At 63.9% G+C, this 55,445-nt stretch carries 50 protein-coding genes (2 of these 50 only partly in view); 24 read left to right on the top strand and 26 right to left on the bottom strand.

Annotated elements, in window-relative coordinates; translation table 11 throughout:
* Positions 1–23 carry the 3' end of a hypothetical protein gene (locus Aeroheme_RS18910; protein ID WP_106885607.1) on the top strand. Its footprint begins 397 nt before the window's first position, so 23 of the gene's 420 nt are visible here — the last part of the coding sequence; its start codon lies off the left edge, out of view; its stop codon occupies positions 21–23.
* Between the two features lie 62 nt (positions 24–85).
* Here Aeroheme_RS18910 and Aeroheme_RS18905 read toward each other — a convergent pair whose 3' ends face one another.
* Positions 86–2,080 carry a methyl-accepting chemotaxis protein gene (locus Aeroheme_RS18905; protein ID WP_411166367.1) on the bottom strand — a complete coding sequence of 665 codons (1,995 nt, stop codon included), beginning with the start codon at positions 2,078–2,080 and terminating at the stop codon, positions 86–88.
* 266 nt (positions 2,081–2,346) lie between these two features.
* Positions 2,347–2,703 carry a hypothetical protein gene (locus tag Aeroheme_RS18900; protein ID WP_106885609.1) on the bottom strand — a complete coding sequence of 119 codons (357 nt, stop codon included), beginning with the start codon at positions 2,701–2,703 and terminating at the stop codon, positions 2,347–2,349.
* 199 nt (positions 2,704–2,902) lie between these two features.
* Here Aeroheme_RS18900 and Aeroheme_RS18895 point away from each other — a divergent pair, with 199 nt between their 5' ends.
* Positions 2,903–3,625, top strand: coding sequence for a response regulator (locus tag Aeroheme_RS18895; RefSeq protein ID WP_025328561.1), 723 nt, complete (start codon positions 2,903–2,905; stop codon positions 3,623–3,625).
* A gap of 7 nt (positions 3,626–3,632) precedes the next feature.
* Positions 3,633–5,018: an ATP-binding protein gene (locus Aeroheme_RS18890; protein WP_041204391.1), complete on the top strand. Its 1,386-nt coding sequence runs from the start codon at positions 3,633–3,635 to the stop codon at positions 5,016–5,018.
* Positions 5,019–5,091: 73 nt separating this feature from the next.
* Here the strand turns inward: Aeroheme_RS18890 and Aeroheme_RS18885 are convergent, their stop codons facing one another.
* The 3 genes from Aeroheme_RS18885 to yjbD form a co-directional block, all read right to left on the bottom strand.
* On the bottom strand, positions 5,092–7,047 hold the full coding sequence (locus tag Aeroheme_RS18885; protein WP_411166366.1) for a ligand-gated channel protein: 1,956 nt from the start codon (positions 7,045–7,047) through the stop codon (positions 5,092–5,094).
* Between the two features lie 307 nt (positions 7,048–7,354).
* Positions 7,355–7,567: an RNA chaperone/antiterminator CspA gene (cspA, locus tag Aeroheme_RS18880; protein ID WP_025328559.1), complete on the bottom strand. Its 213-nt coding sequence runs from the start codon at positions 7,565–7,567 to the stop codon at positions 7,355–7,357.
* A gap of 393 nt (positions 7,568–7,960) precedes the next feature.
* A complete protein-coding gene (yjbD, locus tag Aeroheme_RS18875; protein ID WP_162519186.1) occupies positions 7,961–8,245 on the bottom strand; it encodes a DUF3811 domain-containing protein in 285 nt (94 codons plus the stop codon).
* A 351-nt stretch (positions 8,246–8,596) separates the two neighbouring features.
* On the opposite strand from yjbD, the gene Aeroheme_RS18870 reads away from it, so the two are divergent.
* Positions 8,597–8,719, top strand: a complete 123-nt coding sequence (locus Aeroheme_RS18870) for a hypothetical protein (protein ID WP_080675244.1) — start codon at positions 8,597–8,599, stop codon at positions 8,717–8,719.
* A gap of 48 nt (positions 8,720–8,767) precedes the next feature.
* Here the strand turns inward: Aeroheme_RS18870 and Aeroheme_RS18865 are convergent, their stop codons facing one another.
* A complete protein-coding gene (locus Aeroheme_RS18865) occupies positions 8,768–9,538 on the bottom strand; it encodes a substrate-binding periplasmic protein (protein WP_411166365.1) in 771 nt (256 codons plus the stop codon).
* A gap of 158 nt (positions 9,539–9,696) precedes the next feature.
* Positions 9,697–10,272 carry a single-stranded DNA-binding protein gene (locus Aeroheme_RS18860; RefSeq protein ID WP_139744800.1) on the bottom strand — a complete coding sequence of 192 codons (576 nt, stop codon included), beginning with the start codon at positions 10,270–10,272 and terminating at the stop codon, positions 9,697–9,699.
* Positions 10,273–10,790: 518 nt separating this feature from the next.
* Between Aeroheme_RS18860 and Aeroheme_RS18855 the strand changes: the two genes are divergently transcribed.
* A complete protein-coding gene (locus tag Aeroheme_RS18855; RefSeq protein ID WP_162472085.1) occupies positions 10,791–11,429 on the top strand; it encodes a LuxR C-terminal-related transcriptional regulator in 639 nt (212 codons plus the stop codon).
* 94 nt (positions 11,430–11,523) lie between these two features.
* Positions 11,524–14,352, top strand: a complete 2,829-nt coding sequence (uvrA, locus tag Aeroheme_RS18850) for an excinuclease ABC subunit UvrA (protein ID WP_111911710.1) — start codon at positions 11,524–11,526, stop codon at positions 14,350–14,352.
* Positions 14,353–14,523: 171 nt separating this feature from the next.
* On the opposite strand, the gene Aeroheme_RS18845 is transcribed toward uvrA, so the two are convergent.
* Positions 14,524–14,649: a hypothetical protein gene (locus Aeroheme_RS18845; RefSeq protein ID WP_005328766.1), complete on the bottom strand. Its 126-nt coding sequence runs from the start codon at positions 14,647–14,649 to the stop codon at positions 14,524–14,526.
* 324 nt (positions 14,650–14,973) lie between these two features.
* Between Aeroheme_RS18845 and Aeroheme_RS18840 the strand changes: the two genes are divergently transcribed.
* The 3 genes from Aeroheme_RS18840 to Aeroheme_RS18830 all read left to right on the top strand — a co-directional run bounded on the left by Aeroheme_RS18840 (position 14,974) and on the right by Aeroheme_RS18830 (position 19,219).
* Complete coding sequence (locus tag Aeroheme_RS18840) at positions 14,974–15,585, top strand: OmpW family outer membrane protein (RefSeq protein WP_025328553.1); 612 nt, start codon at positions 14,974–14,976, stop codon at positions 15,583–15,585.
* 200 nt (positions 15,586–15,785) lie between these two features.
* Entirely contained in the window at positions 15,786–17,765 is a 1,980-nt protein-coding gene (locus tag Aeroheme_RS18835; protein WP_163149461.1) for a methyl-accepting chemotaxis protein, read from the top strand.
* 8 nt (positions 17,766–17,773) lie between these two features.
* Entirely contained in the window at positions 17,774–19,219 is a 1,446-nt protein-coding gene (locus tag Aeroheme_RS18830; RefSeq protein ID WP_411166364.1) for an ABC transporter substrate-binding protein, read from the top strand.
* Positions 19,220–19,296: 77 nt separating this feature from the next.
* Here the strand turns inward: Aeroheme_RS18830 and Aeroheme_RS18825 are convergent, their stop codons facing one another.
* Positions 19,297–20,091: a GNAT family N-acetyltransferase gene (locus tag Aeroheme_RS18825; protein ID WP_411166363.1), complete on the bottom strand. Its 795-nt coding sequence runs from the start codon at positions 20,089–20,091 to the stop codon at positions 19,297–19,299.
* 327 nt (positions 20,092–20,418) lie between these two features.
* Between Aeroheme_RS18825 and metF the strand changes: the two genes are divergently transcribed.
* The gene (gene metF, locus Aeroheme_RS18820; RefSeq protein WP_025328549.1) at positions 20,419–21,315 is read left to right on the top strand and encodes a methylenetetrahydrofolate reductase; all 897 of its coding nucleotides are present in this window, start codon (positions 20,419–20,421) and stop codon (positions 21,313–21,315) included.
* Between the two features lie 181 nt (positions 21,316–21,496).
* On the opposite strand, the gene Aeroheme_RS18815 is transcribed toward metF, so the two are convergent.
* Complete coding sequence (locus Aeroheme_RS18815) at positions 21,497–23,461, bottom strand: LTA synthase family protein (protein WP_411166362.1); 1,965 nt, start codon at positions 23,459–23,461, stop codon at positions 21,497–21,499.
* A 262-nt stretch (positions 23,462–23,723) separates the two neighbouring features.
* Between Aeroheme_RS18815 and Aeroheme_RS18810 the strand changes: the two genes are divergently transcribed.
* Both Aeroheme_RS18810 and Aeroheme_RS18805 read left to right on the top strand, forming a co-directional pair.
* Positions 23,724–23,996, top strand: a complete 273-nt coding sequence (locus tag Aeroheme_RS18810; protein ID WP_025325517.1) for a DUF2442 domain-containing protein — start codon at positions 23,724–23,726, stop codon at positions 23,994–23,996.
* Between the two features lie 123 nt (positions 23,997–24,119).
* Positions 24,120–25,736, top strand: a complete 1,617-nt coding sequence (locus tag Aeroheme_RS18805) for an alpha-amylase family glycosyl hydrolase (RefSeq protein ID WP_411166361.1) — start codon at positions 24,120–24,122, stop codon at positions 25,734–25,736.
* Between the two features lie 60 nt (positions 25,737–25,796).
* Here the strand turns inward: Aeroheme_RS18805 and Aeroheme_RS18800 are convergent, their stop codons facing one another.
* The gene (locus Aeroheme_RS18800) at positions 25,797–26,333 is read right to left on the bottom strand and encodes an MgtC/SapB family protein (protein WP_163155378.1); all 537 of its coding nucleotides are present in this window, start codon (positions 26,331–26,333) and stop codon (positions 25,797–25,799) included.
* Positions 26,334–26,357: 24 nt separating this feature from the next.
* Positions 26,358–27,800 carry a RimK family protein gene (locus tag Aeroheme_RS18795; RefSeq protein WP_411166360.1) on the bottom strand — a complete coding sequence of 481 codons (1,443 nt, stop codon included), beginning with the start codon at positions 27,798–27,800 and terminating at the stop codon, positions 26,358–26,360.
* Between the two features lie 186 nt (positions 27,801–27,986).
* Between Aeroheme_RS18795 and Aeroheme_RS18790 the strand changes: the two genes are divergently transcribed.
* From Aeroheme_RS18790 to Aeroheme_RS18775, 4 genes are all read left to right on the top strand, one after another.
* A complete protein-coding gene (locus tag Aeroheme_RS18790) occupies positions 27,987–28,460 on the top strand; it encodes a GNAT family N-acetyltransferase (protein WP_368169145.1) in 474 nt (157 codons plus the stop codon).
* Between the two features lie 27 nt (positions 28,461–28,487).
* Complete coding sequence (locus Aeroheme_RS18785) at positions 28,488–28,733, top strand: DUF3624 domain-containing protein (protein ID WP_106885128.1); 246 nt, start codon at positions 28,488–28,490, stop codon at positions 28,731–28,733.
* A 42-nt stretch (positions 28,734–28,775) separates the two neighbouring features.
* Positions 28,776–29,522 carry an SDR family oxidoreductase gene (locus tag Aeroheme_RS18780; RefSeq protein WP_163135793.1) on the top strand — a complete coding sequence of 249 codons (747 nt, stop codon included), beginning with the start codon at positions 28,776–28,778 and terminating at the stop codon, positions 29,520–29,522.
* A gap of 224 nt (positions 29,523–29,746) precedes the next feature.
* Positions 29,747–30,184, top strand: coding sequence for a hypothetical protein (locus tag Aeroheme_RS18775; protein WP_106885127.1), 438 nt, complete (start codon positions 29,747–29,749; stop codon positions 30,182–30,184).
* 112 nt (positions 30,185–30,296) lie between these two features.
* Here Aeroheme_RS18775 and Aeroheme_RS18770 read toward each other — a convergent pair whose 3' ends face one another.
* Positions 30,297–30,851 carry a hypothetical protein gene (locus Aeroheme_RS18770; RefSeq protein WP_234568490.1) on the bottom strand — a complete coding sequence of 185 codons (555 nt, stop codon included), beginning with the start codon at positions 30,849–30,851 and terminating at the stop codon, positions 30,297–30,299.
* A 528-nt stretch (positions 30,852–31,379) separates the two neighbouring features.
* Between Aeroheme_RS18770 and Aeroheme_RS18765 the strand changes: the two genes are divergently transcribed.
* A complete protein-coding gene (locus tag Aeroheme_RS18765) occupies positions 31,380–32,555 on the top strand; it encodes an iron-containing alcohol dehydrogenase (RefSeq protein ID WP_111910702.1) in 1,176 nt (391 codons plus the stop codon).
* A 149-nt stretch (positions 32,556–32,704) separates the two neighbouring features.
* Here the strand turns inward: Aeroheme_RS18765 and Aeroheme_RS18760 are convergent, their stop codons facing one another.
* From Aeroheme_RS18760 to Aeroheme_RS18750, 3 genes are all read right to left on the bottom strand, one after another.
* A complete protein-coding gene (locus tag Aeroheme_RS18760; protein WP_411166359.1) occupies positions 32,705–33,331 on the bottom strand; it encodes a glutathione S-transferase family protein in 627 nt (208 codons plus the stop codon).
* Positions 33,332–33,432: 101 nt separating this feature from the next.
* Positions 33,433–34,701, bottom strand: a complete 1,269-nt coding sequence (locus tag Aeroheme_RS18755) for an O-acetylhomoserine aminocarboxypropyltransferase/cysteine synthase family protein (protein ID WP_139744123.1) — start codon at positions 34,699–34,701, stop codon at positions 33,433–33,435.
* 151 nt (positions 34,702–34,852) lie between these two features.
* Positions 34,853–35,029, bottom strand: coding sequence for a hypothetical protein (locus Aeroheme_RS18750; protein ID WP_411166358.1), 177 nt, complete (start codon positions 35,027–35,029; stop codon positions 34,853–34,855).
* Between the two features lie 100 nt (positions 35,030–35,129).
* Between Aeroheme_RS18750 and sgrR the strand changes: the two genes are divergently transcribed.
* The 3 genes from sgrR to Aeroheme_RS18735 are packed head-to-tail and all read left to right on the top strand — an operon-like array spanning position 35,130 to position 38,058.
* The gene (sgrR, locus tag Aeroheme_RS18745) at positions 35,130–36,869 is read left to right on the top strand and encodes an HTH-type transcriptional regulator SgrR (RefSeq protein ID WP_411166357.1); all 1,740 of its coding nucleotides are present in this window, start codon (positions 35,130–35,132) and stop codon (positions 36,867–36,869) included.
* Between the two features lie 50 nt (positions 36,870–36,919).
* Entirely contained in the window at positions 36,920–37,315 is a 396-nt protein-coding gene (locus tag Aeroheme_RS18740; protein ID WP_411166356.1) for an acyl-CoA thioesterase, read from the top strand.
* Between the two features lie 29 nt (positions 37,316–37,344).
* The gene (locus tag Aeroheme_RS18735; protein ID WP_411166355.1) at positions 37,345–38,058 is read left to right on the top strand and encodes a hypothetical protein; all 714 of its coding nucleotides are present in this window, start codon (positions 37,345–37,347) and stop codon (positions 38,056–38,058) included.
* Between the two features lie 45 nt (positions 38,059–38,103).
* On the opposite strand, the gene Aeroheme_RS18730 is transcribed toward Aeroheme_RS18735, so the two are convergent.
* Positions 38,104–38,853 carry a lipase secretion chaperone gene (locus Aeroheme_RS18730; protein ID WP_411166354.1) on the bottom strand — a complete coding sequence of 250 codons (750 nt, stop codon included), beginning with the start codon at positions 38,851–38,853 and terminating at the stop codon, positions 38,104–38,106.
* Positions 38,850–39,761: a lipase family alpha/beta hydrolase gene (locus Aeroheme_RS18725; RefSeq protein WP_411166353.1), complete on the bottom strand. Its 912-nt coding sequence runs from the start codon at positions 39,759–39,761 to the stop codon at positions 38,850–38,852. The genes Aeroheme_RS18730 and Aeroheme_RS18725 overlap by 4 nt, the downstream gene beginning before the upstream one ends.
* A 280-nt stretch (positions 39,762–40,041) precedes the next feature.
* On the opposite strand from Aeroheme_RS18725, the gene Aeroheme_RS18720 reads away from it, so the two are divergent.
* Both Aeroheme_RS18720 and Aeroheme_RS18715 read left to right on the top strand, forming a co-directional pair.
* On the top strand, positions 40,042–40,467 hold the full coding sequence (locus Aeroheme_RS18720; RefSeq protein WP_411167263.1) for a hypothetical protein: 426 nt from the start codon (positions 40,042–40,044) through the stop codon (positions 40,465–40,467).
* Between the two features lie 23 nt (positions 40,468–40,490).
* On the top strand, positions 40,491–41,105 hold the full coding sequence (locus Aeroheme_RS18715) for a superoxide dismutase (RefSeq protein WP_404835553.1): 615 nt from the start codon (positions 40,491–40,493) through the stop codon (positions 41,103–41,105).
* 87 nt (positions 41,106–41,192) lie between these two features.
* On the opposite strand, the gene Aeroheme_RS18710 is transcribed toward Aeroheme_RS18715, so the two are convergent.
* The 8 genes from Aeroheme_RS18710 to Aeroheme_RS18675 form a co-directional block, all read right to left on the bottom strand.
* Positions 41,193–42,122 (bottom strand): ElyC/SanA/YdcF family protein, encoded by a 930-nt coding sequence (locus tag Aeroheme_RS18710; protein ID WP_395949063.1) that lies wholly within the window; start codon positions 42,120–42,122, stop codon positions 41,193–41,195.
* A 155-nt stretch (positions 42,123–42,277) separates the two neighbouring features.
* Positions 42,278–45,022: a collagenase gene (locus Aeroheme_RS18705; RefSeq protein ID WP_411166352.1), complete on the bottom strand. Its 2,745-nt coding sequence runs from the start codon at positions 45,020–45,022 to the stop codon at positions 42,278–42,280.
* 172 nt (positions 45,023–45,194) lie between these two features.
* Positions 45,195–46,592: an AMP-binding protein gene (locus tag Aeroheme_RS18700; protein ID WP_411166351.1), complete on the bottom strand. Its 1,398-nt coding sequence runs from the start codon at positions 46,590–46,592 to the stop codon at positions 45,195–45,197.
* A 10-nt stretch (positions 46,593–46,602) separates the two neighbouring features.
* Positions 46,603–47,532 (bottom strand): o-succinylbenzoate synthase, encoded by a 930-nt coding sequence (gene menC / locus Aeroheme_RS18695; protein WP_234568501.1) that lies wholly within the window; start codon positions 47,530–47,532, stop codon positions 46,603–46,605.
* Entirely contained in the window at positions 47,532–48,392 is an 861-nt protein-coding gene (menB, locus tag Aeroheme_RS18690) for a 1,4-dihydroxy-2-naphthoyl-CoA synthase (protein WP_106885113.1), read from the bottom strand. Before menB ends, menC begins: the two co-directional genes overlap by 1 nt.
* A gap of 86 nt (positions 48,393–48,478) precedes the next feature.
* Complete coding sequence (gene menH / locus Aeroheme_RS18685) at positions 48,479–49,312, bottom strand: 2-succinyl-6-hydroxy-2,4-cyclohexadiene-1-carboxylate synthase (RefSeq protein ID WP_411166350.1); 834 nt, start codon at positions 49,310–49,312, stop codon at positions 48,479–48,481.
* 69 nt (positions 49,313–49,381) lie between these two features.
* The gene (gene menD, locus Aeroheme_RS18680; protein WP_411166349.1) at positions 49,382–51,115 is read right to left on the bottom strand and encodes a 2-succinyl-5-enolpyruvyl-6-hydroxy-3-cyclohexene-1-carboxylic-acid synthase; all 1,734 of its coding nucleotides are present in this window, start codon (positions 51,113–51,115) and stop codon (positions 49,382–49,384) included.
* A 30-nt stretch (positions 51,116–51,145) separates the two neighbouring features.
* Positions 51,146–52,465, bottom strand: coding sequence for an isochorismate synthase MenF (locus tag Aeroheme_RS18675; protein WP_411166348.1), 1,320 nt, complete (start codon positions 52,463–52,465; stop codon positions 51,146–51,148).
* A gap of 209 nt (positions 52,466–52,674) precedes the next feature.
* Here Aeroheme_RS18675 and Aeroheme_RS18670 point away from each other — a divergent pair, with 209 nt between their 5' ends.
* Both Aeroheme_RS18670 and cstA read left to right on the top strand, forming a co-directional pair.
* Positions 52,675–53,580 carry a 1,4-dihydroxy-2-naphthoate polyprenyltransferase gene (locus Aeroheme_RS18670; protein ID WP_171275338.1) on the top strand — a complete coding sequence of 302 codons (906 nt, stop codon included), beginning with the start codon at positions 52,675–52,677 and terminating at the stop codon, positions 53,578–53,580.
* Positions 53,581–53,866: 286 nt separating this feature from the next.
* Positions 53,867–55,445, top strand: the 5' portion of a protein-coding gene (gene cstA / locus Aeroheme_RS18665; RefSeq protein WP_411166347.1) for a pyruvate/proton symporter CstA. Its footprint extends 548 nt past the window's final position; the window shows 1,579 of its 2,127 coding nt (coding positions 1–1,579); its start codon is at positions 53,867–53,869; the stop codon falls past the right edge of the window.

Below are 55,445 nucleotides of genomic sequence, written 5' to 3'. Positions count from 1 at the left end.
TGGCCGACAAAGCCAAGGCCTGAGTCTGAACGACGTGCATGAAAAAGGGGCCCGCGGGCCCCTTTTTGCTGGCTGGCATTCGCCATCACACCTTGAAGCGGCGCACCAGGGCCAGCAGCTGGCGGTTGGAGCCGAGCAGTGACGCCGCGCTCTGCTCGGTCTGGCTGCCGTTTTGCACCAGCAGGTTCAGCATGTCGCGAATGCTCACCATGTTGCGGTTGATCTCCTCGGTCACCCGGCTCTGCTCCTCGGCGGCGGTGGCGATCTGGCTGCTGAGATCGTGGATCTGCACCACAGAGTCGGCCATGCTGTCGAGCCCGCCGGTGACCTGACCCGTGGTGTCGGCTGCGGCCTGGCAGCTGCGCTTGGTCTGCTCCATGGCGACCACGGCCTCGGCCACCCCCTGGGTGAGGCGCGACAGCATGCTGCCCACCTCGGCTGTGCTGTTCTGGGTGCGGGCCGCCAGGGCGCGCACCTCGTCGGCCACCACGGCGAAGCCACGCCCCTGCTCCCCGGCCCGGGCCGCCTCGATGGCGGCGTTGAGTGCCAGCAGGTTGGTCTGGGCGGCGATGCCGCCTATCACCCCGAGCACGCTGCCGATCTGCTTGGCATCCTCCTGCATCTCCAGCACCTTGGCGGCGGCGAGATCCACCTCATCGATCAGGGCCACCACGCTGGCGGAGGCCGAGCCCACCACCTTGCGTGAATTGGCGGCCTGGCCATTGGCGGCCTCGGTGAAGCTTGCCGAGTCGCTGGCGTGCTGGGCCACGCTGTCGGCGGTGGAGCTGAGCTCGGTGAGGGCGGTGACCACCTGATCCGTCTCGCTGGCGTGTTCCCCCAGGATCCGTCTGGCCTGACCTGTCTGCTGATCGAGCTGTGCCAGCTCCCGGGTGATGAGGTCGGTGGCGTCCGTCACCTGCACCATCATCTGCTGCAGGTAGGCGATGAAGCGGTTCACCGACAGGGCTATGTTGTCCAGCTCGTCATGACCCTTCACCTGGATACGGGCCGTCAGGTCCGCATCGCCGGCGCTGAGGGCATCTATGTTGAGCTTGAGGGTCTGCAACCGGCTGCCGAGCTGGCTGATGGCCAGCACCATGAGCACGAACAGCAGTCCCACCAGGGGCAGCTGGATCGCGGCCAATGTGGCGAGCACGTCCCGGCTGTCCTGGGTCAGGATGCGGGTCGGCAGGGCGGTGGCGAGCAGCCAGGGGGTACCTTCTATGGCCTCCATCAGCAGGGTCTGCTCCTCTCCCTGATCCTGGAAGCTGGTGCGCAGCAAGCCCTTGCTCGGGTCCTGGCCGAGCAGGCCGGCGATGGCTCCGGCGAAGGGGTAGTCGGCATGGGCGGAGAGGTTGCCGAGCACAACATCGCCGCCGAGGCGGGCGTTCTTGCTCAGGATCTTGCCGTCAGCCTCGACTATCATCACCTGGCCGCCGATCTCCTGCTCCTTCCTGGCCACCAGCTCGTTGAAGAACCCCAGAGTCACGTCTATGGTCGACACCCCGTAGAGGGCGCCGTCCCGGTAGATCCCCATGGCGCAGTTGGTTCTCGGCTGCTGGCTGGCGCCATCCTTGTAGGCGGCGGCCCAGACGCACATGCCGCGGGGGGCCTGCTGACCCGCCTTGTGCCAGGGTTGCTCGAAGTAGTTCGGCGCCTCGGCCGAGTTCCAGTAGGTGTTGGGAATGAGGGCGTTGGCCGCGTCCCTGTGATAGAAGGTGCTGAACTTGGCGCGGCCCGCCTCGCGTTTATCCGGCAGGGGCCAGATGCCGCCACCGAAGACCATGGCGTTGCCGTATTGATCGATGAGGGCGGGCAGCAGGGCGTCTATCTGCTCGCTCGGCAGCTGGGCCACCAGCTGGGTGATGCTGCGGGACTGGCTCTGCACCCCGTTGAGCTGGTCGCGGATGTCGGTGGCTATCTCGCTGACCCGCAGCGCCACATTCTGCTCACCGGCCTTCTGCAGCGCCGGCTTGATCCAGAGCTGGATGCCGATCACCGTCAGGGCGCACACCAGCGCCATGAACCCCAGGAAGACGGCGGTATAACGCCCCTTGATTGTGCCCAGATTCCATCCCATAACGACTCCTGTCCACTGTGGCCGGGGCCTTGCCCGATCCTGTTATTTGAGCCGCCATTATTAGCTATTTCGAAAATAAAACGTTTGTTATCGCTCACATATCCCGGTGCAGGGAGGCAGAAAAGTGGCGCCATGCGGCGTCAGTCGCAGGGCAGGGCAGTTGAGCGGACACGAAAAAACAGGGTGGCCATGGCCACCCTGTCGTTATCTTGCTTAGTCGCGTCGATCTACTGGTTTGCCTCGGCAAACGGCTTCATGACCTCGACTTACTGGTTTGCTTCTGCGAACTGCTTCATCACCTCTGCGTGCTTGATCATGCCGTCGGCACGCAGGCCGAGGTTTTTCACGAACTCGGCCTTCTTGGCCGGATCTTCAATCTTGTCGTAGCGCTGTTGCAGGTGAGCCTGGATCTGCTCCGGGGTCATGTTCTTCATGCGGGCCATCTTGTCGTGACGACCGCCGTGGTGCTTGCCGCCCATCATGCCGGAACCGTCCATGGGGCAACCGGCCGCCGTGGCCTGGGTCGGCTGGGCAGTGGAGACAGCCTCGCTGGCGGCATAGGCACCGAGCGGCAGGCCGAGGATCAGGGTAGCGGTCAGCAGGGTCTTGGTCAGCTTTTTCATGGGTAACTCCTGTCGGATGAATACGGGTAGAGGCTGTTTCGCCTTGGTATCCAGTAAACACCGTGGAAGTGTCTGAATTTTGCCAGTTGAAGCCTATTTTGTAGCAGAGTGTGGCATCTTGGCGCTCTGGCACACTTTGACACAACCCGCCCGATTGATTCTCGTATAATCGCCCCAGCTCGATAACGGAGAGACAATGATGAACCAAGGCAGCCCTCATATTCTGGTGGTCGACGATCACAGCGAGATCCGCGATCTGCTCAAGCGCTTTCTGGAACAACACGGCATGCGCGTCAGCTGTGCCCGGGATGGCAAGGAGATGAAGCGGCTGCTGGACGAGCGGGAGTTCGATCTGCTGGTGCTGGATCTGATGATGCCGGGGGAAGATGGCCTGACTCTGTGCCGCGAGCTCAGGGTGAAGTCCCGTCTGCCCATCATCATGCTCACCGCCATGGGGGAGGAGACGGACCGCATCATCGGCCTGGAGATGGGGGCCGATGACTACCTCGCCAAGCCGTTCAACCCCCGCGAGCTGCTGGCCCGCATCAAGGCGGTGATGCGCCGCACCCAGGCGGAGATCCAGCCCGTCCCCGAGGCCCTGACCCGGGATCTGCGCTTCGATCGCTGGCTGCTCGACATCAATCGCCGCGAGCTGGTGGACGAGGAGGGGGTGGGGATGAGCCTCTCCACCGCCGAGTTCGATCTGCTCAAGGTGTTTCTGGAGCGGCCCCAGCGGGTGCTGAGCCGGGATCAGCTGCTGGATCTGGCCCGTGGCCGGGAGGCGGTCGCCTTCGATCGCGCCATAGATACGCTAGTGAGCCGGCTGCGCCGCAAGCTGGAGCGGGATCCCAAGAATCCCGAGCTCATCAAGACCATCTGGGGCGGCGGTTACCTGTTCGCCGCCGACGTGACCCAGGAGTGAGGCCGGCATGATCAAGGGCTTCTTCGCCAGGCTGCTGCCCAAGGGGCTGACCGGCCAGATAGTGCTGGTGGCCCTGGCGGGACTGGTGTTGATCCAGCTGCTCAGCATCCAGATCTACCGCTCGGATCGGGAGGAGGCGCTCGGCTACGTCAACAGCCGCAACGCCATGCAGCGGATCATCTCTGTGGTGCGGCTGCTCTCCCTCTCCCCCCCCTCCCTCTATCACGAGATCCTCAAGGCGAGCCGCAGCGAGACCCTGCTGCTGCGCCTGGCCGACGAGCCGCTGCAACCGGACAACCGCAGCCCCCGCTTCGAGAAGCTGGTGCGGGCCAAGCTCGGGTATCCGTCGTCCCTGTCGGTGGAGATCAGCGCCGAGCTGAAGCAGGACATACAGCGCAGCCGGGCCTGGCAGCACCACAACCGCATGATGAAGGATCGCAACGGCATGCCACCGCCCCAGGACATGCGGCTCTATGGATCCATCCAGCTGCCCAACGGGGGCTGGTTGCAGTTCAGCTCCCTGGTGGATAAGGAGGCGGTGAGCTGGTCCTGGCAGACCACCCTCAACCTGCTGCTGGTGGCGAGCCTGGTGATAGGCCTGATGATCTGGCTGTTCCGCCGGGCGACCCTGCCCCTCAAGCAGCTGGCCGCCAACGCTGACAGGCTGGGGCGCGGGGAGGACATAGAGCCCCTGCGCGAGGAGGGGCCCACCGAGATCCGCGAGTCCATCCAGGCCTTCAACCGCATGCACACCCGGCTCGATCGCTTCGTGCAGGACAGGACCCGGATGCTGGCCGCCATCTCCCATGACCTGCGCACCCCCATCACCAGCCTGCGGCTGCGCAGCGAGTTTCTGGCAGACGGCGAGGACAAGGAGCGATTCCAGCAGACCCTGCAACAGATGGAGCAGATGCTGGCGGCGACCCTGAGCTTCGCCCGGGAGGAGGGGCAGCAGGAGGCGACCCGGGAGCTGGATCTGGTCAGCCTGCTGGAGAGCCTGTGCGATGACTATGCGGATACCGGTCAACCCGTCATCTGCCTGGCACAGGGCAAGCAGGTCTACGCCTGCCGCGCCAATACCCTGCGCCGGGTGCTGCAAAACCTCATCGGCAACGCCATCAAGTACGCGGGCGGGGCCGAGGTGTCGCTGGAGCGAACCGAATCCGAGCTGCTGATCCTGGTCTGCGATCGGGGGCCAGGCATAGCCGAGGGCCAGCTGGAGGAGGTGTTCAAACCCTTCGTGCGTCTCGACGAGGCCCGCAATACCGAGTCGGGCAGCGTGGGGCTGGGGCTCGCCATCGCCCGTACCCTGGTGCATCAGCACGGCGGCGAGCTGACCCTGCACAACCGTGCCGAGGGCGGCCTGGAGGCCAGGATCAGTCTGCCGCGCTGACAGTTCCCCCTCCCGTCGCCCATGAAAAGGCCCGCACTCGGCGGGCCTTTTGCGTCTCTCGCACCCGAGAGGATCAGAACTGGTAGGTCAGCCCCAGGTTGTAGCGGCGTCCATCCAGCACTGTGCCATAGCTGGCGTAGTCTACCTTCTTGTCCAGCAGGTTGTAGATGCCGGCGGTGACGCTCAGCGCCTGATTGGCCTTGTAGACCAGGCCGGTGTCGAAGAAGGTGTAGGAGGGGGTGCCCTCGGCCATCTTGACCCGGCTCAGGTAGTCCGAGGTCTTGCTGCGGAAGTTGACCCTGGACCAGAGGCCGACCGCCTCGCTGGTCTGCCAGTCGACCGTGGTGTTGAACATGTGGCGCGGCATCTGGTTCAGTGCCAGGCCCGCCATGGGGCCGCTCTTCTGCTCGGACTGGGTGAAGGTGTAGCTGGAAGCCAGGGACCACTGCGGATTGATAGCCCAGTTGGCCGTGCCTTCCACCCCGCGCATGTTGGCCTCGTCGACGTTGATGCGATCGCTGATGAAGTCATAGGTGTGGCCATTCAGGGTGCAGGCGGGATCCTGCTTGCTGGTGCAGCGACGGGTCTCGGCAATCTTGTTCTTGAAGTCGGTATTGAACAGGGTCAGCCCGGCGTTGAGCCCCTGCCTGCCATCCCACAGCAGGGCGATTTCCTCACTGACGCTCTTCTCCGGCTGGAGGGCCGGGCTGCCGACCAGCATGCCATCCTGAGTACCGCCGCCGGTGGCCTGACCCCAGTTGGCCGCGGACATGCGCAGATCGGGGGAGCGGTAGCCGGTGGAGACGCCGCCCTTCAGGGTCCAGAACTCGGCGGGGTGCCAGACCCCGTAGAGACGCGGGCTCCAGTGGCTGCCGTAGTTCTGATCCCTGTCCATGCGCACGCCGCCGGTGAGGGCGAAGCTGTCGGTCAGGGCCCACTCGTCCTCCACGAACAGGGCCCAGCTCCAGCGGGTCAGCTGGTCGGCGCGGTTGGCCACATTCAGCTGGTTGCCCTGATCCTGCAGATCCTCGTAGCGGTATTGGCCGCCGACGCTGAGGTAGTGATCCCCCAGGACGATCTGGGTATGGGTGTCGGCTATGGTGTTGATCATCTTCATCTGCCGACCCGGGTTGGTACTCTCTTCCCGTTGCAGATAGCTGCTGGAGGAGCCGAAGTCGTAGCGGCCGTCGTGGGTGATGGCGTAGTTGGTGCGCTCGTAGGTGCTCAGGTTAGGTTTGGCCTTGGCCGAAATGGACTCACCCGGCGTGCGATCCCTGTCCTGCAGGCCGCGGCTCACCTCGAAGTCGAAGCTGTTGTGCTCATCCGGGGTCAGGCTGAACACTGCGGTGCCGCTACGCATCTCCTGCTCGGCGAAGCCGTTCTCGAACTGATCCTCGCCGCGATAGGAGAGTTGGCCGTTCAGGCGCATCCCCAGCAACCCGTCTACCAGGGCGCCGGCGGTGTAGGCATCGCTCTGGAAGAGATCACCGGACGCCTTGTTCTCCTGGAAGGTGCTGTCGGCATGCACCGACCCCTGCCATGCCGTCATGCTGGTGCTCTTGCGGGTGATGACGTTGATGACGCCTCCCATGGCGTCCGAGCCGTAGCGGGAGGACATGGGGCCCCGCACCACCTCGATCCGCTCTATGGCTTGCAGCGGTGGCAACCAGCCCTGCTCTATGCCGGGGCCGTCGCTGTTGGGACGGGTGCCACGGCTGTCGACCCGCTTGCCGTCCACCAGCATCAGTGTGTACTTGGCTCCCATGCCGCGGATGCTGATGTCGCTGCTGCTGCCACCTCCGGTGATCACCACCCCGGGGACGTCTTTCAGGGCATCGGTCACGTCACGGTAGGCGCGCTTCTCCAGCTGTTCCCGGGTCACGACCGAGATGGAGGCGGCAGAGTCTTCGATCTTCTGCTGGAAACCCGAGGCGGTGATCACCATGACTTCGTTCTGGCTGGCGTGGGCCTGGCTGGCCAGTGCGGCGACGATCAGGGTGGCGAGAGGGGTAATGGGGATGTTAGTCATGAAAACCTGAACTCCTGGGAAGGAAAGTTTCTCAACCCGCTTTAGTGTCCCGGGATCTTGGTGTCGCACTGGGACGGCGGAGCTGAGCCTCAAATGGATGACATTTGTCGGCAGGCATTCTAGGCAAATAAGAATCAAATGCAATTGATATTGGTTATCATTTGTATTTTGTTCGGTAAGAGGGGGCAGTTTTGGCAGGGGAGAGCGGTAATTACGGGAATACAGATAACAAAAAACCCGCCGAGGCGGGTTTTTTCAATTCTTGCAGAAGGACTTTCCGATTGACGAAAAGGCTTCCTGGCTTGAATTACAGACCAACTACGTTGGCAGCAGCCGGGCCTTTCTGGCCTTGCTCGATGGTGAACTCAACGCGCTGACCTTCGTCCAGGGTTTTGAAGCTGGTGGACTGGATAGCGGAGAAGTGTACGAACACGTCTTTGCCACCGTCAGCCGGGGAGATGAAGCCAAAACCTTTCTCAGCGTTGAAGAACTTTACGGTACCAGTCATTTTGTTAGACATAATAATTTCCTTGAATAGTGATATTGAAACGCTACGTGTGTAGCAATCCATGATTTTTCGTCAGCAATACGTATGGGGAGCACTAAAGAAGGAGAATTATTTGGCGAGAATCATCTGGGACAACTCTATGCACAAATCACTGCTTTAAAATGACTGCCTAACATAATCAGGTCTGAACTACCGAACCATCGAAATCGATTAGAACACGCTCACTCCGCCATGGCAATCTTTATCTTGGTATTAATTCCTGCCAGGCGAGGAGGTGGTAGCGTGTTATCTTGATAAAATCGTTTTATACCAGAAGGTTATCTAACAATTTCCGGTATGAAAAAGGGAAGTATGCAGGTCCATGTCCGGGTGGCAGCACAAGTATCCGGACATGGGAGACAGAAATTATCGCTTGCTGCGGTACTTGTTGCTGACGGAGTCCGCCCAGTTGAAGGTCTCGGGCAGCACCTGATTCTTGGCTCGCTCCTTGGCCTTCTCCCGCGCCAGTGCGGAGGCCGCCTTGGCTGCCTTGGCGCGATCCTCGGCGATTTTCAGGCGCCCTTCCTCACGGATCTTGTTACGTTCCCCATTGGTCAGGGTGTGATCGGCATGGGCCTGGGCCTTCTGCAACAACAGGGTGATCTCGGCTTTTTCGGCCTCGGTAAGATCTTTCATTTCCAGCTTTTTCATGGCGCACTCCTGCGGCAGGTGATGGTTCACCCTAACACACTCCGGGGGCCGACTCTTATGTAATCGTCCTCTTGACCCCAAAAGGGCAAGTTGAGTGCGTTTTCCTGCCGGTTTTCGCCCAGATGCGAGCCGGTTGTGGCGGTTTGTCCCTGATTGTCGGGGCGTTGATGACGAGGTCCGTGCCCTGTGTGACGCCGTTGTCCGGCGAGGCTGGATCCCGGTGGAGGCTGGGGGTATGCTGGTGCCAGTGCGATCCTCGATCGTCACTGCTAGCGTACTGTGATCTATGATTCGGATGGCATGCTGGAATCTTGATTCCAACTGTCCTGGTAACATTTTTGGAGTCTGATGATGAGCAACAAAGAACAGCATCACGGCAAAGATGCCAAGAAAAAACCGCAGATGTCACTGAAAGAGAAGCGCGAGGCCAAACGTCAGAAAGCTGATCTGAAAAATGGCGGCGCGATGAAGTAACGCTCCACTACACTGTTGTTCCTCTGGAGCCAGTATCAAGCCAGTCCGTCATGGGCTGGCTTTTATGTTTCTGTCGGATGAGGCCGTGCCATAGTCGGCAAAGATCTGCTCATAGCGACCATCTTCCTTCATCTTGCTCAACTGGCGATCGAACCACTGCTGCCGCGCCGCCTGGCGAAAGGCAAAGTGGTACCGGGTGGGGGGGAAGATATCATGCTGTCGGATCCGATCGGCTTGATAGCGCTCGCCGCCCTCTGCTTGCCCGAGCAGTTGTGTCATGTAGTAGTAGAAAATCCTCTGCTCCAGGATCACGGCATCCGTGCGCCCCAGCAACAACTTCTGAACCTGCCCCTCCTGCCTCGCCACCTCCTCGTAGTGGGGGTTCTGATCGACTATGCCAGCGAACTCTTTTCCCAGGATCTGCCTGGCCCGCTGGAAGGCGCTGACTCGCAGCGTCTGCAGATCCCCCATGGTGTTAAACGCCGTCTTGTCGAGGGTAAAGACCCGGTTGTGAAAGGTGATCACCGCCTGGGAGAGGTGGGCGCGGCTCAGCATGCCGGGTCTGACGTTGATGATGGCATCCAGCTTGCCTTCCTCCAGCATGCGGAAGGTCCGCTCCAGAGGCAGATAGATGAACTCGGGCTCATGACCGCTGCCGGTGAACGCCTCGCGCATGAGATCGAGCTCGATACCGCGATCCTCGTGCGTGATCACATAAGGAGGGATGGCGAAGCTCACCCCCACTCGCAGCGGCTCGGCGATCAGAGGGGCGACAAACACCAGCAAGATGAGGCACAGCAGGCGACCAAGGTGATTCATGCAGGTTCTCGGGGAAGTGACTCGTCCCGAGAATAGCCACAAGTCAGGGCGAGGGAGAGGGTAAGGTGCGGATCGTCGCAACAACATGATGAGGGAGGGGATGAATGCGTCAGAAACAGACAAAAAAGGCCCTGAGTCATCAGGGCCTGGGTGTCGATTTAGAACGGGATATCGTCGTCGAAATCCATCGGCGGCTCGTTGTAGACCGGCGGTGCAGACTGCGGCTGCTGGGCCGGACGACTGTAACCACCCTGTGGCTGCATATTCTGCTGCGGGGCTGCGGCCGGGCGTTGCATCGCTTGCTGGGGGGCTGCCTGTTGCGGCTGGCCCCAGTTGCCCTGGGACTGTTGACCGCCCATGCCCTGGCCGGCGCCGCCTTGCGGACGGCCACCCAGCATCTGCATCACGCCGGTGAAGCTGTCGACCAGCACCTCTGTGGTGTAACGCTCCTGGCCACCCTGATCCTGCCACTTGCGGGTCTGCAGCTTGCCTTCGACATAGACCTGGGAACCCTTCTTCAGGTACTCGCCCGCCACTTCGGCCAGCTTGCCCATGAAGACCACACGGTGCCACTCGGTACGCTCTTTCTGCTCACCGGTCTGCTTGTCGCGCCAGGTGTCGGAGGTGGCCAGGGTGATGTTAGTCACGGCACCGCCGCTCGGCATGTAGCGCACTTCCGGGTCTTGCCCCAGGTTACCGATCAGAATGACTTTGTTGATGCCTCGACTGGCCATAATCTCTCTTCCACCCTTATGTATACCGGCCAGGCCAAATGCCTGGTCCCATTCAATATGTCGTTTGTTTGCAATGAGATGCGCGCCACGGATGGACCTCATCTTCACGCATGTCACGGCTGTGCCAGATTCAACCGACGCGTTTATCGGCCATCCGCCGCAGCGTTTGCCCGCAATAATACCAGTTGGCGGAGATGAGCGCACACCTTCCTGTCCCGGCGAGCACCAAACCCCGCCGCTGGCGTCCGAGTAACTTACCCGAGGTATGGCCCCACCAGCAAGGGGACGACGGGGCAGAGTGCTGCATCGACGGCCAAGGCCTGCTATGGTGCTGGTCGGCACTACTTAACCCCCCAAATGGGGGGTGTGTGCTAGTCATTTGTATTGGTTGGAAAATTGCTGAGCTTCAAAGGAATCACAGCGGCGTCTAATACTTTTTTAATGCTGCAGCCAGGAGGGGGATTGGTACTCTTCCTTGCCGAAAAGCCCCGACTCGAATGTGCAAGGAAGTTCTCTTGATGACGCCCGAATACCCCTTAGTGCTGATCACCGAAAATAATGCACAAGCCAGCAGTTTCCAGCGTCACCTCAGCGAACAGCTTGGTTTGTCCATCTTGCTGGTGGGGGAGATAGAGGCCCTGCCCGAACCCGCCGAAACCTCTGCCCAGACGCTGCTGCTGATCGATCTGGACTATCTGAAGTCGGCTCAGCAGGCGGATTGGAGCAAGGCCATCTGCAGTCGCTTCGGCGAGGCCAGTGCCGTGTTGCTCAACGCCCCGACCAGCACGGACAGGGAGTTGCTGCTGATGTGGCCCCACACCAGCGGGCTCTTCTTCCGCCAGGACAACCTGGATCGGCTGGTGATCGGCATCCGCAAGGTGTTGCAGGGGGAGTACTGGATCCCGCGCCATCTGCTGTGCGATCTGGTGGATTACTACCGCAAGGGGAGCGGCCAGCCCCTGCGCAACCAGACGTTGCTGACGGCCCGTGAGCAGGAGATAGTCCGCCACCTGATGACCGGGGCCTCCAATACCGAGATCGCCGACAGCCTGTTCGTGAGCGAGCACACCATCAAGTCCCACCTCTATAACGTGTTCAAGAAGTTGAACGTCAAGAACCGCCTGCAGGCGGTGAGCTGGGCCAAGGAGTATCTCTGAGAACCGGGATGGGATGATAAAAGCCTGTCTATTCATCCAGTAGTCTCTATGCCATACTGGCCCGCTCTGGTTCCCGTATCGAGCGCGCAACAAGATGGAAAAAATCGTGATCCGGGGTGCCCGCACCCACAACCTCAAAAACATCAACCTGACTCTGCCCCGCGACAAGCTGATCGTGGTCACCGGCCTGTCAGGCTCCGGCAAGTCCTCCCTGGCGTTCGATACCCTCTATGCCGAAGGCCAGCGCCGCTATGTGGAGTCTCTCTCCGCCTATGCCCGCCAGTTCCTCTCCCTGATGGAGAAGCCGGACGTGGACCATATCGAGGGGCTGTCGCCTGCCATCTCCATCGAGCAGAAGTCCACCTCCCATAACCCGCGCTCGACCGTCGGCACCATCACCGAAATTTACGACTACCTGCGCCTGCTGTTTGCCCGGGTCGGTGAGCCCCGTTGCCCGACCCACGCCATCCCGCTCGCCGCCCAGACCATCAGCCAGATGGTGGATCAGGTGCTGGCCCAGCCCGAAGGCACCAAGCTGATGCTGCTTGCCCCCGTGGTGCGCAATCGCAAGGGGGAGCACAGCAAGCTGCTGGAGAACCTGGCGGCCCAGGGCTATATCCGCGCCCGCATCGATGGGGAGGTGTGCGATCTTTCCGATCCTCCCTCGCTGGAGCTGCACAAGAAACACACCATCGAAGTGGTGGTGGACCGCTTCAAGGTGCGCGATGACCTGGCACTGCGCCTCGCCGAATCCTTCGAGACGGCGCTGACCCTCTCCGGCGGCATAGTCCTGGTGGCTCCCATGGACGGAGAGGAGGGGGTTGCCCCCCTGATCTTCTCCGCCAACTTCGCCTGCCCCGAGTGCGGCTACTCTATGTCTGAACTGGAACCGCGCATCTTCTCCTTCAACAACCCGGCCGGTGCCTGCCCCACCTGCGACGGCCTGGGGGTGCAGCAGTACTTCGATCCCGCCAAGCTGATCCACGATCCGAGCCAGAGCCTGGCCGGTGGCGCCATCCGGGGTTGGGACAAGCGCAGCTTCTATTACTTCCAGATGCTGAAATCCCTCTCAGAGCACTACAAGTTCGATCTGGAGGCGCCCTGGGAAGATCTGCCGGTCAAGACCCAGGAGGTGATCCTGCGCGGCTCCGGTCGTACCGAGATCGAGTTCCGCTACATGAACGATCGCGGCGATGTGGTGGTGCGCAAGCATCCGTTCGAGGGAATACTGCACAACATGGAGCGCCGCTACCGGGAAACCGAATCGAACTCGGTGCGGGAAGAGCTCTCCAAGTACATCGCCAACAAGTCCTGCACCAGCTGCGGTGGCAGCCGGCTGCGGGAAGAGGCACGCCACGTCTTCGTCGACAACCGCAACCTGCCGGCCATCGCCGAGCAGTCCATCGGCGATGCGCTGGCCTTCTTCGAGGGGCTGAACCTGAGCGGCCAGCGCGCCCAGATTGCCGAGAAGATCCTCAAAGAGATAGTCGAGCGGCTCGGCTTCCTGGTGAACGTGGGCCTCAACTATCTGAGCCTGTCCCGCAGCGCCGAGACCCTCTCCGGCGGCGAAGCCCAGCGGATCCGGCTGGCCAGCCAGATCGGCGCCGGTCTGGTGGGGGTCATGTATGTGCTGGATGAGCCTTCCATCGGCCTGCACCAGCGGGACAACGAGCGGCTGCTCAAGACCCTGACCCACCTGCGCGATCTGGGTAATACCGTCATAGTGGTGGAGCACGACGAGGACGCCATCCGCCTCGCCGACCATGTGCTCGACATAGGTCCGGGGGCTGGGGTGCACGGCGGCGCCATAGTCGCGCAGGGGACGCCGGAAGAGATCATCGCCAATCCCGCCTCGCTGACCGGTGACTACCTCTCCGGCCGCAAGCAGATCGCCATTCCTGATGAACGCACGCCGCTCACCGGCAAGTGGTTGAAACTCAAGGGGGCGAGCGGCAACAACCTGCGCAACGTCAACCTGGATCTGCCCATAGGGGTGATGACCTGTGTCACCGGGGTCTCAGGCTCAGGCAAGTCGACCCTGATCAACGACACCCTGTTCCGCATCGCCCACCGGGAGCTGAACAAGGCGACCGAGTCCACCCCGGCGCCCTATCGCGAGGTGGAAGGGCTGGAGCACCTGGACAAGGTGGTGGATATCGACCAGAGCCCGATCGGCCGTACCCCACGCTCCAACCCGGCCACCTATACAGGTCTGTTCACCCCGATCCGCGAGCTGCTCTCCGGCACCCAGGAGGCGCGTTCACGTGGCTACCTGCCGGGTCGCTTCTCCTTCAACGTCAAGGGGGGCCGCTGCGAGGCGTGCCAGGGGGATGGCGTCATCAAGGTGGAGATGCACTTCCTGCCGGATGTCTACGTGCCGTGCGACGTCTGCAAGGGCAAGCGCTACAACCGCGAGACCCTGGAGGTGAAGTACAAGGGCAAGAACATCCACGAGATCCTCGAGATGACGGTGGAAGATGCCCGCGAATTCTTCGACCCCGTCCCTGCGGTGGCGCGCAAGCTGCAAACCCTGATGGATGTGGGCCTCTCCTACATCCGGCTCGGCCAGTCGGCCACTACCCTGTCGGGGGGCGAGGCGCAGCGGGTCAAGCTGGCGCGGGAGCTCTCCAAGCGCGACACCGGCCAGACCCTCTACATCCTGGACGAGCCGACCACGGGTCTGCACTTCCACGACATCCAGCAACTGCTCAAGGTGCTGCACCAGCTGCGGGATAGAGGCAACACCATAGTCATCATCGAGCACAACCTGGACGTCATCAAAACCGCCGACTGGATCGTCGATCTGGGACCGGAAGGGGGCGCCGGTGGTGGCCGCATCCTGGTGACCGGCACGCCGGAGGAGATGAGCCGTTGCAAGGAGTCGCACACGGCGCGCTTCCTGGCCCCCTTGCTGAACAAGTAAGGGCAAGTCAGACAGACAAGGGGCCTTGGCCCCTTTTTTGTGGGCGATCGCCGGAGATGGAGGGGCATTGGGATACGCCTCGGTGGCGGTCGCAGACACTGAGACTGACTGAATGCGGCATTGGGTCGGGCAGGGCAAGCCCGTCACCGGGCAGGCGGTGACTATGGGGTGTCAGTGGGCCAGCATCAGGAAGGCGAGGGCGAACAGAAAGCCGAGCAGGATAAACAGGAAGGAGCCTATGCCCCAGATGGCTGCCAGGATGCCGATGATTTTGTCTTTGCGTGTTTGTGGTTTCATAAAGATTAAATTACAGCATGGCTACATTGCTTTAATAAAATACGCTGGCCGGCATCATTAAACAACAGAGAAATGGGAATATGGGCACCCTTAAGGTGTATTTGGTTGCTATTTTAAATCGGATGTCATTGCGTATTTATATTTCAACTGGCTGTATTTAAATGATTTTCAGGTGTTATTTGTCAGTTTTTTGGCTATCTGAAGCTGCTGTGTACATCCATCTATTTCTTGATAACTATTGAGCTAAATCAATAACCGTCCATTCACATCCTTTTATAGTTTTCGGGCTTACAACATAGAAAGAAAACAAAAAGGAATTATGTGATGAAAAAAGTGCTTCCTCTCCTGATCGCAGCCGCTTTTGCTTCCCCCGCCGCCATGGCCCATCAGGCCGGTGACATCCTGGTGCGTGGCGGCCTGGCCTTCGTCTCTCCCCAGACCAGCAGTGACGACGTTCTGGGCACCGGCGAACTGGATATCGACAGCAATATGCAGCTGGGGCTGACCCTCTCCTACATGCTGACGGACAACTGGGGCGTCGAGTTGCTGGCGGCGACGCCTTTCTCCCACTCGGTGTCGACCCCGGGGCTGGGTGAGGTCGCCAAGGTCAAGCACCTGCCGCCGACCCTGATGGCGCAGTACTACTTCGGGGACGCCAACAGCAAGGTGCGTCCCTATGTCGGTGCCGGCATCAACTACACCACCTTCTTCGATGAAGAGGGCCGTGGTGCCCTGGCGGGCACGGATGTGAGCGTTGACTCCTCCTGGGGGCTGGCGGGTCAGGTGGGCCTGGACATGGCGATCAACGACCGCTGGTTCGTTAACGCCTCCGCCTGGCTCATCGACATTGACACCGACGTGCACACCGCAGTGGGCACCATCAATACCTCCATCGATCCGGTTGCCTTCATGTTCGGCGTCGGCTACCGCTTCTGATGACAAGGTTGGCCGCCACAAGGCCATGACAACCAAGCATGTCTCTTTGGCCCGGCTCTGTTCGGGCCCTTTTCTGTCCGGCTCGGGGAAATAACCGTGATCCGGCCCCTCATGGCGTCACTTATTGCTCTTCCATTGCCTCAACTTGCCGATAGCCTCTGCGTTCACCCCTTTATTTCCCAACGAGTGAGGATGTCTCCATGGGTTTATCTATCGTGCAGCGGATCATCGCCGGATTTGTGCTGATGTTGCTGCTGCTGGTTCTGCTGGGCTTCATCAGTATTCTGAAGATCCGGGGAATCAATGAGGGGCTCTCCCAGGTATCGGATCGTGCCACTCCCCTGGTGATCGCCGTCGCAGGGCTCAAAGGAGCCCTTCAGGACAGCAACCGCTGGGTGCTGACCTACAGGACCAGCGAAGATGCCACCCAGTTGCCGCAGCTGGCCAGCCAGTTCAAGGCGCAGCAGGCGCGCTTCCTGGCCCAGAGCCAGGAGATGGCCAGGTTCAACGACGTGGCCGAGGCGGGCGAGCGCTTTCGTCAGGTAGATGGGGCCACCCGGGAGTTCTACGGTCTGGCGGATCAGGTGCTGAGCCAGCATGGCCAGTGGATAGCCGCCCTCGATCGGCGTCATGAGCTGGAGCTGGCCTTTATCCGGCTGGAAGATACCTATCAGTGGGCCGCCGATCTGCTGTTGCAGCAGACCGCCAGCAAGCGATCCATGCGCAACAAGGCCGAACTCATCACCTCCGGCATAGCCCGGGATCTGAAGAATATCCGTCGGGCCGACGCCAAGACAGATCTCAACGAACTGGAGAAGGTGCTCGCCAAGGATATAGAGATGGCGCGCAAGCGGCTCGAGCGGGTGCTGGTGCCCGATGATGTGAGGCAGCGCTTCGTCGTCAATCTGGACAGGATGCAGGAGCTGGCGCTCGGCCCGCAGGGGCTGCTGGCCACCATGCGCCATGCCCAGCAGCTTGCGGCATCGCTGCAAACCTTGAATCAGCAGCTCGATACCAGCCTGGTCAACAGCCTGGCGCTGCTGGACGAGATGGGCAAGTCGGCGGGCAGCATCGCCAGCCAGAGCCGGATCGGGGCCGATGACGCCGTCAGCAGTGCCAGCTTCTGGATCCTGATCGTCTCCGCCATCTCCGCCGCCGCCGCGCTCATCATCGGTTACACCACGGCGCGCAGCATACAGCGCCCGCTGCAGCTGATCGATCGGGCACTGGATCGCATGGCCACCGGGGACATGACCCGGCGCATCGACTACCAGAGCCGCTGTGAATTCGGCAGCCTGACCCGCTCCATCAACACCCTGGCGGACAAGACAGGGGAGCTGCTCTCCCAGATCAACGCCGGTTCCCGCCATCTGGTGGAGGAGGCGAGCCGCGCCGCCGAGATCAGCGAGCGCGCCATGTCCAGGGTACAGGATCAGAAGAGCCAGACCGACCAGGTCGCCGCCGCCATCACCGAGCTGGAAGTGAGCGCCACCGAGGTGGCCCGCTCCACCGATGGTACCAAGCGCGAGGTGGATCTGGCCGACGAGGAGGCTCGCGCCGGTCGCAAGCAGGTGGCGACCACGCGCCAGATCACCGAACAGCTGGCGGGCGCCATGGAGGAGGCGGTCGGCATCACCCACAAGCTGGGGGAATTCAGCAACAACATCGGCAGCATTCTGGATGTGATCCGCAGCATTGCCGAGCAGACCAACCTGCTGGCGCTGAATGCGGCCATCGAGGCGGCACGGGCCGGTGATGCCGGCCGCGGCTTTGCCGTGGTGGCGGACGAGGTGAGGGCGCTGGCAAACCGGACCCAGACTTCGACCGAGGAGATCCAGGCCATGATCGAGAATCTGCAGAGCTCCAGCAAGCATGTGGTGGAGGTGATGGCCCGCAGCCAGGAGCAGACCCAGGGTTGCGTGTCGCAGACCCGGGCCATGGATCAGGCGCTGCAATCCATCGCCGAGCGGATGAGTGCCATCAAGTCGATGGCGGATCAGGTCGCCCATGCGGCCCAGGAGCAGATCTCGGTCAGTCAGGGGGTGGCCCGTCATATCGCCGGCATTGCGGACGTGGCCTACGAGACCGAACGGGAGGCCCGTGAATCGGCAGGCAGCAGTGAAGTGCTGGCGGAACTGGTCGCCAAGCAGCAGCAATTGATCGCTCATTTCAAGGTGTAGGAGGACTTATGGCTAACAAGTGGATCGGGGCCCTGAGTCTCCTGTTGTGTGGCCAGCTGATGGCCAGCGAGCTGGTGATCGAAAGCTGGCGGATAGATGACAAGGCCCTGTGGGAGGAGAAGATCATTCCCGCCTTCGAGGCCGCTCACCCGGGCATCCAGGTGAGCTTCAACGGGGTGCAGAACGTCGAATACATGCCGACCCTCTGGGCCAGCCTGAAAGCGGGCAAGGCCGGGGACCTCATCACCTGCCGTCCGTTCGACGACTCTCTGGCCCTGTTCAAGGCAGGCCATCTGGCGGAGCTGAGCGAGATGGCCGGGATGGAGAACTTCCCGAGCTTCGCCCAGTCCCCCTGGCAGACCGATAGCGGCGCCCAGACCTTCTGCGTGCCCATGGCCTCCGTCATTCACGGCTTCTTCTACAACAAGCAGATCTTCAGTGAGCTGGGGCTGACGGTGCCGCAGACCCGGGACCAGTTCTTCGCCGTGCTCGACAAGGTGAAGGCGGATGGCCGCTATGTGCCGTTGGCCATGAGTGGCTCTGAGAGCTGGGTCGCCTCCGAGCTGGGCTTCCAGAACATAGGCCCCAACTACTGGAAAGGGGAGGATGGTCGGCTGGCGCTGATCGCGGGCCAGGAGCGGCTCGACAACCCGCAATACGTCAAGGTGTTCGAGGAACTGGCCCGCTGGCGTGCCTATCTCGGCGAGGGGGGCGAGGGTCGTGACTATGCCACCACCAACGCGCTGTTCACCTCCGGCAAGGCCGCCTTCTATGCGGCCGGCTCCTGGGAGATAGCCCCCTTCACCGGCAAGGTGGACTTCGGTGTCATGCGCCCCCCTGTGGCCAAACAGGGTGACGGTTGCTTCTTTACCGATCACACCGACATCGGCATGGGGATGAACCCGGCCAGCAAGAACAAGGAGGCCGCCATGACCTTCCTGCAGTGGCTGACCACCTCCCAGTTTGCCGAGCTCTATACCAACTCGCTGCCGGGGTTCTTCTCCCTCTCCAACCACTTCTTCGAGGCCACCAACCCGGCGGCCAAAGAGATGATGGAGTGGCGGGATCAGTGTGACTCCACCATCCGGGTCGCCACCCAGATCCTCTCTCGCGGCACCCCCAAGCTGGGGGATGAGCTGGCCGAGGTGAGCCAGGGGGTGTTGCTCGGCACCATGGCACCGCAAGCCGCCGCCGATCGGCTGGAGCAGGGATTGAAGGGCTGGTACGCCCCTCATCAGGGCCAGCAGGCCAAGGCCCTGGACTGCCAATGCGCGGTTCCCGCCGCCGTCTCTGCCGCTCCCGCCACGGTTGAGTCTGTCATCGCTGCGCCATCCGCGGCCATCTCGACCGAGCTGAATGCGTCCCCCGTGCCCGCGGCTGTTGCCCCCTCAGCGGCGGCCTCGACCGACGTCGAGCAGGCGCTGGCCAGCGAGCTGGAAGCGCCGCAGCCCTGAAGGGCTATACCATGAAAAAAACGGGAGGCATCAGCCTCCCGTTTTTATTTGCGCCAGACGCCTACTGTGTCAGACACCTACGGCTGCTGAGCCCAGCGGCACAGGCTGCCGATGCGCGCCACCGGAACGAAGCCCAGGGCGCGGTAGACCCGTTGGGCGTGGTAGTGCTCGTCGGCCACTATGATGAGCTGCCTGGCCCGCTCGAACCCCTGGCGGGCGACCTGGCTCAGCAGTTGACGGCACAGGCCCCGGTTGCGCCAATCCTGATGGGTGCGTACCAGCTGAAAGCGCCCCATGGTGCCGGTGAAGAAGAGGCCGCAGCTGGCCACCAGACGCTCCCCCTGCCAGATCCCCCACCATTGTCCCAATCCATCGGCGATCATGGCCTGATAGAGGTCGCGCCGCGACTGAAGGTAGGCAAGGTAGCTCGCCTCCCCATGGCCCGAGTCCCTGTCATCGAGCTCCAGGGTCAGCCAGTCATCCCAGTCGGCGGGGGTGAAGGGGCGGGCCGGAGCGAGATCCTGGTCGCTCGGGGCCTGCCAATCGACCGCCCCCAGCGCCAGCACCACGCACTCCATGTACTGGTATCCCGCCGCCACGAAGCAGGCGACCCGGCTGTTCTGTCCCTCGGCCAGCGGCCACTGGAAGGTGCGATGGCGGATCTTGGGATCCTGGCCGATCAGTTTGTCGAAGCTGGCTTCGAGCCAACCCTTGTCGCGGTCGCTGGGCGGAGTGGGGAGCAGCAGATAGTTGCCGAAGTAGTAATCCGGGGCGGTCGGGGTGCGCACGGCCCAGAACCCTTCATGGTCCGTCACCTCGCCCTGATAGCGATCGAACAGCAAATCGGTGGCAAAACCGGGGTGATCTTCCATGACAAGGCTCCTGCAAATGCTTGAATTGATTATCGGCAGGGAGGGAGAGAAGTTAAAAAAAGGCCGGGAAACCCGGCCAAACAATCACACGCAGATTCAGAACGTCCAAGACGATCCGCCCGCATCATAGCGTGCCTGAGGCCATTTTGGGATGGGGCCCGCCGTTACTTGGGTCGAATTGCAAAATAAAAAAAATCGTTTATCCCGCCTTCGTGGGCAAATCGATGTTGACTTTGATCCGTTTTCTCATAAAGATAGAAAGACGTTTAGACGTCCAAACATCCGTTTTGACGTACAGGAATCGGTTGTAGGACAGGGAGAGAGCAGATGGGATTTCACAGCGCGCGTCAGGTTGAGGCACTCAACCAGAGTCTGGCTGACTTGGGTAACAACATTTCGGTCAGCTTCGAGTTTTTTCCCCCCAACAGTGAAGGGATGGAGAATACCCTCTGGCAATCCATCGAACGACTGCAGGTGCTGGAACCCAAGTTTGTCTCCGTGACCTATGGCGCCAACTCGGGCACCCGGGATCGTACGCACAAGGTGATCAAGGACATCAAGGAGCGCACCGGTCTTATCGCCGCACCGCACCTGACCTGTATCGATGCCAGCCGCGACGAGCTGAGAACCATTGCCCGTGACTACTGGAACAGCGGCATTCGTCACATAGTGGCTCTGCGCGGTGACCTGCCCCCCGGACTCGACAAGCCGGACATGTATGCCACCGATCTGGTCGCCCTGCTCAAGTCCGAGGCCGACTTCGACATCTCGGTGGCCGCCTATCCGGAGGGCCACCCCGAAGCCAGGAGCGCGCAGTCCGACCTGCTCAACCTCAAGCGCAAGATAGATGCCGGCGCCAACCGTGCCATTACCCAGTTCTTCTTCGATGTGGAGACCTATCTGCGCTTTCGTGATCGCTGCGCCGCCATCGGCATCGATGCCGAGATAGTGCCGGGGATACTGCCGGTCTCCAATTTCCAGACCCTCAACAAGTTTGCCGGCTTTACCAACGTGAAGATCCCGCGCTGGATGCACCAGCGGTTCGAGGGGCTGGATAACGATCAGATGACCCGCAACATGGTGGGGGCCAGCATCGCCATCGACCAGGTGCGGGTGCTGAGTCAGGAAGGGGTGAAGGACTTCCACTTCTACACCCTGAACCGCTCCGAACTGACCTACGCCATCTGCCATACCCTGGGAGTCAGGCCGAAAGGCCAGGCCTGATCCCCATCCGCCCGTGTCTGGTCATGAAATGGGTTTGCACCATATCAGCCAATCTTTAGCGTCCCCCTATGCACCGCACCGGGGAATGGTATTTCAGAGGGGAAAGGTGAATCCATATTCAGGATGAGGCAGCAGAAACGAAAAAACCGCCAGTTGGCGGTTTTTTCGTTTCTGCATCCCTTCAGTTGAGGACGAGCCTGTCGTCCGGCGCCGTCTGGTAGAGCCCCTGCTGGTAGGCCAGGTTGCCCCAGAGTACCAGCCCCAGCGCGGCCTCCTTCATGGCATCCGGCTGCGGGGCCGGGGTGAGGGTCTCGCTGGCATCGTCATAGACGAAGCCTTCCGCCGCCCGCTCAGGTTGCAGTATCACCACATCCTTGCCCCGCATCAGGGCGAAGTTCTTGTCGTACTGCATGATGGCGCGCCCCGGCCAGTCCGCCGGCATGCGGGTCAGATCCTTGCCCAGCATGGGGTAGTCGGCACTTATGCCCATCAGGGAGAGCAGGGTGGGCGCCATGTCTATCTGGCTGACGATGCGCCTATCCTGTTTCGGCGCTATGCCCTCTCCCACTATGACTCCAGGGATATGGAAGCGGGGTATGGGCACCAGGCTGGCGCCGCCGACCCGGCTGTCGTGATCGGCGATGACCAGGAACAGGGTGTCCTTCCAGTAGTCCGATGCCTTGGCCTTCCTGAAGAACTCGCCGACGGCGTAATCAGCATATTTGGCGGCGTTGTTGCGGGTCGCCTTGGGCTGCTCGTAGAGGGAGATGCGGTCGTCCGGGAACTCGAAGGGATCGTGGTTGCTGGAGCTGAATACCAGGCTGAAGAAGGGTTTGCCCTGCTTGTGGAGTGCCTCGAAGGTGTCGTTGGCCTTGGCCATGAGATCTTCATCCGAGGCACCCCATGAGCCCTCGAACACAGGGTTCTTGAAGTCCTTCTGCTCGACTATGGTGGTGAAGCCATTGCCGAGGAAGAAGCTGCGCATGTTGTCGAAGTGGCTCTCGCCGCCGTAGATGAAGCTGGTGTCATAGCCCCGCTGCTTGAGCAGATCCGCGATGGTGAAGAAGTTGGTCTGGCTCTTGCCGAGCTTGACCACGGCCTGGGCCGGGGTCGGGGTGAAGCCGGTCAGCACCGCCTCTATGCCACGCACCGAGCGGGTGCCGGTGGCGTAGAGTTGCTCGAACGCCCATCCCTCCCGGGACAGCGCATCTATGTTGGGGGTGAGCGGCAGGCCGCCGAGGGAGCCGACGAACTGGGCGCCCAGACTCTCCTGCAGCAGGATCACCAGGTTCTTCGGCTTGCCGCCATGGCTGGCTTCGTTGAAGGTCTGGCTGGGTTGTGTCTCGGAGTTGAAGTCCTGGCCGGGGCGGCCGCTCTCCTCGCGTACCAGCGCCAGGATCCGCTCCCTGGGCAGTTCCCCGTAGAATTCGCCGGCACTCTCCTCGTTGCTCATCTGCTTGATGGCGAAGAAGAGGGAGTAGGCGGAGTTGACCGTCAGGGCGTTGATCAGGGGATCGCTGGCGAACGCCACCATGGCGGGGTTCAGGGCCCTGTGCCCCAGGCTGGAGCGGGCGCCGAGGAAGCCGATGGCCAGGATCAGCAGGGCGAAGGCCGGGCGCAGATGCCAGCGCGGGAAGCTCAGGTGCTGCATCAGGCGCCCGCTCAGCCACCAGCCGCCCCCCAGGGTCAGCAGGCTGAACACCAGGGCCAGCAGCAGTTCGCCCTTGCGGCCCGCCCACAGCATGGCGAGCACCTCCTTCGGGTAGATGAGGTATTCGATATAGAGGCGATTGGGGCGCACCCCGTATTCGGTGACGAAGGCGGGGGTGGAGATCTCGAGGAAGAGCATCAGCCAGAGCCCCAGGGTCAGCCAGACCCGGATAAGCTGCAACCAGGCGCGGCCCAGGGCATGGGGGCCGGCCAGCAGCAGGGTGAAGACGGCGGGCACGCCCCACAGCCAGCAGAGGGTGGCGAAGTCGACGCGCAATCCCTGCAGCAGCATCTCTGACCAACCGGCGACGGCGTCGACCCGCTCCTGTTGCCAGAGCCCCAGGCCTGCCCGGCTGGCGGAGAGGGCGATGAGCGCGATCACCGAAAAAATGGCGATGGGCCAAAATGGACCCAGCCAATGTCTTATTTTTGTCATTGTTTTTCCTGATAAAGCCTGTTTTTTGATGCCCATCCGAGGACAGCTTTTTTTATATTGCAGGGTTATGACAATGGGGGCGGGGAAAGGTTGCGGTGCAGGGAGAGACTGGACGCTATTGATAACATTGATTTTTTAATGAGGGCTCCCGGGGGAGCCAAAAGACAGCATAAATGACTGGGCGTTGTGTGATCCCCACTGCAAAGCGCGGCGAGGGGCTTGCCTATAATGGCGCCGGATTTTCTCAATCGGAGCCGAAGGGATGCCGGTCTTTATCGATGTGGAGTATGTGCACGGCTGGTGCCTGTTCGTGGTGCTCTCTGACGGCACCACCGGGGTGCTGGATCTGACCCCCTGGCGCAGCCAGCCCCTGTTCGCGGCACTGGATACTGAGCGGCGTTGCGCCCGGGTCTTCATCAATCGCCGCCACCAGCTGGAGTGGCCCTCGGGCTGCACCCTGTCGGCCCAGGAGGTCTATCACCTGATTGCCCCCATCGACGAGCGCGAGGCCTTCCCCGATCGCAATCCGGGCTGAGAGTGACGGCTAACTCGTTGAGCCAGGTAACGTTTTCAGTCACAGACCCGCTCTGGCCAGGCCGTTATCATGGCCTCAGGGTGGCGCATTTTGCGCCAGCACCACCACAGCGGGAAGATAACAATGAAACAAGGAAGGTTGCGCCATGGCGGCCTGATCGGGGCCGCCTTGTTACTGACAGCGTGCGGCAGCGGCGGCGGGGGATCCAGCGGCGAGACCCAGCCCCCCGTGGTCAATCCGCCTCCCATCTCGGACAGTCGCGCCTGCTACGGCGATGATCAGCCCGCCTGCAACCTGAGAACCTATCAGGTGATGGTGGAGTCCTTCGTCGATGGCGACGGCAGTGCCAACTACGGCGTCGGCTACGGCCCCTCCAGGCACAACGGCGATCTGCAAGGGATCATCGACAGCCTGGACCACATCAAGAGCCTCAACGTCAACGCCATCTGGCTCACCCCTGTGTTCGACTCCTGCGCCGGTCAGGCCGGGGACGACAGGCTGGATGCCACCGGCTATTTCGCCTGCGACTTCTTCAACGTGGACCCCAACTTCGGCAGCAACGCCCAGTTGAAAAAACTGGTGGAGGCGGCCCACCAGCGGGGCCTCTATGTCTTCCTCGACGGCGTCTTCGGCCACGTCAACAAGGTGGGGGTGAGCAAGCCCTCCCCCGAGGGTCGTCTGCCTGCCCTCAAGAGCGGCGGTGCCGGTTATCCGGGCCAGCTGGTGGATTACGGCCAGCCCGAGAGCCTCGCCTACTTCAAGGAGGTGGCCCGCTACTGGGTCCAGCAGTACGGCATCGACGGCTGGCGCCTCGATCAGGCCTATCAGCTGGGGCTGGATGATTGGCGCGCCATTCGCACCGAGGTGGAGCAGGCCAGCGCGGCGCGCAAGGCCGCCGGCCAGCAGTGGGGCACCCTCGGCTACCTGGTCGGGGAGGTGTGGAAGGGAGCTGACGAGATCCGGGCCCAGGCTTATGGCAGCAGCGACAACCCGGCGCTCTCCTCGGCGTTCGACTTCCCGCTGCGCTACGGCCTGGTGCAGGCGCTGGCGGTGGAGGAGTCCGGCAAAGGCGGGCAGGGCGCCAGCGTGCTCGATGCCAGCTGGAACAAGGTGGAGAACTACCCCAATCACGCCATGCCGAACCTGATGCTGGGCAACCATGATCTGGTGCGCTTCGGCGATCTGCTGGAGCGCGGCAACTTCAATCAGGCGGACTACTGGCAGCGCCACAAGGCGGCCTTCAGCTTCCTGGCGGCCCGCTCCGGCCCCATCACCCTCTACTACGGCGAGGAGTTTGGCGACGAGGTGCCGGGCTTTGCTGCCCAGGTGAGCGGTGACTGTGCGGCCCAGGGATTGTGCGACGATCACGTGGCCCGCAGCGACGGCAAGGTGCCCGGTGTCACCGGCTTCACCCCGAGCGGCGAGCAGGCCGAGCTCAAGCAGTGGCTCAGCCAGCTGCTGGCCTTGCGCGCCGCCCATCCCGCTCTCTATCAGGGGGAGCGAGTCAAGCTGGTGGCCGATGGCAGTGTCTATGGCGACATCAAGCAGACGGCGGCCGAGCAAGTGGTCTACCTGCTCAACGTCTCCACCACGCCCCAGAGCTACAGCCTGCCTCTGGCCAAGCTGCGCAGCGGCAGCGCCCTGGTGGATCTGCAGAGCGGCGAGCGCCTGGCCATGGGGGGCAGCAGCCTGACGGTGGAGCTGCCGCCCCTCAGTGGCCGCTTCCTGCTGCTGCAATAAGACGGCAAACAGCAAAAGGGCTCCCGCAGGAGCCCTTTTTGTTGCCAGCTGGCGACAGGGTTATTTCTCGAGGCCGCTGCCGAGCTCCTCCTGACGGGGGCTGGCCGACACGCCGCGCTCGTTGCCGTTGCGCCAGTGCTCCAGCCGGTTGTGCACCCCGCGGCGCAGGCTCTTGAAGCTGGTCTCGAGGTAGTGAACCCCCACCAGGATCCCCAGGGTCACGCCGGTGAGCAGCACCGCCTGGTGCAGCATTCCCATGCCGATCAGGGCGCCGAGGGCAGCCAGCATCCAGATGGTGGCCGCTGAGGTCACCCCCAGCACCTGACCATCCCGGGTCATCATGACCCCGGCGCCGAGGAAGCCGATGCCGGTGATGAGCTGGCCCAGCACCCGCGCCTGATCCGCAGACTGCGGGCTGACGGCGGCGCCGATGGCGAGAAAGCAGTAAGTGCCGAGCACTATGAGGGAGGAGGTGCGAATGCCGACCGGCTTGCCGTGCAACTGGCGCTCCAGCCCGACCAGACCGCCACACACCAGACAGGCCAGAATGTTGTTCCAGCCAAGGGGCGCTATGTCCCACCACTGCGTTGTCATCATACCCACCTCTGCCGATCCTGCTTGTTATCCTGCCGCGCTCTGTCCCCGGTTCTCCAGCCGTTGCCGGAAGGCCCTGGCCAGGCGCTCGTAGAGATCTTTGGCCTCTCTGTCTTCAATATCGCCACGTATCCAGGGATTGTCGATGATTTCCAGCAGCACGCAGCCCTGGCACTGCTGGCGAAGATCCACCCCGAACAGGCCGTTGCCGAGCTGGTGCACGGCGCGGCGGGCGGTCTGCAATACCCGCTCCGGTACCTCGGTGAGCGGCAACGCCTCGATCCGGCTCAGGTCGAGGGGGTGCTTGCGGCGGCGGATGCGATTGCCGGGCTCCGGCCGGTAGCGGCGGCAGGCGAACAGCGGCGAGCCGTCGAGAAAGCCGATGCGCCAGTCGAATTCGGCGGGGATCCGGCTCTGCACCAGCAACAGGGCGGAGCGGCCCAGCCCCTCGTCCAGCAGGCGGGCGAGCTGGGGCTCGTCGCTCGCCATGGCGAGATCCCGACCCTGGGCACCGTCGGGCACCTTCACCATCAGCGGCAGGCCGAGCCGCTGCACCAGCTCGTCCACCTGGTGGCGGCCACGGCGGGTCACCACCATGGTGGGGGGCATGGGCACGCCGCTGCGCACCATCAGCTCGTAGAGGTAGAGCTTGTTGCTGCAGGCGAGGATGGCGCGGGAGCTGTCGATCACCGGCATCTTGAGCTGCTCGGCGCGGCGGGCAAACTCGAAGGTGTAGTGGCCGACCGCGGTCTCGGCCCGCAGCCAGAGGGTGTCGAACTCCGGCAGCCGCTCTATGGCGGAGGGCGCCAGTACCTCGGCCTGGATCCCCTGGGCGGCGGCGGCCTGAATGAAGCGCTCTATCGCCAGGGCATCGCTGCTGGCGCGGCCATCGCTCTGATCCATCAGGATGGCGAGCTGATAGAGCGGCGCCGTCTGCTCCTCGCCCCCGGTGCCCACCAGGGCCTGGGCGTGTTGCAGCATCAGCTCCCGCTCGCTCTGGCTCAACGCCAGCGGGGAGAGGCTCTGCTGCTGGCGCACCGACCAGCCGTGACGACCACGTTTCAGGGTCAGCTCCTGCAACGGCAGCTGGCTCAGGCCGTAGTAGTAGCGGGCCAGCCCCCCTAGCTCGCTCTGCTCGCACTGGCCGAAGATGGCGCGCACCCGGATCCTGTCCTCGCTTTGGCGGGTCAGCCAGCCCTGCAGCTTGCGCCACAGCTTGGCCGGTGGCTGCTGGGGTTGCAGCCGGCTGATGGCCTGCAGTCCCGGCAGGCAGTGGTGACTGCGGGCCTGGGCCAGCAGTGAGCAGTAATAGCCCGCGCTCAGGTGCTCCAGGCTGCGGCAGAGGTTGATGATGCGGGGACGGCCGCCGGTGGTCGGCACGCCGTGTTGCAGATAGGTGCGGGCGGTCAGCAGATAATCGGCATGGCAGGGCCAGTCGCCCAGCTCCTCGACGATGACATAGGTACTCATATTTTCGGCTCCACAGAAAGGACTGCCTGAAAAGGCAGGATCCCCAGTGGGCTTCGATGCACCGACAAGCACGACAATGGCGCGAGGGGAAACAAGAGGTTACAGTGCCTAATATTCTGCCTTGGTAACTTGTGATACAAGTCGCATTTCTGGTGCTGAGGATAAATAACCGAACAAGGACTCCCCGTGTTGACCGTGCGCGCGGCCCGAACCGATGATTTGGGCGCCATCGTGAAGCTGGAACGCTACTGTTTCCCCCCCGAAGTCGCCTTCGGCCGCAGCCGCTGGCACTACCTGCTCAGCCATGCCAAGGGGCGCACCCTGCTGCTGCAAGATGAGAAGGCGCAGTTGATGGGCTACCTCAGCGTGCTGGAGCACAGGGGCTGGGACAGGCTCATCATCCAGACCCTCGCCATTCGCTGGACGGTGCGCCGCCAGGGCTGGGCCCGGCGCCTGCTGGAGCAGGTGATCCGGGAGGGCCGGGAGGCGGGCTGGGGCGCCATCCGGCTCGAGGTCGCCGACGCCAACCCCGAGGCCCAGACCCTCTACCACAGGCTGGGGTTTCGCCCAAGGCTGCGGCTGCCGGACTACTACGGGCCGGGTCAGCATGCGCACCGGCTGGTGCTGGCGCTGCGCCCCGCCGGGCGGGACCCGTCGTGAATCGCGTCCAGCCATCGAGGGGCCGACATGGGCTGTGATGACTGCCTTGCCACCGCCATCAAGGCCAAACTCGGGCGTTGCCCTGTTTGCGCCATCCAGACCTTCGTCATCGGGGCCGTGGGCTGGCTGGTCTGGTGGTGGTGTGGCGCCGACACCTCGGTCAATGCCCTCACCGGTCTGCTGTTTGCCCTGGGGGGCAGCGGCCTGCTGCTGCTGCACCTGTCGGTCTTCCTCTGGCGCAAGGTGACGGGGCGCGAGCTGGATAATGAGTGAATTCTTTTTGTTTCAACCAGATAAATAACAATGGAGGTTCAGATGATCGCAATGGTAACGGGCGCCTCGTCCGGGTTTGGTGAGGCCATCAGCCGTCAGCTGGTGCAGGCTGGTTACAGGGTGATAGGCACCGGTCGCCGCGCCGATCGGCTGGCCGCCCTGGCCGACGAGCTGGGGGAGCAGTTCCTGCCGCTGGCGTTCGACGTCCAGGACAAGGCCGCCACCCGCGCCGCCATCGAGGGGCTGCCGGCCGCCTGGCAGGAGGTGGATCTGCTGGTGAACAACGCCGGGCTGGCGCTCGGCCTTGAGCCTGCCCACAAGGCGGATCTGGAAGACTGGGAGCAGATGATAGCCACCAACATCAGCGGCCTGACCCTGCTCACCCGATTGCTGCTGCCGGGCATGGTGGCGCGCAATCGCGGCCACGTGGTCAACATCGGCTCCATCGCAGGCACCTACCCCTATCCGGGCGGCAACGTCTACGGTGCCACCAAGGCGTTCGTGAAGCAGTTCAGCCTGAACCTGCGGGCCGATCTGGCGGGCACCGCCATCCGCGTCACCAACCTGGAGCCTGGCCTGTGCGGCGGTACCGAGTTCTCCAACGTGCGCTTCCACGGTGACGACGCCAAGGCGGCGACCGTCTATCAGGGGGTGCAGGCCATCCAGCCGGAGGACATCGCCAATACGGTGCTCTGGGTCAGTCAGCAGCCCGCCCACGTCAACATCAACAGCATTGAGATCATGCCGGTGGCCCAGACCTTCGGCCCGCTGCAGATCAGCCGTCGCTGAACCCCGTCTCGCCGGGATGAGAAGAGGCACCCCTGGGTGCCTCTTCTCGCTGCTGCCCTGTCGTTTTTCCTCGCCTGCCCGCCGCGCTATCTGGCGTCATTCATCCGCTATCCCAGGTCGCTGCCACCCAGTGGTCAAGTTGGCCTGCAACTTGCTGAGTCATGGTTATTGGCGGGGAGTCTCTCCCCGGACGCCGGCCTGGCCGGCAGCAGCTTGGAGCCTTCATGGACATCAAACCTTATGGTCAGCAACTCGCCCAGAGTGCGTCCCACAGCCGTGCCCTGGCCACCCTCAGTGGCGATGACAGCCAGCAGGGGAGCTGGGATCAGCAGGTCAGCCTTTCCAGCCAGGTGCTGACCGGCAAGGCGCAGCAGGTACTGACTTACGAGCATCTGGCCAGAAGCGGCAAGAGCGCCTCCCTGGCCGGGAGCGCCAACAATACGGTGGTACAGCAGCTGGTGGACAAGGCACTCGGCTTCGATCGCAAAAAATTTGACGATCTCGAGAGCCAGATCAAGGGGGTGGCCGACAACAAGGCGCTCTCGGCCGAAGAGCGTGAGACCCAGACCAGGGCCCTGACCGAGCAGCGTGATGCCATGCTCAAGGCGGCCATGGACAGGCTCACCGGCAAGTCGTCGAGCGGGCAGAGCGCCCAGGCCTGAGACCAACGACTCGAACGGCAATCTTTGGTGTCAACTGGGCAAGATTTTGCCCCGGATGCGGGAAGGATGAAGCAGGGAGCGCTAGCGCCCTCCCTGCCGCAGACGGTGTGCCTCAGGGCTGTTTGGGCACTATCCCTATGGCGATGGCCGTGGTCTGGACGGCCTTGATCTGATCCCCCTTGGCGATCAGGGCGAACTGGGCAGGATCCTTCACCTTGAGGGTGAGGGTATCGTCCACACCCTTGACCCTGATGGTCTGCTGCGCCTTGTCGACGTCGATGACGTCGGCATAGATGGTGACCTGCATGCCAGCCCCGGCGCCCGGCTGCTCGCCGGCTGCCGCCTTGCTCCCCTCTACTTCCACCACCCGCTTTCTCACGCCGGCTGTGCCCTTGAGCAGCTCGAGATCCAGCAGTTGCAGGTAGCGCAGCGCCACCACGTCCCCCACCTTGAGGTTCTGGAGGTTGGTCACCTCTTCCCCGGCGACCAGATCGAAGGTCTTGCCTTCGGCATTCTTCAGGCTGATCTTGCGGGTCGCGAGATCGATGGCGGTGACGGTCGCCTCGGCCTTCACCTCTTCTGCCAGGCTGGCCTGGCCCGGGGTGACGGCCACATTGGCGGTCACTTCGGCGGCCTGTATCAGGGGATTGACACAGAGAGTGAGCACTCCTGCGATCCATGCGTGCTTCAGTTTCATGATTGAGACCCTATGACTGGAAAACAGAACCCCGCGAGAGGCGTCAGGATGACGACATGGCGCGGCGCCATGACGGAGCGGGGAGTGTTCCCCCGGCTCCAGTGACACCATAGCAAAGTCACACCTGAGTACCATCATGTCAAAGAGAGCGCATCACCATTTTGATGGCCCGCTCCCGTTTTTGACCTGATGGGATGACGGCATGGCGCGGCGCCATGAGGGAGCAGGGGACTGCTCTAGTGACACCATGGAAAAGTCATGCCTGAGTACCATGATGCCAAAGGGGGGATCGCCATTTTGATGGCCCGCTCCCGTTTTTGACCTGATGGGATGACGGCATGGCGCGGCGCCATGAGGGAGCAGGGGAGTGATCTCTCTGCCCCCGTTTTTTGACCTGATGGTATGACGGCATGGCGCGGCGCCATGGGGGAGCAGGGGAGTGATCCCTCTGCCCCCGTTTTTTGACCTGATGGTATGGCTGGCGCACAATCCCCCTGCATGCATTCAACCGAGGGCTCTGCCGTGTACAACTTCCAATATGCCAATCCCACCCGCGTCTGTTTCGGGGAGGGCCAGATAGCCACGCTGCCGGAGCTGATACCGGCGGGCAGCCGCCTGCTGGTGCTCTACGGCGGCGGCAGCATCAAGCAAAACGGCGTCTATGAGCAGTTGACCCAGGCGCTGGCGGGCAGGGAGTGGCTGGAGTTTCCCGGCATAGGCGCCAACCCCCAGTACGATCAGCTGATGGAGGCGGTGGATTTGGTCAAGCGCGAGCGCATCGACTTCCTGCTGGCGGTCGGCGGCGGATCCGTGGTGGATGGTACCAAGTTCGTGGCCGCCGCGGCCTGCTTCGAGGGGGAGGATCCCTGGGACATCTTGCTGGACAAGGCGCCCATCAAAGCAGCGTTGCCGCTGGGCTGCGTGCTGACCCTGCCTGCCACCGGCTCCGAGAGCAATCCCGCCGCCGTGGTGAGCCGGGGGGAGGCCAAGCTCTCCTTCTACAATCCGCTGGTGCTGCCCCGCTTTGCGGTGCTGGATCCCACCACCACCTACAGCCTGCCGGTGCGCCAGGTGGGCAACGGCGTGGTGGATGCCTTCGTCCATATCCTGGAGCAGTACCTCACCTTCCCGGTGGGAGGGGATGTGCAGGACCGGCTGGCGGAGGGCCTGCTGCAGGTGCTGGTGGACAACGGCCCGCGGGCGCTGACGGAGCCCACCAACTACCAGGTGCGGGCCAACCTGATGTGGGCCGCCAGCCTGGCCCTCAACGGCCTCATCGGGCGCGGCGTGCCCCAGGACTGGTCCACCCATGCCATAGGCCACCAGCTCACCGCCCTGCACGGGCTGGATCATGCCCAGAGCCTGGCGGTGGTGCTGCCCTCCCTGCTGCGGGAACAGGCGGCCCAGAAGCAGGAGAAGCTGGCCCAGTTCGCCGAGCGGGTCTGGCACTCCCGCAGGGAAGACAAGGCGCTGCGCATCGAGGAGGCCATCATCCGCACCGAGCAGTTCTTCCAGCAGATGGGGGTGGGCACCCGCCTCGCCGACTACGGCCTGAACGAGAGCTGCATCCCCGCCATCTGCTCCAACCTCAAGCGCTTCGGCCTGACCGCCCTCGGTGAGCAGCAGGATATAGATCCTGACAAGGTCGCCAGGATCCTTTCACATGCTCTTTAAGTCTGGGGTTCCAGCTTCGGGCGAAGGAGAGATCCGGGCAATATAGTGGCGCGGATCCTTTCCCACGCCCTCTAAGCGTCGGCTCCCGAGCTGAAAAGAAAACGCCCCGATTGTCGGGGCGTTTTGCATTCCAGGGCAGGGGCAGTCGATCAGGCGCTCTGATCCAGCTCGCGTTCCAGGGCTGCCGCCTTCTGGCGGGCCGGATGGGTATTGAGGCGTTCCCAGTAGGTCTTAAGGTGCGGGAACTGGGCCAGCTGGCCGCTTTGGGCCAGCAGATCCACCAGGAAGGAGTTCATGATGTCGGCACCGGAGAGGCGATCCCCCACCAGATAGTGGCGGCTGGCCAGCACCTCGTTGAGATAGCCCAGCACCTTGGCGCACTCCGCCTGGGCGTAGCCCGGCAGGAAGCGCATCGGGCTGCCATCCTTGCGCACGAACATGTCCAGCAGCAGCGGCAAGATGCCGGAGCTCTCGGCGAAGTGGATCCATTGCAGGTATTCTGGGTAGTCGAGGCTGTCGGTGGCTGGCGCCAGCCGCTCCGGGGCGTGACGGGCGATCAGGTACTCGGTGATGGCGCCCGATTCCGCCAATACGCGGCCGTCGAACTCGATGACGGGTGACTTGCCGAGGGGGTGGATGGCCTTGAGCTCGGGGGGCGCCAGGAAGCTGGTGGCGTCGCGCTGGTAGGCCTTGATCTGGTAGGGCAGGCCCAGCTCTTCGAGCAGCCAGATGATGCGTTGGGAGCGGGACTTGTTCAGGTGGTGCAGGACTATCATGGGAACCTCGATGGGTGGCACAAACGGCTGATACGCGCTGGCGTGGTGACTGGTTCACCGGCAGACAAAAAAGAGCGGGCAGATGCCCGCTCTGTGCTGACTCAGGCCTCCAGCGCCTGATCCAGATCCGCCAGTATGTCTTCGATCGCCTCGATCCCTACCGACAGCCGGATCATCTCCGGCTTGACCCCGGCCCTGGCCTGCTCGGCGTCACTCAGCTGGCGGTGGGTGGTGGAGGCGGGGTGGCAGGCCAGGGACTTGGCATCCCCTATGTTGACCAGCCGCTTGAAGATCTTGAGCGCATCGTAGAAGCGCACGCCCGCCTCATACCCTTCCTTCAGGCCGAAGGAGAGGATGGCCGAGGGGCGGCCGCCCATGTACTTCTCCGCCAGCGGATAGTGGGGGTGACCGGGCAGGCCGGCGTAGCTGACCCAGGCGACCTTGGGGTGATGCTTGAGGTGGTGAGCGACCCGCAGGGCGTTGTCCACGTGGCGCTCCATGCGCAGGCTCAGGGTCTCCAGCCCCTGCAGTAGCAGGAAGGCGTTCATGGGGGCCAGGGCCGCGCCCGTGTTGCGCAGGGGCACTGTGCGTACCCGGCCTATGAAGGCCGCAGGCCCGAAGGCGTCGGTGTAGACAACCCCGTGGTAAGAGGGCTCCGGCTGGGTGAGTTGGGGGAAGCGTTCGGCGTTATCCGCCCAGGGGAACTTGCCCGAGTCGACGATGACGCCGCCGAGGGAGTTGCCGTGGCCACCGACATATTTGGTGAGGCTGTGCACCACTATGTCGGCGCCATGCTCTATGGGCTTGCACAGCACAGGGGTGGCGACAGTGTTGTCGACGATAAGCGGCACGCCGCGGGCGTGGGCCACCCTGGCGAAGGCGGCGAGATCGACGATGTTGCCCGCCGGGTTGCCGATGCTCTCGCAGTAGACCGCCTTGGTCTTGTCGTCGATGAGGGCGGCGATGGCTTCGGCGCTGTCATCCTTGGCAAAACGCACCTCGACCCCGAAACTCGGCAGCATGTGGGCGAACAGGGTGTAGGTGCCGCCGTAGAGCTGAGGGGTGGAGACTATGTTGTCGCCGGCGGCGGTCAACGCCTGAATGGCGTAGGTGATGGCGGCGGAACCCGCCGAGACCACCAGACCGGCTATGCCCCCCTCCAGGGCGGCCATCCGCTGTTCCAGCACGTCGTTGGTGGGGTTCATGATGCGGGTGTAGATGTTGCCAGGCACCGCCAGGTTGAACAGATCCGCCCCGTGCTGGGCGCTGTCGAACTCGTAGGCCACCGTCTGGTAGATGGGCACGGCCACCGCCTTGGTGGCGGGATCGTGGGAAAAGCCGTGGTGCAGGGCCAGGGTCGCATCTTTCATCACACACTCCTTGTTGGACGTCGTCGCCATTATGGATGGATAGACGTCCAATCTAGCAGGCCCTGCGCCGATGTAAACCACCCAATCCGGCAAAGCATAGAGGCTTGCAGTGATCCTGCGGCGCCCTTCCCTGCCCGTAGCCCTGGCCCAATCAGAGGCGGCGACGATACTCCCTGTCGTCTATCTGGTGCATGTCCCACTGCATCAGGCGGTTGAGCTGATGCATGGGATCCTCGATCAGGGTCAGCGGCCTGGGCAGGATCCGCTTGAAGTAACGACGTAGGGTCTGCTGGATCCGGTTCGGGGTGGGGGCGGTTTGTTGGCTCATGATGGTGCTCCTCTGCTGTGGTGCTCACGTTCGCCAACAGTATTGAGCTAAAATGAGGAAGTAAAAACTGACGACTTGACTGAAAAGGATTTCCTCTTTTATGCCCAGCAGCCGCCTCTACCAGCAATTTCAACGGCTCGCCCAGCAGCTTGGCTGCGATGAGCGGGAGGCCAGCCTCGCCGAGGTGGCGGACTTGCTCTGCTGCACCCCGCGCAACGCCCGCCTGCTGCTGCGCCGCATGCAGGATCAGGGCTGGCTCAGCTGGTCTGCCGAGGCGGGACGGGGGCGACGTTCCCGGCTCATACTGCTGGACAACCAGGAGAGCCTGACTCGCCGCCGCCTGCGGGATCTGCTGAGCCAGGGCCAGCTCGCCCAGGCGGTGCGGCTGGCGGAGGGGCGGCTGGACTTGCTCACCCCGCTGCTCATCGAGCAGCTTGGTCAGGCCACCCGGGAGGGGCGCCAGATCCTGCGGGTGCCCTACTACCGGCCGCTGCCCCGCCTGCTACCCACGGATCCCCTGCGCCGCTCCGAAATTCACCTGAGCCGCCAGATCTTCAACGGCCTCACCCGGCGAAATGAGGAAAATGGGGAAATCGAGGGGGACCTGGCCCACCACTGGGAGTGTCTGGGCCCCTGCCACTGGCGCTTCTATCTGCGCCCGGCGGTGCGCTTTCACCACGGCCGCGAGCTGACAGTGGAGGATGTGATGGAGAGCCTGCTGGCCTTGCGGGATCGTCCGCTGTTTGCCCACCTCGCCCGGCTGGAGAGCCATTGGCCGCGCACCCTGGATCTGCACCTCGACAGCCCGGATCCCCTGCTGCTGCACCTGCTGGCGGAGCCGGTGGCGGCCATCCTGCCGCGCGAGCTCAAGGGGGAGGCGGGCTTTGCCCTGCAACCGGTGGGCACAGGCCCCTACAGAGTCACCGCCAACGATCCCCTGCAGCTGTGCCTCGAGGCCTTCGACGACTACTTCGGCCTGCGGGCCCTGCTCGACGAGATCGACATCTGGATGCTGCCGGAGCTGGCGGAGCGGCTGGAGAGCCACCTGCAGCTGGGGCGCGACAGCCCCGAGCTCGGCACCATGCGCGGCGAGTCCGAGCTCGAATCCGGCTGCTACTTCCTGCTGCAGGACGACAGATCCCCCCTGCTGCAGGATCCCGCCTTGCGCCAATGGCTGACCCGGCTGCTCAACCCCATAGCCCTGATGGGGCGGGTCGCCCCCGAGCTGCAGCGGGGCTGGACCAGCGCCCTCGGCCTGCTGCCCCACTGGCGCGAGGCCCTGCCCGCCGAGGAGCCTAAACCGGCGCTGCTGCCGACCCGGCTGGTGCTGGCCTGTTTCAACCAGCACCTGGAGTTCAACGAGTGCGCCAATGCCATGGCCAGCCTGCTGGCAGAGCAGGGGATCCGGCTCGAGGTGCGCACCCTGGATTACGGCCGCTGGGTGAGCGGGGAGGATGAAGATGTGGATCTCTGGCTCGGCACCCTGAACCTGGAACATGAACACGCCTTCGCCCCCTACGCCTGGTTGCAGGGCACCCCCTTGCTGCGCCGGGTATGGGGGGGGCAGCAGGCCCTGTGGCAGGGATTGACGCAGTGGCGCGCCAGCGGCGCCGAGCCTGGCCCGCGCGCCTTGCTGGCCGAGGTGCAGCGCCAGGGCTGGTTCGTGCCCCTGTTTCACCACTGGCTGGAGCTGGAGAGCCGGGTCGGCGTGCATGGGGTGCGGATGACGGCCCTCGGCTGGTTCGATTTTCGCAGCGCCTGGCTCAAACCCGAACAGGGGATGGCGGCGCCGGAAACCGGAGGCGGCTCCCACCCGGATGCCGGGACGCTTGAGTCATAAAGGTTGGCGCGCTAGCCTGTGCGCGGTCCCACGACAAGGAGTCTAAACCTATGCTGGAAATGCAGATCCAACCCCGTTTTCAAGAGACGGACGCCCTCGGCCACATCAACAATACGGTGCCGGCGGTCTGGTTTGAATCGGCCCGTGATCCCCTGTTCCGCCTCTTCTCTCCCGAGCTGGATGTGCACAACTGGCATCTGATCATCGCGGGCTATGGGGTGCAGTTCAAACGGGAGCTGTTCTATGGCCAGCAGGTATTGATCAAGACGGGGGTGCGGCGCATCGGCACCAGCTCCTTCACCCTCTGGCAGGAGGCCTGGCAGGGGGGCGAGCTGGCGGTGACCGCCGAGACGACCCTGATCCATTTTGACTACCAGACCCGTCAGTCCATCCCCCTGAGTGACACGCACCGGGAGGGGCTGAGGGCCTGGCTGGTAGAGAGTTAACCTGGCCTTTTGGCCATCACAGGACACTTATGCGCAAGACAGCGATCGCCCTGAGCCTCGGCTTGGGACTGGGACTCTGCTCCCTGCCTTCTCTGGCCACCACCCTGGCCGAGCAGTTCACCCTGATGGAGAAGGGGGCCGACTATGGCCTCGACACCCGGCTGTTCAGCCATGACGGTGTGGACATCAAGGCCTGGATCGACGGGGTTCCCGTCATCATAGCCGTGCCCATACTGAACGAGCAGGGCAAGCAGGAGGGGGAGAGCCGCTACTACTTCAAGGGGGGCAAGCTGTTCGGGGTGAAGGAGCCCGCTGCCCAGTTCGCCTTTGACGACGGCGGCAAGCTAACCCAGTGGCTGGACGAGAAGGGCCAGCCGGCGGAGTTCGTCAGCAAGATGAGCATGCAGCAGCGGGAGGCCTGGCTCACCCGGCGGGCGGCCGAGCTGAGCGCGCTGTTCGTGCCGAGCCAGGCGGAGCAGCAGGCCGGTGAAGGCGACGTCAAGCTGAAGGGGGATGAGCTGACCCGGTGGCTCTGCAACGGCAAGCTGATGGCGCTCGCCAAGGGCGACAAGGTGACCTTTGAGCAGGCGAAGCTCAAGACCAGCCCAGAGGGCATGAAGGGGGAGGTCTCCCTTCGCCAGGAGAAGGGGTGGCAGGATCTCTGCCTCACCTGCGAGGTACAGGGCACCCAGGTGACCCGCCTCACCTGGCAGCCATTGCCAGGAGCCAACAAGCCGCAATAACGGCATTGAGGATCGACGAGGGGGCCAGCAGGGCCCCCTCGCTATTTATGGCCGCTCCACGAGTCTCAGCCGGGTCAGTGCCTCCACCCGCCGCCACTGCCCGGGCTCGAACCAGCGCGCCAGGATCGCCTGCTGCTGTTCGGCCCGCTCCAGGGGGAGCAGGGGCTCGAGTTCCGCCAGATAGCCCGCCAGCTGCTGCTCGAACCCTTGCTGGCTCTGCGCCAGCTGGCGCAGCCGATCCACCGCCTCAGGTCCCAGCTGCTCCAGCAGCACGGCGTCCCGCTCGGCGGGGGAGACCCGCTCCAGCCGCTGCAGATCGCCGAGCTGGCGGCCGTTGGCTTCCGCCTCCCTGAACCACTGGGGCTGCTCCGCCAGCCAGAGCGCCAGCTCCTCCCCCAGCACCTCACTGTCGGCGCCGTCGGCCTCTGCCAGCGCCTTACGGCGCAGGGTCCACTGCTCCATCAGCCTCTCTTCGGCAAAGAGCGACCCCTGTTCGGCGGGGCTGAAGTGTTGCCGGCGCAGCCGCTCACGCTCGTCAAACAGCAGTTGCAGGCTGGCGAGGCCGGGATCCGTCGGCACCGTCAGGCTCCCTTCCGCCCGCAGAAACTGGCGGTAGCGGGCCAGCATGGCGTTCTCTTCGTCCGTCTCGCCCTGCTCCAGCCGCTGGGCCAGCTGGTGGCGCAGGGCTCCCCGCTCCGGTGTTGCCGCCAGATCAGGGGCAGGCTCGGGCCAGAGCAGGAGTGCCCCCAGCAGGGCCGCGCCCAGGGAGAGGGCGACCAGCAGGATCCGTCTCATAGCCCCAGCCTCTGCAAGCGGTTGGCGTGCTGACGATAGAGGGTGACGGGATCCGTGTCGAACAGGTGGTGGATGCCGAACGACTGGTTCACCTCGTCCAGGTGGTTCATCCGGTAAGCCGTGCCTATCACCTTGCCGAGGTGGCTGCTGCAGACCCCGACCAGGCCGTCATTGGGCTCATGAAAGAAGCTGCCGGTCAGGGCCAGCGCCGGATCCACGGGATCCAGTATGTTGGTCATGTTGCCGCGTCCGCTCCAGGAGAAGTAGTAGACGCCGTTGTCGGCCAGCAGCGGCCCCTCGCCGCAGTGCTGGCTGGGCAGCCCTTCCGGATAGCGCTGGTTGAAGCGCTGTGCCCCGGCGCGGGTCAAGGCATCGAGGGAGGCGAGGGGATCCTGGGGCAGGTCACTGCCGCCGGAGAGCAGCGAGATGACCCCGGAGAGCGCCGAGGCGGCGGCCACCGCCAACTGCTCGGCCACCGAGCCCGGAGTCACCCTGGCGCGCACCAGATCGGCGATCTCTGAGCCCTGGTTGACGCCCCCCACGCTGGTGGCGGAGGCGATCAGCTCTGGGGCGACCGAGGCCACATAGCGAATGGTGGGGCCGCCGTGGGAGTGACCTATGAGGTTCACCTTGTCGGCCCCCGTGATGGCGAGTACCTGCTGCACCTGCCTGAGCAACTGCTCGCCGCGCAGCTCCGAACTCTGGGTGGCGGAGACCTGCGCCACATAGACGCGGGCGCCGTCCCGGGTCAGGGCCTGGGGAATGCCGTAGAAATAGTCGACTCCGAGCAGCTTGTCGAAACCGAACAGTCCGTGCACCAGCACTATGGGGTAGCGGGTCTGGGTATAGCCGGCCCCCTGACCCAGCATGGGCAGGGCGCATAAGAGCACCAATAGCCATCTTTTCATCATCACCATCCTTGTGAAAACCGGCTGCGCTCCGGCAGCCACCGACCTCATGCCGGTAGCAGCAGCATGGTAGTTGAACTCAAATGTATCTGTGGATGGGATCACTAAATCGGGGATTGCAGAAAAAACCTACCCATATGGGCAAAAAGTGGCCGCGCCAACTATTTCTTGTGTCCGCCCATCAAATAAGTTAAATAATAATTATTATCATTTGAGTGTCTGAGTCATGACGGTAACCTGGGTGAAGGGATGGGTCGGTGCCACCGACGGGGAGAGCAGCATGACGCACTGGAAGGCGCAGACCCTGAGTGGCAATCGCCACTTCGACGCGGGTGAGCACGCCAGGGCGCTCGACTATTACCAGCAAGCCCTGTGGCTGGCCCGTCAGCAGTTCGCCTGCTGGCGGGATGCGGACGAAGCCGTGGCAGCCCTGGTGGTGGCCCACCACAACCTGGCGGATCTGCTGGTGGCCATGACGCTGCCGGACAGGGCCGCCGACATGTTGTGCCATGTTCACGACTGCCTGCTCGCCACCAGCCAATCTCCCGCAAGCCCGGATCCCCTGCGGGCGGCGGCCCTGCGCCATAGCCGTGGCACCCGCACCGAGCTGCTCGCCTTCGTGCGCAAGCACGGTCATCACGACGGCATCTTGCGCTGCCTCGGTCAATGTCAGTGCCAGACCGAGCCCGCCCATCAATTGCATTGAGCCCAACAAGAGAGAGAACGAACATGAGCCATACCTTGCCTGCCCTCGCCTATGCCTATGACGCGCTGGAGCCCCACATAGACGCGCTGACCATGGAGATCCACCACAGCCGCCACCACCAGACCTACATCACCAACCTCAACGCCGCCCTGGCCGAGCTCCCCGAGTTGGCGGCCCTGCCGGTGGACGAGCTGCTCGCCCGTTTCGACAGCCTGCCGGCCAAGGTGCAGGGGGCGGTGCGCAACCATGGCGGCGGTCATGCCAACCACAGCCTGTTCTGGCAGGTGATGAGCCCGCAAGGGGGCGGTGAGCCGGGCGGTGAGCTGGCCGAGGCGATTGCCCGGGATCTGGGGGGCCTGGATGCCTTCAAGCAGGCCTTCACCCAGGCGGCCCTGAGCCGCTTCGGCAGCGGCTGGGCCTGGCTGGTGGTGGACAAGGCGGGCCGCCTGCAGGTGGTGAGCAGCGCCAACCAGGACAGTCCCCTGATGGAGGGGCTGGTGCCTGTCCTGGGGCTGGACGTGTGGGAGCACGCCTACTACCTCAAGTACCAGAACAAGCGTCCCGACTACATAGCCGCGTTTTACCAGGTGATCGACTGGGACGAGGTGGCGCGCCGCTACCGGCAGGCGCTGGCCTGAGCCCTCTCCTTTTCTTCCTTCATAAAAAGAGACCCGCCATCAGGCGGGTCTCTTTTTATGCTCTGCTCAGGGCGCGGCCGCGCTGGTCTATGCCGGTGTACTGGCGGCACCACTCGGTGCCTGTGCTGGCGTGGTCGAGACGGCCGCGCTGGTCGATGGCGATGTACTGGCGGCATCACTCGGTGCCTGTGCTGGGGCGGTCGAGACGGCGGCACTGGTCGCCTTGGTCGCACTGACGGCAGGGGCTGGTGTTGGCTTGGTGGCTGGTGCCATGGGCAGGCAGGGCTGGCTGGCCCCTATGGTGCTCAGGGCCTGGCAGGGGATGGGGCCGCCGATGACGATGGGCTCGCCGAGGAACTTGGGCCCCTTGTCCAGCACGTAGAGATCGAGCAGCCCCATCAGGCGGGCGAACACCTCACGTACCCGGGTCTTGATGCCCTGATAGGCGCTGGGATCCAGGGCGTTGAAGCCGACGGCCTCGATGCCGAAGTGGCGGGCGATGAAGATGGCGCGCTCGTTGTGGAAGGCCTGGGAGACCACGGTGAAGCGGGCCTGACCGAACACCTCCTTGGCCCGCACTATAGAGTCCAGGGTGCGAAAGCCCGCGTAGTCGCTGTAGATGGCGCTGGCGGGGATGCCCGCCTGGATCAGGGCCCGCCGCATCTGGCGCGGCTCGTTGTACTGGACGGTGGCGTTGTCGCCGGAGACCAGGATGTAGTCCACCTTGCCGTTGTTGTAGAGCTCGGCGGCGGCCTTGATCCTGTACTTGAAGTAGTGGTTCGGGCTGCCCCCGATCAGGTACTTGGAGGTGCCGAGCACCAGGGCGACCCTGTTGTAGGGCACCGCATCGACGTCGTCGTAGGTGTAGTGACGGGCGTCGGAGACGGTCCACTCGCTGTAGCCCAGCAGCGCGGCGACTGAGGCCAGCAACAGGCAGAGGCAGGCGAGCAGGATCTTGGCAAACTTCTTCATGCGCGGTGCGGTTCGGGTCTGAAGTAAGAGATGACAGGGGGCCATTCTATTACAAGTTGCCCTGGCGCGTCAGGTTTGATGCGCCGCCATGGCGTCACTCGGGCACAGGCTGTCGCAGAGCGCGGCGCGATCTTGAATCCATCAAGGGGCGCCATAAACAAGGGCGGCCATGGCCGCCCTGTCTCATTCACGCCTCACCCTCAGTGGGCTGAGTCGTTCGCCTTGCACTCGTCAGACTCCTTGTTGGCCTCCCACCAGGGCAGCAGATCCCGGCTCAGCCAGCTCTGGTAGGCTTCGCTGTCGCTCGCGATAAGCGCGTCCAGCTCTGCCTCGAAGTCGCTCATCGCCTGCTGTTGGTCCGGGTTGCGCAGGGCCCGGGCCATGGCCAGCCAGCTGGCGCCGCGGCCGGTCTCGCTGAGGAAGCGATGCACCGTATAGGACCAGGAGTAGACCATCTCGCCACCCTGGTCGTAATCCAGGTGCAGTATGTCGGCCAGGCTCGGTCGCTCGGCCGCCGGGCGACCCGCCACGTTGTCCAGGCCACGGGCGAAGCACTGACCGTGGGCGATGAACTCCGCCAGCCCTTCCGACCACCAGGTGGTGCGATTGAGGGGGTAGTGGCCGAAGCTGCCGTACTGGTTGAAGCGACCATCCAGGTAGTGAACGTACTCGTGGCGCAGGTTCCACACCTGGAAGGCGGGGCGCTTCCACTCTGCCTCATAGGCGAAGAAGCGGGCCTGGTTGCCGGGACGGGCCGGATCCCCCTCGATGTAGATGCCGCCGTTGTCGGTGGAGACACCGCCAAACAGGGCGCTGCCGTAGCGCTTCCAGTCGGCGGAGGAGTCGAAGATCACCAGCTCCAGCGCCTCGTTGTGGTCATCCGCCACCGGCTGCCAGCCTGTTTCCATCTGCTGATGGAACTGCTCTTCCTCGGCCCCCAGCTCGCGGCAGATGCCGTCGGCCTGATCCTGGCTCAGCTCCTGGGCCCGCAGGCGCAGGGTCGGCGAGCAGGTGTGCTCGAACGGCAGCACATCCTCCAGCCGTATCGGGGTGCAGAGTCCGGCAAAGTCACCGCTGATGCAGGCCTCGCTGGTGCGATCCGTGTAGGTCAGGTAGTAGGTGGAGAGGGTCAGTGACATGTCTTCCAGCAGATCCTGGCTCTGCTGGCCACCCGGGATCAGGCTGTGATGACGGATGAGGTCGATGACTGAACCATCCAGCAGCTTGCGATAGTTTTCGCTCTCGTCGGGACGGGTATAACGGGCGACCCGATAGAGGCGGGTGTAGGCATCCAGCACGTTGTTGAGCAGGAACAGATCCGCTCCGCCCCGTCCTTGCCAGAGCGACAGCTCGCTCATGCCGAGGGCGTGCAGCTGTTTGCGCAGCTCGCCATCCTGCTGGCGGAAATCGGCGGCGAAGGCATCGCTATGGTCGCTGGCGAAGTCGAGGAAGTTGAGCAGATCGAACAGGCCCGTTGCCCAGGCATGCTGACCATTGATCTCGCTGGCATGCCGGGTGCTGTAGGCCAGCATCTGGTTGAACTGGCCGAGCAGGGTGCCAAAACGGCTCTGCACCGCCGGGCTCTTGAACTGGCCGTGCAGGGCTATGCTCCAGGCACCCATGACGGCGCCCACCTCATCGCTGGCCTGCTCCGGATAGAGCAGCGGATGGGCGCCGAGCGCCGTCAATGCTTCGGCCAGCGCCTCGGCGGCGGCCGGGCCATCTTCCTTGTGCTTGCCATGGTTGTGATAGTTGTGGGCGCGCACGTATTCGAGCAGCAGCTTCATGGCCGGATGGGCGGGCTGATTGGCCGCCAGCAGACTCTGCATGCCTCGGGACACGGCCAGCAGCTTGCGGTCATCGTGGCCATAGGTTTCCTGCCAGACGGGAGCGGGTTGACCGCTGGCATCCTGCACTATCTGGCTGGCCTCGGCATCCAGCAGTTCCGCGCCCGGCTGCTCCGGCTCGGAGCAGGGGCGGCCATCGGCGCGGCGGCAGTCGAGCTGCTCCTCCTTGCTGGCCAGCACTATGGGGCGATTGAGCACCCGGCTCTCCTGCCACTCGGTTGTCTGTGGCAGGCTCTGCCATTCGCTGCCACCCACCGGGTATTGATAGCCGCTGTCTTTGAGCACCACCTGCACCTCGCTGCCGGCGGGCAGGGTCTGGCGGCAAACCCGGTAGCTGATGGTCTTGTCTCCCTCCTGGCGGGTCTGGGGCTCATCGCACTCCTGCTGTGCCCTGGTTTCGTCCAGCTGCCAGCTGTACTGGCGCCAGACGTGCAGCTCGCGGACCTGGCTGGCGGCCTGACTGCCCGCCACCGGTTGCAGGCGGAAGAAGATCTGCTCGAGGCGGCCATCCCGCTCGTTGGGGGTCTCTTCCAGCACGCTCAATTGCTGCCAGTCTCGGGGCTGATATTGCCAAAGCTGCTCGGCGCAGCGCCCCTGGGCGTTGAGCTCGCAGCGATCCAGCTCCTGCTCGCTGTGACCCAGGACGATGCGCTCGGGGAGCGGCAGACGATCCTGGCGTGGTGCGGTCGGGGTGCCCGTCAGCGGCTCCCAGCGGCCCTGTTTCAGGCCGTAGCCATAGTCATAACTGCTGGCCGGGATGGCCTTGCCAGCCGGCACCACCTCTTCGCAGCTGAGGTAGCGGATCTGCCAGCCCTGTTCGACCTTGAGCTGGGGCTCGCCGCACTGCTGCTCGGCAAGGGCCGCCGGATTGGCGTCGCGCCAGTCGAAACGGCGATAGACCCTCAGCTGCTGATAGGGTGCATCGCCATTGCGGGCGCTCAGCTCATAGGTCACTTCGGTGAGGTTGTCCCCCAGCTGACGGCTGGCTTCGCTTTTGAGTTGATACTCTTGCCAGTCGGGGGAGTAGCTGGCCAGCGCCGAGGTGGCGAGCAGGCCGGGGGCTGCCAGGAGCAGCCGCCGGGTAGAGAGGTGATTCATCATGATCCCTTTGGTGGATGGAGTGGGGACCAGGCAGGATATTGGGCTCCAAAGGAATATCAATGCGCCAGATGGCGCCGAGGAATCATGCATTCGGGAGGAAGCAACATAGAAACAGCCCCAAAAGGGGCTGTGTTGATAGCAAGGACTGCGCCTCATATGGGGGGCGCTCTCAGTCCCCGGCTTGCAGGCTCCGGGCGAGCAGGGTGCGGGAGGGTTTCAGGCTGCCGCCGAGATCCGGCCAGGGCAGCCAGCGGTCCGGCACCATGAAGCCAGGCAACGCCTGCCTGATCCAGGCGGCCAGCTCGGCGTGGGGCACGGGCTCTGCCAGCCAGTCGATGAAGGCGGCGGGGCGCTGACCCCACTGTGCGCTGGGGATGGGCACCACCAGGGCCTGGGCCACGGCGGGGTGATCTACCAGCCGCTGCTCTATGGTCTCGGGCTGGATGTTCTCCCCTCCCGAGATGAAGAGGTTGTCGAGCCGCCCCTCCACCACCAGCTCGCCGGCCGGGGTGAAATGACCCTTGTCCCGGGTGTGGAACCAGCCCTCCTCATCCAGCGGCAACACCAGCTCCCCGGCCTGGAAATAGCCGGCAAACAGGGTGTCGCCGCGCACGCAGATCTCCCCCTGGCGTATGCAGACCTCCCGCCCGGGCAGAGGCCTGCCCACCACCCCGGCACCGGCAGGCAGGCCGGTGCAGACCTGGCTGCCCATCTCGGAGAGGCCATAGCTCGACTTGGGGGTGAACCCCAGGGCCTTGAGGCGATTGACCAGGGGCTCAGGGATGGCGGCCCCCCCGAGCAGCAGCTCGCGCAAGCGGGTGCGACCGGGGTCGAAGCCTTGCGCCAGCAGGCGCCAGAGCTGAGTCGGCACCAGCGAGAGGTGGGTGATGGGCTGATCCTCCAGCCGCCCCTTGAGGGGCTGGGTGCGATCGTCCAGCACCAGGCTGGCCCCCGCCAGGAAGACCCGGAACAGGATGGCGTAGCCGCCCACGTGAAACAGCGGCAGTGAGAGCAGCCAGCCGCAGTCGGCATCGAGCGGGATCAGGCTGGCCGAGCCCCGGGCCGAGGCGAGGTGGTTGGCGAGGCGGTGCACCACCGCCTTGGGTGTGCCGCTGGAGCCCGAGGTGAGGATCATGTTGTTGAGCTGGGCCGGTTCAAGCGGCCAGGCTTCCTCGCTTGCCGGCAGTTCACCCCTGAAGTCGAGCCGCAGCGGCAACCCGCTCCCCACCGGAATCTCCCCCGCTGACCAGAAGGCGCAGGCATCTAGCTGTGCGGCCAGCTCGGCCTGCCTGGGGAGGGGGAAGGCGGGATTGAGCGGGCAGAAGATGAGGCCGCTGCGCACGCAGGCCCAGGCCAGCAGCACATCCTCCAGGGCGCCGCGCACCACGGCGACCAGCCGGTCGCCGGCCTTTAAACCCGCCTGCTCGAGCTGCTTGCACAGGCCGTTGAGCCGTGCATCCAGCTGCCGGTAGCTGAGGGAGCCGTTGCCGTGGATGGCGATGCGCTCGGGCGCCGTCTGTGCCCAGTGGCGCACCGGGCAGGTGTCAGCTGCACGGACGGGCGGCATGGGAGCCCCTTCAGTCACGGTGAAACAGGGGAGTCATCAGGCTTGGGTCGGGTTGACCCTGTTTGTCCAGCAGGTCCCTGGCCAGCCAGCGCCTGGTGTCGAGGCCAGGGGCCTGATCCGGTGCCCACTCCCCCGCGAGGCGGGCGAGCTGACCGAGACCGACACCGGACTCGAAACAGGAGGAGACGATGATCTTCAGCTTAAGCTCGCGGGCGCGGGCCACCAGGGCCTCGCTGTTTGCCAGGGAGCCGAGCAGGGTTGGCTTGAGCACCAGGGCCTTCAGCTGGGGTATGGGTTCCCATGGTTTGCCCTGGGCCAGCAACTCGTCGAGGGCCACCGGCATGCCGGTACGGTTGGCGACGAAGGCGATGTCGGCAAAGTCGGCACAGAGATCTTCCAGGTATTCGATCCGGTTCGGATCCAGGTGACCGCAGAAGGCCCAGGCCTCCTCGCGGGTCCAGCCCTGGTTGGCGTCCAGCACCAGCTTGAGATTGGGGCGCCGATCGAGCAGCAGCCGGATCAGCGCCAGCTCGTCCCGCATGGGGTAGCGGGCCACCTTCAGCTTGGCCTTGAGGGGGGTCTCGTGCAGCCACTGCTTCCAGTTCTTGAGCAGCTCCTGAGGGGAGCCCTGAATGAGGGGATAGGGTTCGGGCAGGCTGGTGCTCTGCTGTGGCCAGTGACGGCGGGCACAGTCGAGCCCGAACTGCACCGAGGGCAGCCGGGGGGCTATGGTCTGCCCCCGGGCGAGTTGCGCCAGGCAGGCCAGGCTCTCGGCTTGCGCCTCGGCCAGGCTCTCCCTAGAGAAACCGGGCAGGGGGGCTATCTCCCCCCAGCCGTCGTTGATGCGCACCAAGAGGCCCTCTCGCGCCACCTCCACCTTGCCGTGAAAGGTCAGGGGTTGGGTAAAGGGCAGTTGGTAGCGATAGAGGGCGAGTGTCATCAGGGGTTCCGCTTGTATTTGGAGAAGTCGGGGCGGCGCTTCTCGTTGAAGGCGTTACGCCCTTCCTGACCCTCTTCGGTCATGTAGAAGAGCATGGTGGCATTGCCCGCCAGCTCCTGCAAACCGGCCTGGCCGTCGCAGTCGGCGTTCAGTGCGGCCTTCAGGCAGCGCAGCGCCATGGGGCTGTTTTGCAGCATCTCCCGGCACCAGCGCACGGTTTCCCGCTCCAGCTCGGCCAGGGGCACCACAGTGTTGACCAGCCCCATGTCGAGGGCTTGGCTCGCATCGTACATGCGGCACAGGAACCAGATCTCGCGGGCCTTCTTCTGGCCGACGATGCGGGCCATGTAGGAGGCGCCCCAGCCGCCGTCGAAGGAGCCAACTTTCGGGCCTGTCTGGCCGAACTGGGCGTTGTCGGCGGCTATGGTGAGATCGCACATCATGTGCAGCACGTGGCCGCCACCGACCGCATAACCGGCCACCATGGCGACCACGGGTTTGGGGCAGGTGCGGATGTCGCGCTGGAAGTCGAGTACGTTGAGGTGATGAGTCCCCTCGTCGTCGCGGTATCCACCGTAGTCGCCACGGATCTTCTGGTCACCGCCGGCGCAGAAGGCCTTCTCGCCAAAGCCGGTCAGTATGATGGTGCCCACCTTGTCGTCGTAACGGGCATCGGCCAGGGCCTGCAGCATCTCTTTGACAGTGCGGGGGCGGAAGGCGTTGCGCACCTGGGGGCGGTTGATGGTGATCTTGGCAATGCCATCCTGGGACTTGTGATAGAGGATGTCCTCGTAACCGGCGGAGCAATCCTGCCACTCAATGGGAGCGTACAGTTCCGCTTCCGTCATTGCCTCAATCATGGTGTTTTCCTTCTGGTGTGGTAGAGGTCAGCCGGGCAACCCTGTCAGGAGCGACGGGGGCACAGGGTTGCGCTTCCGTCATTGCGTCAGTCATGACTCTTCTCTTCTGGTTGCTTGACCCAGTCCCGCAGGAGCCGGGCAAAGGTGTCGGGCTGGTTGGCGTGCAGGTTGTGCCCGCCATCCAGAGCCAAGTGATTGATATTGCAGCCTTGCTTGACCAGCTGGCAAGCCAGGCGATGGAATTTGTGATCTCGGCTGCCGGAGATCCAGCGCACCGGCAACCGGGTTTTGCCCAGCCAGGGGGCGAGATCCGGCTGCTTGCCGAGGGAGGTGGCGCGCAGCATGGTCGCCACGGCTCTGCCCTCGTTGCCAAGGCGTTTAGCCATTTGGCGGGCACGGGCCTCCTCGTCCAGATCGGCGAACACCCCCTGCCGGTACCAGTCTGCCAGCACTAAGGCCAGGGGTTCGCGCTCGAAGCGCCGGGCCCAGCCCTCGTCGTGTTCGAGGCGGGCGGCGCGCTCGGCTACCGGCAGGCCGGGGTGGCAGTTCTCCAGCAAGAGCGCCTGCAAGCCGGCGGGGGACTGGCTGGCGTGATAGAGGGCGAGCCGCCCCCCCAGGGAGTAGCCCGCCAGTTGGTAGCGCGTTATACCCCGCGCGGCCAGCTCGCCGCAGAGCCACTCGTGGGCCTCGTCAAAGCCGCTCACCCTCAGCCCCTTGTTGCTGCCGTGGCCCGGCAAGTCCAGCGCGTGGTTGGGGATGTCGGACAGCCTCTCCATCACGGGCTGCCAGTCGTCGGCGTTGCCGAGCAGACCGTGCAGCAGTACCAGGGTTGGCTGGGTTCTGTTAGTGGCCACGGATAAGGGTTCCCAGTGCTTTAAGATCCTCGGCTGCCTCGTTGTCACGCAGGACCTTGATTTCATATGCCACGGATAAGGGTTTCCAGTGCCTTGAGATCCTCGGCTGCCTCGTTGTCACTGAGCACCTTGATTTCATATGCCACGGATAAGGGACCCCAGTGCTTTAAGATCCTCGGCCACCTCGTTGCTCGGCACCTTGATTTCAATCAGGGTTACCCCTTTTTCCAGGGCGGTTGCGTAATCTTGCTCGAACTCGGCCAGGGTGGTCGGCGCTCTGTAGTGCAGGCCGAACATGGCTGCGGCGTGCTCGAAGTGCAGGCCGTGGGGCAGGCAGTAGTAGGTCTCCAGCAACGCATCTTTAGTCGGTACCGGCAGCATGCGGAAGATGCTGCCACCGTCGTTGTTGAGCAGGATCACCACCAGGGGGCGGCTCCCCTTGCCGAGCAGGGCCAGGCTGTTGAGATCGTGCAGGGCGCTGAGATCGCCGAGCAGCAGTGTGGTCGGCTCGTCGCTGGACAGGGAGAAACCGAAGGCAGTGGCGATCAGGCCGTCGATACCGGAGGCGCCGCGGTTGGTCATCAGCCGGCTGGGGCCCTTGCCGGTTTCGCCGAGCATGTCCATCAACCGGGCCGGCATGCTGTTGCCGACGAACAGCTGGCCCTGGATGAGCTGGGCCAGACGGTGGCAGACCCCGAGCTCTGAGAAGCGATCGCAGGCGCGGCGAATTTGGCCGCTGATGCCCTGCTGGCGCTCCGCCAGCCGGTGCCAGGGCAGATGGCGATGGTCCACCGGATGGGCCGCGGCGAAGGCGCCGGGCGTACACACCAGGCGGCGACGCAGCCGGTAGTCCGGATCCAGCCTGGCCGGTTGCGGGTCCACCAGCCAGTAATCCTGCCAGGGGTGCTGCTTGATGAACTGGCCGAGCCGCTTGGAGATGAGGCGGGCACCGAACTGCAGCAGCACCTCGGCCCGGGCCAGCTCGGTCACGAAGCAGCTGTTTTGCAGGGCGAGATCCATGTGGATGAGGTTGCGGCTGTCGAAGCGGATCTGGCTCTGCAAGTCCGCCAGCAGCGGCCAGCCGAGGCGCTCGGCCAGCTGGGCCACCCTCTGCGCCTCGGCTGGATCCTGAATGCGGCCCGCGACTATGACGCCGCGTTTGCCCTGCAAGGCGGCCCAGTCGGGCTGGCGGGGGCAGTGCTGCTCGCCCTGCTGCCAGGGGCTCCAGGGCTCCCTTGAATGGAGCCAGTCACCGAGCGGGGCCAGGTAGTCGGAAAAATCCAGGTACGCCTCGCCGGGATAGAGGGGCTCGGGATACATGCAGTTGAAGTGAACCGGCCCCGGGGTCAGTGCCTGTCTGGCCAGGGCCTGATCCACCGAACTCAGCACGAAGGCCGCCGGTATGGTCGGGGTGGGGCTCGGCAGGTTCTGCTGATGGACGGGGTAGCGACCGAAGATCCCCTGCTGATCGATGGCCTGGTTGGCGCCGTTGTCGATGAGCTCCGGGGGGCGGTCGGCGGAGAGGATGATGAGAGGCACCCCGGTGAGCTGGGCCTCGGCCACCGCGGGCCAGAGGTTGGCCACCGCAGTGCCCGAGGTCATGATCACCGCCACCGGTCGGCCGCTCCCCTTGGCCAGCCCCAGCGCCATGAAGCCCAGACCCCGCTCGTCGAAGTGGAGGTGACGGCGAAAACCGGCATGGGCGGCGGCGGCCATGGTGAGCGGCGCCGAGCGGGAGCCCGAGGCCAGCGCTATGTCCCGCACCCCGAGGCGATAGAGCTCTTCCAGCAAGAGGGAAGACCAGACGTGGTTGAAGGTGGCATGCTGGCTGGCAAACGCTCGGTGCTCAGGCAATTGGCTGGCGGGCATAAGGCTCTCGCAGTGGGTCGATGAAAAACGCTATCCCAGCAGGGAGAGCACGTTGGCGATCTTGTTGTCGAGTTCGGACCACTCGGCGGCAGGCTCGGACCCGGCCACTATGCCGGCACCGGCAAACAGACTGATGCCCCGGGCCGTGATGCGGGCGCTGCGGATGGCGACCGAGAACTCCGAGGTCTCCCGGCTCAGCATGCCGCAGGCACCGGCGTACCAGCCGCGCTCATGGGGCTCGAACTCGCGGATAAAGGCCAGCGCCGCCTCGCGGGGGGCACCGCCCACCGCCGGTGTCGGGTGCAGGGCAGCCAGCAGTTGCCAGTCGCACACACCGGGCTTGAGCTCGGCCTCGATGTCGCACTTGAGGTGTTGCAGCAGCCGCAGTTTCAGGATGCGCGGCTCGGTCAGGGTGGCGTCCGTGGTGAGGGGCGCCAGACGGCTCAGGATGTCGGCGTGCACCAGCCGGTTCTCCAGCCGGTTCTTGCTGTCGGCCAGCAGCTCGGCAGCCAGGGCTGCGTCGGCCGCCTCGTCACCGGAGCGGCGTATGGTGCCCGCCAGCGCCTCGGTGAAGAGGTGGCCGCTCTCCCGGCGATAGAGGCGCTCGGGGGAGCAGGAGATGAAGCTCTGCTCGGGGGAGAACTGGAAGCCGAAGTGGAAGCACTCCTGGGCGTGACTTGCCCACTGGGTGAGCAGGGACCAGGGGCAGAGGGGTGCATCCCCATGCTGGCCGGTCAGCACGCTCTCCCGGGAAAGTACCACCTTGGGGGTGTGGGCCTGAAAGGCGGGCGCCGTTACCCGCTCTACCAGGGTTTGCCACTGGGCCTGACCCGGGACATCCCGGCGCTGCCAGGGGCGTTTTTGCAGTGGGGGCAGGGGGGCTTCCGGTTGCAGGGCGTCGAGGGCTGCCTCGGCCGCCTGCAGCTCGGCATCCAGATTGCCGTCGGTCAGCCAGAGGTTGAGGCAGAGGCTGACACACTCTCCCCGGCGCACCAGCTCGATGCGCGGCAGCACGAAGCGGCAGGGGCCGAATCCCTGCCAGCCGGGCTGGGCGGGATCGAACGCCAGGCCGCCGTAGTAGCGGGGGCTGTCTTCACTGTTTGAGTTGGCGAGATCGCAGACCCGCTGGATATCCGCTGGCCGGGTCAGCTCGTGGATGGCGCCGAGGGCCACGTACTCGGGGCTCCTGGGGCCGCGGGCCTGCCAATAGATGCGGGGATACAGGGTCTGCGCCGCCAGCCATCCCGGGAAGAGGTCGACGTTGGCCGCCACGCGCAACCGCACGAAGCCGCTGACATTGCTGTGACGCAGGGCGTCCAGTTGTTGCTTGAGATGGGTCTGAGCCAACATGGATGTCTTGTCTGAGCCGGATAGTCGCAATCGCTCTGGGGGAGGATGGCGCAGGTTGATGCCAAAGGGCGATGATTTCCTATATATTATCTGCCCATTCTTCCATGTAAATTGCCCGAGGGAGCCCAGCCCCCACGGAGCCAAGTATACCTAAATCCGGTTCGATAACCCTTAACACGATCAATATCTGATTGTTTGGCCATCACAATATGACAAATACCTTCTCTGTTTGGTTGCTGGCGGCGCGTTTGCGAACACTGCCCCTGGCGTGCTCCTCCATTTTGCTGGGCTCGGGGCTCGCAGCCAGCCGGGGGGCCTTCGACGGCGCCATCATGGGTCTCTCCCTGCTGACCGCCATACTGCTGCAGATCCTCTCCAACCTGGCCAACGACTATGGTGATGCGGTCTCCGGGGCCGACAACGGCGAGCGGATCGGGCCCCAGCGTGCCGTGGTATCCGGCCTCATCACCCGCCACCAGATGTGCATTGCCATGGGGTTGACCGCGCTGGCGGCCGTGGTGAGCGGCCTCTCCCTGCTGGTCTGCGCCTTCGGGGAGCAGTGGCAGCAGATCCTGACTTTCATCCTGCTGGGGGGCGCCGCCATAGTCGCGGCCATCACCTACACGGTGGGCAAGACCCCTTACGGCTATCGCGGTTTCGGGGACATCTCGGTATTCCTGTTCTTCGGCCTGCTGGGGGTGCTCGGCTCCTACTACCTGTTCACCCATACCCTGGAATGGGATCTGCTGCTGCCCGCCACCGCCTGCGGCCTGCTGGCGACCGCCGTGCTCAACATCAACAATGTGCGGGACATAGAGAGCGATGCCGCCAGCGGCAAGATCACCCTGGCGGTGCGGCTCGGCCGCAACCGCGCCATCGCCTATCACTGGGGGCTGCTGGGGGGAGCGCTGCTGGCCACCATCGCCTTCCTGCTGACCCAGCCCGCGAGCGTCTGGCCCTGGATCTTCCTGCCCGCCATCAAGCCCCTCACCGATGCCGCCCGCACCCTGCGCGAGAGCTTCGATGGCGAGGTTTTGACCGGCGCCCTCAAGAAGACCGCCATCAGCGCCTTCCTGTTCAGCCTGCTGCTCTCGGTCGGGCTGGCGCTCTCCTGAGCGCTGTGCCGCCATGGAGTGGCGCTGTTTGTCGTGCGCCAGACCAAGAAGGGCCCCGTTGAAGGGGCCCTTACTGTTGGTGTGCCTTGCCGTTTTCTTCAAGCATTTCAGCGCTTTTCCCTCCTGCTCCAGGCCTGATGGCCGTGATCCGGCTGGCAATATTGAGAAATTCTCGGAACGGGTCGCCGACTTGTGACGGGCCTCGATTGTGGCACGGCGTCGATTGCTATAGAGATGTAAGCGTATGGGGCTTCATATGTAAAAAACCAATGGCAGGGACGGGCTTATGGACAGCTTAGGGAAACATCTTGGATGGGGGCTGCTGGCACTGCTGGGCGCCAGCTCCCTAGGTTACATCGCCCTCAACAGGGGCGAGCAGATCAACGCGCTCTGGATAGTGGTCGCGGCTGTGTGCGTTTATCTTATTGCCTACCGCTACTACGGGCTCTTCATCGCCAAGCGGGTGCTGGCGGTCGACAGCAGCCGCATGACGCCGGCGGTGCGGCACAACGATGGTCTGGACTATGTGCCGACCGACAAGAAGGTGCTGTTTGGCCACCACTTCGCCGCCATCGCCGGCGCCGGTCCCCTGGTCGGCCCAGTGCTGGCGGCCCAGATGGGCTATCTGCCCGGCATGCTCTGGCTGCTGGCCGGTGTGGTGCTGGCGGGGGCTGTGCAGGACTTCATGGTGCTGTTCGTCTCCACCCGTCGCGATGGTCGCTCCCTCGGCGAGCTGATCAAGTCGGAGATGGGCCCGGTCGCCGGGATCATCGCCCTGGTCGCCACCTTCATGATCATGGTGATCATACTGGCGGTGCTGGCGATGATAGTGGTCAAGGCGCTGACCCACAGCCCCTGGGGCACCTACACAGTGGCCTTCACCATACCGCTCGCCATCTTCATGGGGATCTACACCCGCTACCTGAGGCCGGGCCGCATCGGTGAGGTCTCCATCATAGGTCTGGTGTGCCTCATCTTCGCCATCGTCTCCGGTGGCTGGGTGGCCGAGAGCCAGACCTGGGCTCCCTACTTCGACTTCGACGGGGTGCAGCTGACCTGGATGCTGGTGGGCTATGGCTTCGTCGCCTCCGTGCTGCCGGTCTGGCTGCTGCTGGCGCCCCGTGACTATCTCTCCACCTTCCTCAAGATAGGCACCATCATAGGCCTGGCCATCGGCATACTGGTGACCCAGCCGACCCTGCAGATGCCGGCGCTGACCCAGTTCGTGGACGGGACAGGCCCGGTCTGGGCCGGGGATCTCTTCCCCTTCCTGTTCATCACCATCGCCTGCGGTGCCGTCTCCGGCTTCCATGCGCTCATCTCCTCCGGCACCACCCCCAAGATGCTGGCCAACGAGAACCAGGCCTGCTTCATCGGTTATGGCGGCATGTTGATGGAGTCTTTCGTCGCCATCATGGCGCTGGTCTCCGCCTGCGTCATCGATCCGGGCGTCTACTTCGCCATGAACAGCCCCCTGGCGGTGCTGGCACCGGCGGGCACCGCCGACGTGGTGGTCTCCGCCGCCGCCGTGGTGAGCAGCTGGGGCTTCCAGATCACCCCGGAGACCCTGACCCGCATCGCCAGCGAGGTGGGTGAGCAGAGCATCATCTCCCGTGCCGGTGGTGCCCCGACCCTGGCGGTCGGCATGGCCTACATACTGCACGGCGCCCTCGGCGGCCTGATGAACGTCGCCTTCTGGTACCACTTCGCCATCCTGTTCGAGGCGCTCTTCATCCTCACCGCCGTGGATGCCGGCACCCGGGCCGCACGCTTCATGCTGCAGGATCTGATGGGGGTCATCTCCCCGTCCCTGAAACGCACCGACTCCCTGCCGGCCAACCTGCTGGCGACCGCCTTGTGCGTGC

The organism is Aeromonas sp. DSM 116730 (assembly GCF_046581335.1).
In the GTDB taxonomy this organism is placed as follows: domain Bacteria; phylum Pseudomonadota; class Gammaproteobacteria; order Enterobacterales; family Aeromonadaceae; genus Aeromonas; species Aeromonas rivipollensis.
The sequence above is the reverse complement of the archived record's forward strand: the minus strand, read 5'-3'. Positions and strand labels throughout refer to the sequence as shown.

What these genes read in the sequence shown, in the direction of transcription:
- Aeroheme_RS18750 (WP_411166358.1), bottom strand. Translation starts at nt 35,029, where the DNA reads ATGAGCCAACAAACCGCCCCCACCCCGAACCGGATCCAGCAGACCCTA.
- Aeroheme_RS18870 (WP_080675244.1), top strand. Translation starts at nt 8,597, where the DNA reads ATGAGCAACAAAGAACAGCATCACGGCAAAGATGCCAAGAAAAAACCG.
- cspA (WP_025328559.1), bottom strand. Translation starts at nt 7,567, where the DNA reads ATGTCTAACAAAATGACTGGTACCGTAAAGTTCTTCAACGCTGAGAAA.
- Aeroheme_RS18805 (WP_411166361.1), top strand. Translation starts at nt 24,120, where the DNA reads ATGAAACAAGGAAGGTTGCGCCATGGCGGCCTGATCGGGGCCGCCTTG.
- Aeroheme_RS18735 (WP_411166355.1), top strand. Translation starts at nt 37,345, where the DNA reads ATGCGCAAGACAGCGATCGCCCTGAGCCTCGGCTTGGGACTGGGACTC.
- Aeroheme_RS18830 (WP_411166364.1), top strand. Translation starts at nt 17,774, where the DNA reads ATGGCTAACAAGTGGATCGGGGCCCTGAGTCTCCTGTTGTGTGGCCAG.
- Aeroheme_RS18845 (WP_005328766.1), bottom strand. Translation starts at nt 14,649, where the DNA reads ATGAAACCACAAACACGCAAAGACAAAATCATCGGCATCCTGGCAGCC.
- Aeroheme_RS18835 (WP_163149461.1), top strand. Translation starts at nt 15,786, where the DNA reads ATGGGTTTATCTATCGTGCAGCGGATCATCGCCGGATTTGTGCTGATG.
- Aeroheme_RS18710 (WP_395949063.1), bottom strand. Translation starts at nt 42,122, where the DNA reads ATGGCCCCCTGTCATCTCTTACTTCAGACCCGAACCGCACCGCGCATG.
- Aeroheme_RS18765 (WP_111910702.1), top strand. Translation starts at nt 31,380, where the DNA reads ATGCATTCAACCGAGGGCTCTGCCGTGTACAACTTCCAATATGCCAAT.
- menB (WP_106885113.1), bottom strand. Translation starts at nt 48,392, where the DNA reads ATGATTGAGGCAATGACGGAAGCGGAACTGTACGCTCCCATTGAGTGG.
- Aeroheme_RS18865 (WP_411166365.1), bottom strand. Translation starts at nt 9,538, where the DNA reads ATGAATCACCTTGGTCGCCTGCTGTGCCTCATCTTGCTGGTGTTTGTC.
- Aeroheme_RS18720 (WP_411167263.1), top strand. Translation starts at nt 40,042, where the DNA reads ATGACGCACTGGAAGGCGCAGACCCTGAGTGGCAATCGCCACTTCGAC.
- Aeroheme_RS18755 (WP_139744123.1), bottom strand. Translation starts at nt 34,701, where the DNA reads ATGAAAGATGCGACCCTGGCCCTGCACCACGGCTTTTCCCACGATCCC.
- Aeroheme_RS18815 (WP_411166362.1), bottom strand. Translation starts at nt 23,461, where the DNA reads ATGACAAAAATAAGACATTGGCTGGGTCCATTTTGGCCCATCGCCATT.
- Aeroheme_RS18885 (WP_411166366.1), bottom strand. Translation starts at nt 7,047, where the DNA reads ATGACTAACATCCCCATTACCCCTCTCGCCACCCTGATCGTCGCCGCA.
- Aeroheme_RS18780 (WP_163135793.1), top strand. Translation starts at nt 28,776, where the DNA reads ATGATCGCAATGGTAACGGGCGCCTCGTCCGGGTTTGGTGAGGCCATC.
- Aeroheme_RS18725 (WP_411166353.1), bottom strand. Translation starts at nt 39,761, where the DNA reads ATGAAAAGATGGCTATTGGTGCTCTTATGCGCCCTGCCCATGCTGGGT.
- Aeroheme_RS18730 (WP_411166354.1), bottom strand. Translation starts at nt 38,853, where the DNA reads ATGAGACGGATCCTGCTGGTCGCCCTCTCCCTGGGCGCGGCCCTGCTG.
- Aeroheme_RS18740 (WP_411166356.1), top strand. Translation starts at nt 36,920, where the DNA reads ATGCTGGAAATGCAGATCCAACCCCGTTTTCAAGAGACGGACGCCCTC.
- sgrR (WP_411166357.1), top strand. Translation starts at nt 35,130, where the DNA reads ATGCCCAGCAGCCGCCTCTACCAGCAATTTCAACGGCTCGCCCAGCAG.
- Aeroheme_RS18705 (WP_411166352.1), bottom strand. Translation starts at nt 45,022, where the DNA reads ATGAATCACCTCTCTACCCGGCGGCTGCTCCTGGCAGCCCCCGGCCTG.
- Aeroheme_RS18895 (WP_025328561.1), top strand. Translation starts at nt 2,903, where the DNA reads ATGAACCAAGGCAGCCCTCATATTCTGGTGGTCGACGATCACAGCGAG.
- Aeroheme_RS18840 (WP_025328553.1), top strand. Translation starts at nt 14,974, where the DNA reads ATGAAAAAAGTGCTTCCTCTCCTGATCGCAGCCGCTTTTGCTTCCCCC.
- Aeroheme_RS18855 (WP_162472085.1), top strand. Translation starts at nt 10,791, where the DNA reads ATGACGCCCGAATACCCCTTAGTGCTGATCACCGAAAATAATGCACAA.
- Aeroheme_RS18825 (WP_411166363.1), bottom strand. Translation starts at nt 20,091, where the DNA reads ATGGAAGATCACCCCGGTTTTGCCACCGATTTGCTGTTCGATCGCTAT.
- Aeroheme_RS18715 (WP_404835553.1), top strand. Translation starts at nt 40,491, where the DNA reads ATGAGCCATACCTTGCCTGCCCTCGCCTATGCCTATGACGCGCTGGAG.
- Aeroheme_RS18905 (WP_411166367.1), bottom strand. Translation starts at nt 2,080, where the DNA reads ATGGGATGGAATCTGGGCACAATCAAGGGGCGTTATACCGCCGTCTTC.
- Aeroheme_RS18900 (WP_106885609.1), bottom strand. Translation starts at nt 2,703, where the DNA reads ATGAAAAAGCTGACCAAGACCCTGCTGACCGCTACCCTGATCCTCGGC.
- uvrA (WP_111911710.1), top strand. Translation starts at nt 11,524, where the DNA reads ATGGAAAAAATCGTGATCCGGGGTGCCCGCACCCACAACCTCAAAAAC.
- Aeroheme_RS18890 (WP_041204391.1), top strand. Translation starts at nt 3,633, where the DNA reads ATGATCAAGGGCTTCTTCGCCAGGCTGCTGCCCAAGGGGCTGACCGGC.
- Aeroheme_RS18775 (WP_106885127.1), top strand. Translation starts at nt 29,747, where the DNA reads ATGGACATCAAACCTTATGGTCAGCAACTCGCCCAGAGTGCGTCCCAC.
- menD (WP_411166349.1), bottom strand. Translation starts at nt 51,115, where the DNA reads ATGCCCGCCAGCCAATTGCCTGAGCACCGAGCGTTTGCCAGCCAGCAT.
- Aeroheme_RS18800 (WP_163155378.1), bottom strand. Translation starts at nt 26,333, where the DNA reads ATGATGACAACGCAGTGGTGGGACATAGCGCCCCTTGGCTGGAACAAC.
- Aeroheme_RS18860 (WP_139744800.1), bottom strand. Translation starts at nt 10,272, where the DNA reads ATGGCCAGTCGAGGCATCAACAAAGTCATTCTGATCGGTAACCTGGGG.
- menH (WP_411166350.1), bottom strand. Translation starts at nt 49,312, where the DNA reads ATGAAATCAAGGTCCTGCGTGACAACGAGGCAGCCGAGGATCTTAAAG.
- Aeroheme_RS18700 (WP_411166351.1), bottom strand. Translation starts at nt 46,592, where the DNA reads ATGCCGCCCGTCCGTGCAGCTGACACCTGCCCGGTGCGCCACTGGGCA.
- metF (WP_025328549.1), top strand. Translation starts at nt 20,419, where the DNA reads ATGGGATTTCACAGCGCGCGTCAGGTTGAGGCACTCAACCAGAGTCTG.
- Aeroheme_RS18760 (WP_411166359.1), bottom strand. Translation starts at nt 33,331, where the DNA reads ATGATAGTCCTGCACCACCTGAACAAGTCCCGCTCCCAACGCATCATC.
- Aeroheme_RS18810 (WP_025325517.1), top strand. Translation starts at nt 23,724, where the DNA reads ATGCCGGTCTTTATCGATGTGGAGTATGTGCACGGCTGGTGCCTGTTC.
- Aeroheme_RS18785 (WP_106885128.1), top strand. Translation starts at nt 28,488, where the DNA reads ATGGGCTGTGATGACTGCCTTGCCACCGCCATCAAGGCCAAACTCGGG.
- Aeroheme_RS18675 (WP_411166348.1), bottom strand. Translation starts at nt 52,465, where the DNA reads ATGTTGGCTCAGACCCATCTCAAGCAACAACTGGACGCCCTGCGTCAC.
- Aeroheme_RS18795 (WP_411166360.1), bottom strand. Translation starts at nt 27,800, where the DNA reads ATGAGTACCTATGTCATCGTCGAGGAGCTGGGCGACTGGCCCTGCCAT.
- menC (WP_234568501.1), bottom strand. Translation starts at nt 47,532, where the DNA reads ATGACACTCGCCCTCTATCGCTACCAACTGCCCTTTACCCAACCCCTG.
- Aeroheme_RS18670 (WP_171275338.1), top strand. Translation starts at nt 52,675, where the DNA reads ATGACAAATACCTTCTCTGTTTGGTTGCTGGCGGCGCGTTTGCGAACA.
- yjbD (WP_162519186.1), bottom strand. Translation starts at nt 8,245, where the DNA reads ATGAAAAAGCTGGAAATGAAAGATCTTACCGAGGCCGAAAAAGCCGAG.